Raw genomic sequence first — 47,499 nt, 5'->3', positions numbered from 1 at the left:
GAGGCGGACTCCCGCCACGCCGCAATACGCCTCGCGAGCGCCTGCGGGGCGCGCCTCGACGACGCCAGCCCCATCGCGGACGGCACCCTGCCGGGCGGCGTGCGCCTGCACGCTGTCCTCCCACCAGTCTCAGGATCGGGGACCCTCATCTCCCTGCGCGTCCTCGGCACCCGTCGGCTGGGCGTCGCAGACCTCGAGGCCTGCGGGACACTGCCCGGCGCGGTGGGGATGCTCCTGCGGGCGCTCGTTGTCTCGCGGGCGAACGTCCTTGTGAGTGGGGCGACCGGCAGTGGCAAGACCACCCTCCTGAGCGCCGCCCTCTCCCTCGTCCCCTCCGGCGAACGCATCGTCTGCATCGAGGAGGTCGCCGAGGTCGCGCCCGCCCACCCGCACTGCGTCCACCTCGTCGAACGCAAGCCAAACGTCGAAGGACGAGGAGGCGTCACCCTCTCTGACCTCGTGCGCGCGGCCATGCGCATGCGCCCCGACCGCCTCGTCCTCGGCGAGTGTCGAGGCCCCGAAGTGCGCGACGTCCTCACCGCCCTCAACACCGGACACGACGGCGGCTGGGCGACCCTGCACGCCAACGGCGCGCGCGACGTGCCCGCGCGGCTCGCGGCGCTCGGCGCACTCGCGGGCATGAGCGAAAGCGCTGTCTGTGCCCAAGCCTCCAGCGCTCTCGACGCCGTCCTCCACATGCGCCGCTCCACCTTCGCTCACCGCTGGGTCGCCGAGGTCGGCGTCCTCACGCGTACATCCTCCGCCCTCCAGTGCGTGCCCGCACTCAGCGTCAGCGTCGATGGGCGCGTCACCGAGCACGAGGCCTGGGGCACTCTGGCCGGGAGGGCTGGGATATGAGGTGGGTTGCGCGTGCACTGGTGGGGACCTCCAGCATCCGTGGTTGCAGCGTAGCGTCGTGTGGTTTCCCGAGGGGCTGGGGCGGCCTCGTTCCTGTTGGCGTTGCTGCTGACGGGGGTGCCTGGCTGCTGATCGTTGCGTTGGTGGGTGCCGCGCTCGGAGCGTGCGCGCTGCGGCTGCTGGCGTGCTGCGTCGCCCGCCTCCTGCGGGCACGCCGCGAGCGACGGGTCGTGCGGGCGTGGTCCGGGCCTTCCCCTGCAATCAGACGCGGCGGTACCTCGCCTCCGGCTGTGATTGCACGCCTGCGCGCTGGTCTCCACGTCTTCCGGAATGCCTCCGCACACCACCGCGGTCGCGCACAGGGAACGCCCTCTCCTCGCGAGATCGCCCTCCTCGTCGCAGAGGTCGCAACGCGTCTCCGCGCGGGAGCCCCGGTCTCGTCCGCGTGGGGACAGGCTCTGGCGCGCATCGGCGTGGGAAGCACGGGCAGCATCGACGACGTCTACCCGCCCGTCCTCGACCAGTGGGCGCGCGAACCGAGCAGGTGGCGCGCCCACCTGACGGGCGGGCGCTCCCCGGAAGTGGCAGCCGCCCGGTCTAGTGCCGCTTCGGTGATCGTGGCCTGTCGATTCAGCCACGGCCTCGGCGCGCCCCTGGCCGACGTCCTCGACGCGATCGGGGATGCCATCGATGACGCGCAGGCCGTCGAGGAGGCACGGCGCGTCGCATCAGCGGGGCCGCTCATGTCCGCGCGCGTGCTCGCCGCGCTGCCCCTCGTGGGGGTTGTGGCCGCGCTGGCGCTCGGGGCTTCTCCCTGGTCTTTCTACACGGGCGGCGGGCCCGGGAGTGCCTGCGCCGTCAGTGGGCTGGTCGCGTGGGGAGCGGGCATCGCCTCGTGCAGGCGGATCGTCGCTCGCTGTCGGAGCGCGGATACGGGCGTGGGGCGCGCGGGTGTAGGGCGCGCGGCCCCAGCAGTCCGCACCGATACCCCGGGAAGTGACGCGGCACTCGCGTGCGACCTGGTCGCCTCGGCCCTGGCCTGCGGCGCTTCAATCCCGCGCGCGCTTGACGCACTCGCCCACGCCTGCACGCACGACGCCCTGTCGTGGACCGCCGCTGCCCTGCGCCTGGGGGCCACCTGGGAGGAGGCCTGGGAGGACACACCCACCTGGGCCGTGCCCCTGCGCGATGCGCTCGAGGCCTCGTGGACCGCCGGCACCGCGCCCGATGGAATGCTTGCACGCTGCGCCACCTGGGAACGACGCACGCGACTCGTCGACGCGCGCACAAAAGCGGAAGAACTCTCCGTGCGCCTCGTCGGCCCCCTCGGAGCGTTCTTCCTGCCCGCGTTCCTCCTCCTCGGCATCGCGCCCCTCCTCGCCCACCTCATGACCGGTATCGGAGGGTAGGGGAGGACGAACTACTTGCAGGCGCGGGGTGCAGTGCCCGTGGCCCGATTCTGCGGGGCAGCGCCGCATCGTCCTCGAGTCGAGGCACGAGGCCTAGGCCCGTTCGCCCGAGCGGGCAGTGCCGCATCGACAGGGCTCGGTGTCGCGCCTCACCGGCAGACGTAGCGGACCCTCCTCTGGTCTCAACAGCAACGCGTACCCCATCCACAGGGATGCGCTGCGACGATCCTTATCCACAGCCCCCTCTCGTGTCGCGGCGCTATCCACAGGGGCAAGTTTCCGGCTGGAATGCGACAGACATAGCCGCGCACACTGGCCCTGCGCGCACCCGCGCGCACGTAGAAAGGACAGATCAATGACGATTATTGAACGCATCGACAACGCCGCTACCCGGGCGCAGCTCGCCGCGATGGGCACCCTGCGCGATGCCGCCCAACGCCTCCAAGGGCCGCGCGACGACACCTCGGCTCGCGGCCCTCGCGACCCCGAGGAGGGCGCCACCACCGTCGAATACGCGATCGGCACCATCGCCGCCGCTGGATTCGCAGGACTGCTTATCGTGATCCTCAAATCGGACGCGGTGCGCGCAGCCCTCGAATCCGTCATCCAGGAGGCGCTCAACACCCGATGAGACGCGACGACGCAGGATATGTCACCGTCGAACACGCCGTGGGCTTCGCCGCCGTCACCCTCGTTATCGGCGTGCTCGCCGCGACCGCGCAGGCAGGCCTGACCGGCTCCTCCCTGTGCCAGGCCGTCCGTGAGGGCGCTCGCGCCGCCTCCATTGGGGAAGCCAACGCGCAGGACGCGGCCACGGCCTCGTATCCGGGCGGTTCCTACACAGTCGAGCGCGGGAATGGCCGTGTGACCGTTACCGGCAGCGCCCCGTATCGCGGTGCCGCCGGATGGATCGGGGGCCAGGCACACTGCACGGTCACGACCATCGACGAAGGGGATCTGCCGTGACCCGCCCACTCGATACGCCACCCGACCGCCTCGGCGACGAAGGATCCGGAACAGTCAACAGCCTCGGACTCATCGCTCTGGCGATTACCCTCGCTCTTCTCCTCGCGGGAGTCGGTGCCGCGCGCACCGCTGCCGTGCGGCTGCAAGCCGTCGCAGACCTAGCGGCGCTCGCGGGGGCCGAGCGTTCCGCGACCTCCCCCTGGGAGGACGTCGGGGCGGTGCCCTGCGACGAGGTGGCCTCCGTCACCGCAGCCAACGGGGTCGGTGTTGAGTCGTGCGAAGTGCTTGGCAGCGACTGCCGGGTGATTGTGAGCGAGTTCGTCAGGATCATGGGAGTGTCTGTCGAGATTCGCGCGAAAGCACGCGCCGGTCAGGAACAGTGAAAAACTCTCAGGAAACTATCAGGTGCGTTCAATGCTTCCCACAGGTGGGGCCTCTACATTAAGAGTCATCAAGCCACAGGAATCGCTGACAGAGGTGATCCGAGAAAGGGAACGCATCGGGAGACTTGCACTGTGTTGATGGGATGCTCGAAGGGGCCGACCGTAAGGTCGGCCCCTTCGAGTACGTGCAGCCTGTTAACGCGGAGTTACAGGGTTAAAGGATAAAACGTGTTGGTTTTGCGGTGACTTTTCGGCTTTGCAGCGCGGGAAATTCACTATTTTAGTCGGTCGTGTGTGCCTCGATTATGTGAATACTGAAGCATCGTGGGTGTGTGGCTGTCCCATGGTTCGTGACGGATTGGCTGCGTGCGACAACGACTTGGACTCCAACGCGTCCCGCATGTGAACCCCCTGTTCCGCATGTGGGCCGCCTGTCCCGTACGTGGGCGTGGCTGCCCAGCTTCGGAATAGCGGGTTAGCGTGCGGGTGAGAGGAGTCCTTCGATCGGCGCGCGGCGCACTGGACAACGTTCTGTTGGATGAGGTCAATCTAGATAACCCAGGCATCGTGGGCGTGGTTCCCCAACGATGTCGCACGAAATTCCCATGTAAACCTTTCATGCTTTGAAATTAGATCGTTGGAATTGCAACGTTTATGAGGGTGACTAACAACTGGCCTGGGGGAATTGCATGCGACTTTTGAAGAGGGCTGTCCCTACGCGCCGGTAGCGCGGGATGGGCCAGGGATCTGCACGCTATTTCAGCGAGGGGTGTGCCTACGCGCCGGGGGCACGTTCCTGAAGGTAGGTGAGCAGCGTGATCGCGCCCTGCTTGGACAGGGGTTCGTTGCCGTTGCCGCACTTGGGGGATTGGATGCAGAGCGGGCACCCGGACTCGCAGTCGCAGGAGGAGACGGCCTCGAGCGTGGCGGCCACCCACGAGCGCGCGCTGTGAAAGCCGGTGAGCGCGTGCCCGGCACCGCCCCGGAACGCGTCGTGAATGAACACGGTGGGCGCGCCTGTGTCGTCGTGCAGCTCCGTGGACAGGCCACCCAGGTCCCAGCGGTCGCAGGTCGCGATGAGTGGCAGGATGCCGATCATCGCATGCTCGGTCGCGTGCAGGGTGCCCGCCAGGTCCGCCGCCTCGATCCCCATCGCGGCCAGCGCCGTGGGGGTCAGGGTGAACCACGTGGACTTCGTAGGCAGCGTGTGGGTGGGGAGGAACAGCTCGATGTTGCGGATGAACTCGAGTCCGGGCAGGCGCAGCAGGTCGTAGTCGGTGACCCGCGTCGACACGTTCGTCGGCCCGTGATGCCATGTGACCGTTCCATCCCCGCACACGTACGTCTCCTCGATGGCGCACACCTCGACGCTCGTGTGGGTCGCCGAGCGCGTGCGCAGGGGAGTGCGCACCTCCTCGACCAGGGCGACGCGCGCGTCATCGACCCGCGCGGGCGGGATGATGATCGACGAGGCCTGGGCCTCCTCCCGCTCCCCGCTCTCCGGGTGGCCGCTTCCCCGGGTGCCGCCCCCGGCCTCGGGCAGGAGTGCGCGCGGCCACCCCTGGGAGGCGGGAGCGGTGGGCGTGGTGAGGGAGTTGAGGGAGAGGACGTGGAAGGTGTGCCCCTGGTGGATGTAGATGGCGCCGGGGAAGACATGGGCGTCGGCGGAAGCCTGGTCGATCGTGCCGATGACGGTGCCGGTGGCCGCGTCGACGATCTGGACGTCCCCGGCGGCGCCGCGCAGGTCGGTGAGGTTGCTGGGGTGTTCGGGCCGGGTGGCGTCCCAGAAGAATCCGGCGGGCCTGCGCTTGAGGTAGCCGTCGGCGACCAGCCGCCCAACGACACCGCGCAGTTCCATGCCAAAGTAGGTGATATCGGACGGCCTGATCGGTATTTCGGCGGCTGCGGCGGCGACGTGCGGGGCCAGCACCCACGGATTAGATGGGTCGATGACGGAGGCCTCGACCTCGCCGAGGATGTGTTCCGGGTGGCGCACCAGGTACGCATCCAGCGGGTTGTCAGAGGCGATGAGAACGGAGGTGCCCGGAGCGCCCGCGCGACCCGCGCGCCCGATCTGCTGGCGCAGGGACGCGCGCGTGCCCGGCCAGCCGACCGTGATCGTCGCGTCTAGCCCAGAGATGTCCAGGCCCATCTCGAGCGCCGACGTCGTGGCGAGCGCCCGTACTTCTCCCGTGCGGATCGCCTCCTCGAGCGCGCGACGCTCCTCGGGCAGGTAGCCGCCGCGATATGCGCCCACCCGTCCCGCGTTCGCCGAACCACGCGCCGAGAGGCGGTCGCGCACCTGAGCGGCCACGGCCTCGGCCCCCGCACGTGAGCGTACGAAGGTGAGCAGGCGCGCGCCCTCCTCGATGAAGGCGGCGGCCAGGTTCGCGGCCTCGACCCCGGCGCTGCGCCGCACGACCGGGACCTTGAGCGTGGCCGTGCCGGGAGGCGCGTCGAGGGCTGCCAGGAATGAGGAAATGTCGATCTCGGACTCGTCGGCCATGATCGCGCCCTGCCACAGGACCAGCTCGTGCGCACCCGCTGGTGAGCCGTCCTCGGTGATTGCAACAGCGTCGCGCCCCGTCAGCGCGCGCCCCACCGACGCCGCGTCGCGCACCGTCGCGCTGAGCATGACCACGCGCGGATCCGCGCCCAAGTGGTGAGCGACGCGCAGCAGACGGCGCACGACCAGCGCGATATGCGAGCCGGTCACGCCGCGCCAATGGTGGGCCTCGTCGATGACGATGAGGCGCAGCGACGCCAAAAAACGCGACCAGCGCTGGTGCGACGGCAGCATCACGTAGTGCAGGAAATCCGGGTTCGACAGGATCAGGTCAGCGCCCGCCCGCGCCCACTCCTTCGCCTCGCGCGGCGTGTCCCCGTCCACGGTCGTCGCGCGCACTCGGCGCAGCCTCTCATCGACGAGGCGGTGGCCTCCTTCCGGGTCCGCTCTCCCCAGTGCGTCAGTCGGTGCGTCGTTCTGGCCAAGAAGCGCCATGAGTGAGGCCAGCTGATCCGCCGCCAGAGCCTTCGTCGGAGCCAGGTACAGGGCCGTCGGGCGGCGGTGGATCGCGGAAATACGCGACGAATCCTCGGCCTCCACCAGCTCGGAGAAGATCGGTGTCCACGCGGCCAGAGACTTGCCGGATCCCGTGCCTGTCGCAAGCACGACGTCGCGGCCCTCGCGCAGGGCATCCATGGCCTCGCGCTGATGAATCCACGGGCGCTCCACGCCGCGCCGTGCCCACGCGTCCACGACCGCGGGTGAGGCCCACTGCGGCCACTGTGCGATCCGCCCCGAACGCCCCGCCAGCGTCATGTGGCCGAGCAGTCGGTCATCCCCGGCGCTCAAGCGCTCCAACACCGCCAGCAGGTCAGCGGGGGAGGGAGAAGGGAGAGCAGGTGCACCAGTGGTGCTCGGTTGCGCCTGATCGCCCGCCTCACCCCGAGGGGGCACCGACGACCCCATGCCCGGGGCCAACCGCGCGTGCTCGCGTGAACCCGCCCCGGCCTCGTGTGAGAAGGACGATGAGCGGTCAGCGCTCATCCGAGTCCGGGTTCACCCACCCCAGGGCCTCGGAGGCCGACTCCTTCACGTACTCCATCGCAGCAATGCCCGTCGAAATACCCGACGCAATCACGTCGCGCAACTGATTGTTCGACAGGCCTGGCTTCGTGTCCACCACGAAATCCGCGTACACGCCCAGCTTCCCCTCGGGAGTCGTCGCCGTGTAGACCGTCGGGAAGTACTTCTCACGATTCCAGTTATCGGCCGTCGCGAACATTGCGTGCTCGCCGGTCTCGGCTGGAATATCCGGCTCCCACAGGGCGCGAATCGACAGGAAACGTCCCGCCGCATCAAACGACACCAGGAAAGGAACGCGGTCGAAGATTGCGCCGCCAGCGCGCCCCTCCTCAATGATGTCCAAGGCGTAACCCATCTCGCGAACACAGGCCACCACGCGCTCAAAGTTAGCCGGGTAAGGCGTCGTATCGTCCTCGGGAACCACAAAAGGAACGTTCATCGCTGCGCCTCCGCGCTCTCGCTGACCCAATCCACGAACCCAGGCAGCGTCACCTCAAGATCCGCGAAGAAACCCATGATCATCGACATAGACGTTTCAAAGAAATGATCCAGCTGCGCCTGCGTCAATCCGGACAGCACAACGATGTTGCACTCTGCGATCAGGCCGTACTGCGTGCCATCTTCGAGCGGAGCCACGTATGCCTTCGGACCCGTGCGCGTCGAATTGCAGGTCGCAACCTCGTGGGCCAGCTCCCCAAACTGCTCCGGCGTGCGGGCGATGCCCCGCCACTGTGCGCGCAGCTGTAGGATCTGAGGATTCGTCGCGTTCCAGAAAAACGCGGCGTTCGGCGTCAGATACGCCAACTCACCCTCGTTGTAATCGCCGAAACGCACGTCACGAGACCGCAACAGATCTCGAATGCGATCGGTGCTCACAGGTGAAGAAGTGGCCACTGACAACTCCCGACGTAAACGTGCAGAATCGGACACACCCACTCTAACCGAGGCCCCCGTCACGCGCGCGCCCACCTCCGTGCGCTGTGAGCGCAGCCCAGAGCCACGAAAATACTTGTGACGAGGTTGTGGCGGGGCAACAGGTTAGGCCCCATCGTCCCTGATCCCAGCTTTGAAACATGTCTCCAACCCGCATGTGACCCACCACCAATCCGCGATTTTGCGCCACACTCCACTACAGTGTGTACCTGAATGATTGCACCAACGCGAACGGAGGATAGGATGGACGACCCCAATTCTGCCCTGCCCTCCGACCCCACCGTCGACGAGTCCTACACCCGAGGATCACGCCCCGTTCAGCCCCGCACCCGCTCTGGTTCGCGCACATCCGGCAACGACAAAGACCCCCAGAAGAGCGCGACAAACCGCAAGGAAACAGCGGGAAACGAGACTCGCACATCCGCCTCATCCAGCGTCTCCACCAAGGAACGCCCCGCCCGCGCGCGCACCACAACCAGCCGCAGCGCGAGCGCGGACGACAACGGGACCGAACTAACGCCTCGTCCCCTCAGTGACGACAGATGGTACCGGCACAAACTGGCTCGACGTATCGCCGGAGTGACCGCCTGTCTCTCGCTTACCGCATTCATTAGCTATGGCGTGCTGAGTACCTCGTACGGACAGGTGATCGATACGATCCTCATGGAAGGCATGATGCGCTCAGCCAGACAGTATGCGGGATTCTCCACCCTCATCACTGGCCTTGTGTCCGTGCCTGTCCTGGTCGGCATCGGTGTGCTCGTCGCCATCGTCGCGGCCGCCAGGCGTCGAGCCACACTGGCCGGGCGGGCCCTCGGCGCGGTTGTCGGAGCCAACGTCACCACCCAAATTCTCAAGGACTACGTCCTCACCCGGCCCAGCCTCGGCGTGACCACCGGCGTCGTCAACTCCCTGCCATCCGGCCACGCGACCGTCGCCGTCACCCTCTCCCTCGCCCTCATCGTCGTCGCACCCCAATGGTTCCGCGGCCCCTCCGCATGGATCGGATGGGCATGGACCTCCCTCATGAGCGTGTCCGTCATGATGGAAGGCTGGCACCGCCCCTCCGACGCCATCACCGCCGCGCTCATCGCCGGCGCGTGGGCACTCGCCCTCTCACCCATCGAGCGGCGACCCCGGCATGGCATCAAAGTTCAGCGCATCATGGTCTGGGTGTGCATGACACTCGTTATCATCGCCATCGTCGCGACGATTGCCGCCATGTGGGGGTTCAGCATGTCCGCCGCTGCACCCGGATCCGGCTACGGCTTCGAGTACTTCCTGGAAATCCGCCCCTGGCGCTCGCGCGTCCTCGGTGTCGCCGCTATCGCGTGGGTTAGCGCCATCTGCGGTCTCATCATCCACGAGGTCGACCGCCTCGCAGGCGAATAATCGCTGCTGTCTGCGACAGCCCGGGGTCCGCTTTTTCTCGCTTGCCTGCGTGTGGTGCCTGGGGGCGGCGGCCCGCCCGCGAGATCGCCACACGCGAGCCTGCGGCTCGGAGTGGTCGATCTCGAAGCCCGGCCAGGCCCTGCCGCCGCCCCCAGGCACCCTAGTTGGGCTGCTCGCGGGTGGACTGTCTGCATGTCCGGCCAGGCCCTGCCGCCGCCCCCAGGCACTGTAGCCGGGCTGCTCGCGGGTGGACTGTCTGCATGCCCGGACGCCGCCGAGGCCGCGCTCCTGGGATAATGGCGGAGTCCGTTGTTGCCTCGTGAAAGAATCGCCATGGCCCCCGCCTCCACTGTCGTTACGTCCACGCCGGCGCGCCTCATCCTTGGCCTGCTGCGCCTCGCGGTCGGCTTCGTGTTCCTGTGGTCCTTCCTGGACAAGACCTTCGGCCTGCACTATTCCACGGGTCCGTCGCGCGCGTGGATCAACGGTGGAACACCCGCGCAGAGCTACCTGACGGGAGCCACCACCGGCAAGCCCCTGGCTTCCTTCTTCGAGTCCCTCGCCCTACCTGTGACCGACTGGGTGTTCATGCTGGGCCTGCTCGGCATTGGTCTGGCGATGGTGCTCGGTATCGGGACGCGCCTGGCGGCGCTCGCGGGCGTCGTCATGCTGGGCTTCATGTACGCGGCCGTCGCACCGTGGGTGTGGGGTTCCCTCAACCCGGTCGTCAACGAGCACCTGGTGTACGCGCTCGTCCTCATCCTCGTCCCCCTGACCAACGCGGGCGACACAATCGGTCTGGGCACTTGGTGGAAGGGCTTGGGCCTGGTGAAGAAACTGCCCTTCTTGGTCTGATTAGGTCCGCTTTATCGACGAGGCCGTGGCCGGGTTTTCCGGTCGCGGCCTCGCCCTGTGTATCAGCCCGTGTGGGCGGGGAGGGTGTGATGCGATGGGACGTTGGTCCTCGAAAAGTCATTGCGAATCAGCGTCGTGACCAGGGGAACTACGCCTCCCGCGTGCCTCATTTCTGACGGACGAATGACACTAGATATAGTGTTAACCGTTCGGCTTAAACACTACATCTAGTGTGCGGCGTGTCTGCCCCTCCACGTCTGGGGATGGCGCGCGCCGGGCGGAGGGTAGCGCCTCCACCCACAGTGCCACGGCCTCGCCCCGCAAGGGCATACCGTCCACGACGTGTCGAACACGCCTTGAGCGACAGCAGTACCCTCGCTCCCGCCGCCCGCAGTCGAGACGGCCGGGCACCGCAATGTTCACATAGCCCAGCAGCAGAAACCGCTATAGCGCACACAGCACCCGCGCAGCGCACAGAATCAAAATCAAGACAGGACAGGGACCATGACCGCACCCCGCTACGACGTTGACGCCATTGCAACCGTGGAGGAATACCTCGACCGCTCCGATTGGCGAGTCAACGCCAACGCAAACCAGGGGTATTCGCTCGGCGGCCTGATCCTGAATTCAGCGGGCAAGATCGTCGCCAACTACTGGCTTGAGCACGTCTACACGCCTGAGATCGGTGCCCCGCACCGCGAGGGCGACTATCACATCCACGACCTCGACATGTTCGCCGGATACTGCGCCGGCTGGTCCCTCAAGCGCCTCATTCAGGAGGGCTTCAACGGAGTGGGCGGCGCAATTGCCTCGGCCCCGCCGCGCCACTTCTCCTCGGCCTGTGGCCAGATCGTCAACTTCCTCGGAACCCTCCAGAACGAGTGGGCGGGTGCCCAGGCGTTCTCCTCCTTCGACACCTACATGGCCCCCTTCGTGCGCCTGGACAACATGGAGTACGACGAGATCGTTCAGTGCATGCAAGAGCTCATCTATAACCTGAACGTGCCCTCGCGTTGGGGCAGCCAGTGCCCCTTCACGAACCTGACCTTCGACTGGACGTGCCCGGACGACCTGGCCGACGAACACCCCCTCATCGGCGACGAGGTCGTCGACTTCACCTACGGCGAGCTGCAGCGCGAAATGAACCTCATCAACCGCGCGTTCATCGAGGTCATGACGGGCGGCGATGCGGACGGTCGTGTCTTCACGTTCCCGATCCCGACCTACAACATCACGCCCGACTTCGACTGGGAGGGCGAGAACGTCGATGCCCTCTTCGACATGACCGCGAAGTACGGCCTGCCCTACTTCCAGAACTTCATCAACTCTGACCTGGACCCGCACATGATCCGCTCCATGTGCTGCCGCCTCCAGCTGGACCTGCGCGAGCTCCTCAAGCGCGGCAACGGCCTCTTCGGCTCGGCCGAGCTGACCGGCTCGATCGGCGTGGTCACGCTCAACATGGCGCGCCTTGGCTACCTGTACAAGGGGGACGAGGAGGGCCTCATCGCGCGCATGGACGGACTCATCGACCTGGCCTCGAAGTCCCTCGAAATCAAGCGCGAGACCATCCAGTACCACATGGACCACGGCCTCTTCCCCTACTCGCAGCGCTACCTGGGCACGCTCGATAACCACTTCTCGACGATCGGCGTCAACGGCATGAACGAGATGGTGCGTAACTTCAGCGACGACGCCTACGACCTGACGGACCCGCGCGGCTTCGACATGTGCGTGCGGATCCTGGATCACGTGCGCGAGCGCATGGTCCAGCTCCAGGAGGCCACCGGCCACATGTACAACCTGGAGGCGACCCCCGCGGAGGGCACGACCTACCGCTTCGCGAAGGAGGATCGCAAGCGCTTCGCCGACATCATCCAGGCGGGTACGCCCGACCAGCCCTACTACACGAACTCCTCGCAGCTGCCGGTCGCCTACACGGACGACCCCTTCCAGGCCCTCGAGGATCAGGAGGTCCTGCAGGGCAAGTACACGGGCGGCACGGTCCTGCACTTGTACATGGGTGAGCGCCTCTCGTCGGGGCAGGCCTGCAAGGAGATGGTGCGCCGCTCCCTGACCGCCTTCAAGGTCCCCTACATCACGATCACGCCGACCTTCTCCATCTGCCCGGTCCACGGCTACCTGGCTGGTGAGCACTTCACGTGCGAGAAGTGCGCGGCCTCCCGCCCCCATGCCGAGCCGCAGGCCTGCGAAGTGTGGACGCGCGTCATGGGCTACTTCCGCCCGGTCCAGTCCTTCAACATCGGCAAGAAGGGCGAATACAACGAGCGCCAGATGTTCTCCGAGGACGCCGCGGACGCGCACGGCGAACTTGTCAGCGCCTTCCCTCCCGCGGGGAGCCGCTGACGTGAGTCCGTCCCTGAATGACGAGGCCGGGGAACCCCGGAAGGGCGCGCTGAGCCTGAGCAGCCCCGGCCTCGTCGGGGGGCGGGCATCGCGCGAGTGGACACCGGACGACCTGCAGATCGCGGGCCTCGTCCCCATGTCGAGCGTGGACTGGCCCGGCAAGTTCGCGGCGTCCCTGTTCCTGCAGGGGTGCCCGTGGGCGTGCCCGTACTGCCACAACAGCGCGATCATCGACCCGCGCATTCCGGGCGTGGTCGCGTGGAGCAAGCTCGAGGACCTGCTGGCGCGCAGGCGCGGCCTCCTGGACGGCGTCGTGTTCTCTGGAGGCGAGGCGACCCGCCAGGTCGCGCTCGGTGCGGGGATGGCTCGCGTGCGCGAACTCGGCTTCGGCGTTGGCCTGCACACCGCGGGTCCCTACCCGCGTCGCCTGGCGGACCTGCTGGGCGCGGGCCTCGTCGATTGGGTGGGCATCGACGTGAAGGCGACTCCTGAGCATTACGAGGCCGTGGCTGGCCGGAGCGGTGCCGGCGAGCGGGCGTGGGAGTCGCTGGGCATCGTCCTGGCGCACCCCGAGGTGGACCACGAGGTTCGCTTGACCGTCTACCCGGACGGTCCCGGTGACGGCCTGGAGGTTGCGAAGAAGGCTCGCGCGATGGGTGTCGAGTCCTTCGCTCTACAGCAAGCGCGAAAATTTGGCACACCGGAAGGTTTTGAGGCCTCGCGCGCCGGATGGGATGACCAGGTGCGCGCGCTCGCTGCCGATATTACGGCGCTCAATTTTGACACATTCGTCTTACGATGCGACTTGTAGGTATTTTGCCAAATGACAGGGTACTATCGTGGTCAGAAAATACCGCAAGTTTTCACCTGTGGCGCGCACGCGCGGTATTGTGTAACGACCGCGTGACCGATGAAGTCTGGAGCACCGATGGCAGAAGAACTGCATTTCGAGAATCCTGCGGCGGCAGCCCAGGACCCGTCGACCGACGCCGAGTCGCTGCGGCAACTGGCGTACCGCTACCCTGAGCTGCGTCCGCTAGTCGCCGCGCATCCCCATGCCTACCGCGGGCTGCTGGAATGGCTGCACCAGTTCAACGACCCGCAGGTCAACGCGGCGCTCGAGGCGCGCGATGACTACGACGGCTACATTGACGCCAACGGCTGCCTGGTCATGCGCGGTGACGTATCCGGTGCCGTCGCGGGGTCAGCGATCCGCACCTCCGAGTCCGGCATGTACGTGCTGGGTCAGGGCGGCGTGGACTCCTACTCCCAGATTGAGCGCACGACCCCCTACAGTGCGGTGGCGGGCAAGAACTTGCCGGTCCCGCAGGTGGACAAGCGTGAACAGGTCGTCGCCCAGGTGCAACGCCAGTCGATCATGGGCGGCAAGGCCTCGCAGGATCCCGAGGCGACGGCGGTGTACCCCTCTCCCGTGACCAGTTCGACCTACCCGACGACCGCGTCCTCCGCCACGGCCTCGTCGAGTACGGAATCCACCGCGCAGATGCCGCGGGCCTACACGCCTACACCCGCCGCCCGGCAGCCAGCGCAGGCGGCGCAGCCCGCGGCCGCGACGGCACCGAGCGGGCGTCGCCCGTTCCCGATGATGACGATCGTGCTCGTCAGCCTGGGTGTCGTCGCGGCGATCCTCCTGGGCATCGTCATCTTCGTGTTCACTCGCGGATACGAGGGACCCACGGGCGGTTCGTCTCCGATGTCGTCGGCGTCCCCCTCGGAGAGTCCGAAGCCATCGGCGAGTGCTACCACGACCGAGGCCGTGAAGTACCCGGTACCTGCGGGAGCCGTGAAAGTCGATAGTTTCACGATGCCTTCGCGCAACATCACCTGCTCCTTCGCGGATGACGGCGTGACCTGCGGTATTGCAGAGAGCAACTGGGCCGAGGAAGGCTACCCTTCCTGTTCCGGCGGAAAAGTCGGCGTCCTGAAGGCCACGAAGGACTCCGCGACCCAGTCGTGCGAGTCCTCTATGCCGTCGGGCGGCGAGACCGTCGCGCACGGCGTGGCCGCCGCGAAGGGTGACTACGCGTGCCGCTCCACGGCCGACGGCGTGACCTGCTGGAACACGAAGTCCGGCAAGTCCTTCGCCTTGGCCCGCGCTGGCTGGATGACCGGCACGAACGGTGAAATCACCCCCGCGAATTTCGCATGGAATCAGTAGCCTGACGCGCTCGCAGAGACGGACCCCCGAGGAAATTCTCGGGGGTCCGCCTGTCTCTCACGCAGGATGAGACCGGCGCATGCTCGCCGGCTCGGGTGTGCTTCGGTGCTTCCTCAGTGGGGCGTCCCCGGAGGACACCCGAGGGCTACGCACGGACCCCGGCCTCGTCCCTGGGAGGCTATTGAGCCTTCTCGATGGGTCCAAGGATCAGGTTCGCCCACGCGGCGTGTAGGGACTCCTGGTCGGAGGGCTGGAAGAGGCCGGCGAGCGCGTCGCGGTACAGGCGCGAGAGCTCGTGCGTGTTGTAGTAGGCGCTGCCGCCGCACGCGCGCATTGCCTGCTCGACGGCGCGCAGCGTGGCTTCTGCGGCCGCGTTCTTCGCGGCGGACAGCTGGGGCATCCAGGAGCGGCCGCGGTCCACGCCAGCGTCGATGTCGCGGGCAAGCTCGCGGATCTGCGGGCCGACCGCGTTCATGATGAGGGCGGCCTCTGCGATGCGCCAGCGGATGTCGGGGTCGTTGGAGTAGGTCGTCTGGTTCTTCACCGAGCGGCGCGTCGCCACGTGCTCGGCGGCGACCTCGACGGCGCGCTCACCCACGCCCTGGTAGGTGGCGGCCAGGAGGATCTCGAAGTGGGAGAAGATGCCGAAAATGACGGGGTCGGCGCTGGGACCGGGGTCCGTGATCGTCAGGATGCGCTCCTCGGGCACGGTGACGCCCCGGAGGAGGGTGGTCATGGACTGGGTGGCGCGCATGCCCAGCGTGTCCCAGTCGTCCTTGATTGAGTAGCCCTCGTCAGAGCGGCGGACGATGCCGAACACGGACTTGGGGCCCTCCTCGGTCTCGGCCCGCCCGAAGATCAGCAGGCGCGTCCACACGGGGGATAGGGATGTGAAGATCTTGGTGCCCTCGAAGGAATAACCGCCCGCGTTGTTCGCGGTTGCGCGCGTCGTGGAGCCGAAGAGCACGAGGTCGTTGCCGGGTTCGGAGATGCCGAAGCCGAAGACCTCTCCTGCGACCGCGTCGCGCAGGATTTGCTCGCCGCGCGCGTTGCCGTGGGCGACCAGGTAGCGCCCCAGGCCGACGATGATCTGGTGCATGTTGATGCCCAGCGCCGTGCCGGGCGCAGCTTTGGCGAGCGCCGTCTGTTCGGCGGCGATCTCGGTCAGGCTCAGGCCCGCGCCGCCGTATTCGGCGGGGACGAACGCGGCGAGGTATCCGGCGTCGCGCAGCTCCTCCAGGTCGGCTTCGGGGTAGGCGTTGTGCGCGTCCGCGTCGGCGGCGCGCTCGTGGATGCGGGAGAGCAGGTCGGTGTCCAGGAAGCTCATCGCGGTCCTCTTTCGTGGTCGGTGCATGGACGAGGCCGTGGCCGCCTCACGCTCGAACCGCACGCCGGGTGGGCGCTCTGACCGCGCATTCGGGGGTCCGCGAGGCGGGCTGCGCGGCGATTCTGGGCGAGGACGGGAGCCTGCGCTTAGGGTGTCCTCACTGTATCGCGGAGGCGGGCGCGGGCGAGATGTAACGCTCCCGACGGGGCGTTGTCTGGCCTCAGACCGCCCCTATTCGATAGTGTTGAGACCGTGAGTACACCGAACGAGCCCATCCACACCCTCACTCCGCGTCAGCGATTCCTGCGCGAGCGTCAGGAGCGTCAAAATCTGACGTTCGCGATCGTGAGCGTCGCGATGATCGTCATTGCGGCGCTAGCGGCCCTCGTGTTCTCGGGGATCGTGTCGATTCCTTTCGGTAACAGCTTCTCCGCGAAGGTTAAGTACGCCGAAGTGGGCGATATTCCCTGCCCGACGGCGGATTCGAAGCCGGTGGCCCCCTCTCAGGTGTCGGTCACGGTCATCAACACGACTCAGCATCAGGGCCTGGCCTCCAAGGCCACGGACATGCTCACAACCGCCGGCTTCCAGACGGAAGAACCCAAGAACGATGACATCGAATATACGGGCAAGGTGCGCATTACCGCCGGAGTGAACGGTGTCGACAACGCGTACTCGGTGGCCCGATTCTTCCCGGGTGCCCACGTGCGCCTCACTGAGGCGACGGACTCCACCGTCACGGTCGAACTGGGCACGTTCTACGACGACGCGATGAGCGCCGAGGACGTCCAGCGAGTCCTGAAGTCGACCGACCCCATCGAACAGCCCGCGAAGTGCCGCCCGATGTCCGGCTCCTAAGCGCGGACGCACGAGCAACGCGGAAGGCCGCCCCTCGGGGCGGCCTTCATGCGTCAGAGCGGTCGGGCACGGCTTGTTTCACGGACCGTTTCACGGTCCGGTCCCTCAACGGTGGGAGAGCGGACCGGCTGTGCCCCGGCCTCGTATATTCTCCAGCAGTGCGTAACCGTTCGACCCGTACCAGACGGGCACGCGCTCGGGTACAGTCCACAGCGCGTCGGGGACCATGGCCTCGAAGCTGCCGTGCGACATGAACTGCTCGATCTCGGAGAGAGAACGGATCGCGATTCCGGCCACGCAGTGCGGAAAATCGCGTGCAAACGCGGCGTAGATTTCGGGGTCGCGCTGCCCGTCGTCGCCTACCAAGAGCCAGCGCACGTGCGGGAACATGCGGGCCAGGCGGCGCAGTTCGCGACGCTTGTGCTCGGGGCCGGAGCGGAACCAGCCCGTGTTCGACGGGCCGAAGTCCGTCATGAGGAAACCGCCCGCCGGGTACCCGCTGCGCTCCAGGAACGAACGAAGCGTCGGCACAACGTTCCATGCGCCGGTTGACAGATACATGATCGGAGCGTGCGTGCCCTCCGGGACCCCCTCCGACGAAGCTGAGGACATCGTCAGCGTCGTCAGCAGTTCCGCCATGCCGGGGACGGCCTCGCGTGAAGAAACGCGATCCAGGAACGCGTGCCTGGCCGCTGTGACCAGTCGCGGGAGCATAGACACCATGACGGTGTCGTCGATGTCGGAGACCACGCCGAAATGCTCGTCATCGGACACGATGCGTAAGCGCACGCAGGCGGGGCGACCGGCGCGGATGCGACCTTTGCGGGGGCGCTCGTACATCGCCGAGGGCGGGGCCGGCAGCGGGGTCGCCGTGCGCAGGGTGGTCGCGAGCTTGGCGGCCGTCTCCTCGGACATGCCGAGCGCACGCACGTCGCCCGCGTGAAGGACTTGGATGGTTGCGTTATGCCAGCCGGGGTCGAGGCCGTGGCCCAGCACCGTGATGTCGACGAATCCACCGCGATCCGCGAAAGCAAGCCGACGCGCGTTGCCGACCGTGACGAGCACGGGCTGACGAGGGACCTGCGCGTTGAAGAACTGGCGCCATCCTCGGCGGGTTTGCAGCCAGGAGCGGGTATCGTCGCCGCGCGCCATGAGGACGCGGCCCAGGATACGGGCGCTGCGCTGGGAGCCGATCCCCCCGAAGCCGACGACGCCCGGGTAGAACCAACCTTTCGACATGGCACCGACCAACAGTGTGGACGCGAACTCGCCCGCACTGGCGGTCAGTGCCAGGGCGAGCGAGGGAGACTCGTCATCGATGAGAGGGGGACGGAACAACATCAGGCCAATCATAGAGCCAATGCACCGGGGAAGCGCAAGCTCCGGAGCGACGGAGCCGCAGGTACCCTATGACAGTCTGACCGCATAGTCAAGACGAGTGTCGTGCGCTAGTTGCGCGCCTGTCCGCTGCGGTGCGGGCCTCGTCGTTGAGCAGCTGTCAGAGGGGACGTCATGATGCGGCGTCACGTGTTTGTGACCGCGGTTGTTCGCTTTATGAAACGGAGGCCGGGCACGATTCTCGGGCTGGTGCTCCTGCTGCTAGTCGGTGTGGGGGTGTGTAGCCGCGCTACGCCGCTCAGTCGAGGGGCAGCGGTGGCGTCGGTTGAGCTTCGCTCTTGCGCAGTGCGGGCAGGCCGATGAGCATGAGAACGACCATCGCCCACCCGGCACCGGCCATGGTCAGTAGGCCGCCGCGCGCGCCGATCGAGTCGATTGCGGGCCCGGCGATCGCCGTGCCCAGGGAAGTGCCGAGGTTGATCGACGTCGACATCCAGGTCAGGCCCTCCGTGAGCTTCGCGGGGGAGACGGATTTCTGAATGATGACGTTGACGTTCGTCATCGTGGGGGCGCAGGTGAGGCCCGTGATGAGGATGACGGCGGCCATTGTCCAGATGTTGAAGGCCACGGGGAAGAAACTCATGCCGATCGCCATCAGGATCACACCGAACACGAAGAGCTGCCAGGTGGGTCGTCTCCACGTGCGGGCACCGTACACGAGCGCGGCAGACAGCGAGCCGATCGAGAAGAGCGCCAGGAGGATGCCGCCGAGCGCGGGGGCACCCAGCTCCTCGGTGAAGCTGACCATCGAGACCTCCATCGCGCCGAACGTCGTGCCCATGCCGATGTAGGTGGCTGCCATGACGAGGACGACGGGCTTGCGGATGACGGATTCGCGCGGGGCATTCGGGTCGTAGGGAATGATCGCGGGCTCGGAGGAGCGCCGCGACAGGAAGAGCGTGCCGCCCACAGCCAGGGCGACGATAGAGATGGCGAGGCCGGTGCCGGGGTGTAGGGCAGTGCCGAGGACCGTGGAGAGCACGGGACCCACGATGTACACGAACTCATCGACCGCGGACTCGAGGGCGTAGGCGGTCGTCAGCTGGCCCGGCTTGTGCAGGATCGTCGACCAACGCGAGCGCACGAGGGCACCGGGCGCACCCCACGTGGCACCCGCGAGGGCAGCCGGAATGAAGAGCAACCATTCGGGGGCGTGCATGAAGACGGCTGCGACGAGGCCACACATCGACAGGGTCGCGATGACCCACGCGGGACCCATGACGCGCAACTGTCCGTGGCGGTCGACGCGGCGCGCGAGGATTGGCGCGCAGATCGCCATGACGATGATGTTGACGGCTGAGACAGCGCCGGCCAGCGTGTAGTTGCCGTACTCGGCGCGCACCATGAGGATTGTCGACAGACCCACCATGGACATCGGCAGACGCAGAACCAGCCCGGCAGCAGAAAACTTCCAGGCCTGACGGTAACGCAAAATGTCGAGATAGGTACCCAGCATCCCACTATTTTATCGTCGGTCGGAGGACGGCAGCGCCGGTTGCAATGGGGCGTAGCTAACCCCCTTCCGCGCGTGAGAGTGGGACGCAGCCACGGCCTCGTCGATGAGGGACGAGGCCGTGGCCGGGAGAGCGAAAAGGCTCAGTCACTCACCTCGAAGACGCCGGTCTGGCCCTTTTCCGCCAGGGAGAGAGCGTGGTTGACGAAAGAGTAGTGGCCGGCCTCCAGCGGCGTGAACTCGACGAAGCCGCCCTCGGCGGCACCCAGGGAGAGGACCTGTCCCCAGCCGCCACCGCTACCGCCGCCGCGGATCACGTAGGCGCCCTCGCGCCACACGGTGTCGAACTGGGTGCCCACGACGTGGAAGGTGGTCGCCAGGTTCGGACCCGCGTCCATGACCCACACGCGCACGCGCTCGTTGGTCCTGATCTGGATGGGGTGGGCCTTGTACTGGAAGGGCACGCCGTTGAAGGCCATCGCATTGGGCTGCAGGGCCGACAGAAGTGAGGCGTCGGCGCTCTGCCCGTCCGCGCCCAGGTAGAGCTCGGAGGCGATCATGACGTACTCGCGATCAACCGTGTCCAGGTCGGTCGGGTCGATGACGACAGCACCGAACATGCCGTTCGCGATGTGCATCGACATCGGCGCGGTCGAGCAATGGTAGAGCCAGATGCCCGCGTTCTTCGCGACGAAGGTGTACTCAAGGGTCTGCCCGGGCTCGATCGAGTGCATGACGTTGTCGGGAGCGACGAGGCCCGCGTGGAAGTCCAGCGAGTGGCTCATCGTTCCGTTGTTCACGAGCGTGATGTGGAAGGTGTCGCCGATGTGTCCGCGCAGGATCGGTCCGGGGGCGTCCCCGTTGAAGGTCCACGTCTGGCGGGTCAGCGTGTCGGTGACGTTGGTCGTCTGCTCGGTGACCGTGAACGTGTAGGAGCGCTCGGTCTCGCTTGTGGCCGGCGGTAGGACTGGGTCGCGCGGGGTGATCGTCGCTGCGTAGTCCGTCAGGGCCGTCGGGCTGGCGGGTCCCACGGCGGCCTCCTGGCCGTGGTCGTGTCCCGCGTGGCTGCCGTGGCTACCCGAGGCCGAGGCCCCCGAGGAGGACGAGGAAGCGCCCGTTGCCTGCACGTGCAGGGTCATACCCATCTCGCGGTGACCCGGCAAGGAACACCAGCCCTCGACGTCCCCGGAGATGATGCCGAGGTCCAGCTCTTTCGTCTCGCCGGTGGCGAGCGACCCGGAGGATACGCCCGTCTCGAACACCAGATCGTGACGCTGATCCCCCGAGTTCGTGAAGTCGATGATGAGGCGGTCGCCAGCTGGCACCTCGATGTGGTTGGGAGTGAAGGTCATACCCTCGACGCCCACCGACACGCGGGTCGTGTGCCCGGTCGGCGTCACGGACGAGGTCGTGGCCGCGGTCCCCGTTCCCGTGCCCTGCGTAGTGGGCGCGGTGGGGTTGGACAGGAAGATAGCGAGGGCAAGCGCCACGACGGAGACGACACCGATGATTGCGCCCGCCGTGCGGCTTACGGGCGAGTGGTCGCCCGCAGGACTCATGCGCAGCTTGGGGACTCCCGTCGCACCGCCCTTCGACTCTGATGCCTTCGGGACGGGTGTCTTCGGGTTCTTGCCTCCCGACGGCGACGCAGACAGGTTCAGGTCAGCCACGGCGGCCTCCTTGCGTGGTGGTGGGGGATTGGGCGGCGCGCTTGGCACGCGCCTGGGCCACGCCACAGCGGGCCATAAGGACGATGTCGACGACGTAGGTGGCCAGCAGGACCACCCACGCGGCAACGGTAAGGCGCTCGGCGGGGATGCCGCCAAGTGACACGACGGAGAGGGCGAACACTGCGGCCACGTTACGCGCCGCCTCCCGGATGGGAGCCCCGGCCTCGAGCACGCCGACCCCGACGCGCACTGCGGATGGGCCACCGCCGATAACGACGGGCATCAGGTAGGTGAGCGCGCCGACGAAAAGCTGGCCCAGCCCGGCCGCGCCGAGGATCGGCAGCCACGGCAGGAACGCCGCGCGCAGGCCGGTCGCATCCACGGCCTCGAAGGCGCGCAAGGACGCCCCCGCGCCCGCGACGAGAATCCAGGCGGCACCCAGCATGAGGGACCACGCCCCGTACTCGGCCGGACCCTTCACCAGCGCCGCGCGAAGGAGCGGAACACCCACGCCCAGCGCCGCCGCACCCACGACGACCAACAACCCCACGGAGGCCACGCGCATCGACCCCGTCACAGCTCCCGTTCCCGCGACGAGCAGCGCAGCCACCCACAGGGGCAGGGCACTCGTCGCGAAAGACACGGCCAGCGGATCCATGCGCGTGCGCATCGCCGTCGGCCCGAGCGTCACCAGGGTCCCGCCCATCGTCAGGCCCACCCAGCCGGCGACACCCGCCAGCGCATGGGCGACCGTCAGACGATCCCGGGCCGAGGCCAGCCACGCGGGAGCATCCGCGTCAAACATAGCCACCGTCACGAAACCAGCCAGCGTCGCGCCGACCACCAGGAAAAACGCCGCCGCAATGTAGTAACGAATAATCACCGCGAAACGCGACGCCAGGCGCTCGCGGGACGCGGTGAGCAGCGCCCACCCGTGCCAGGCTGCGATCACGCCGACCGCGGTCGCACCCGTGACAGTCGCGTGCCACATGCCTGACCACATGCCGCCGATGAGGAGCAGCAGGGAAAGGTTGAAGGCGATGATGCGCACGGTGTTGTCACGCCCGGCGCGCCGATCATCCGGGGCCAGGTGCGCGAGGGCACGCGTGAAGTACCAGGACCATTGGAAGATCCCGTTCGACAAAACGCCCAGGGTCACCAGGTGGATCATCGTCCACAGGTTCTGCGGGATGCGGCCTCGTGCGACGATGGTGACCGTAGCGGCAACGGCCGCCACGCACATCCACACCGTGGTTACGCGGTCGGTGCGGGGGACGCGAGGCTTGCTCATCGAACCTCCGTTCCGCCCGAGGAAGCGGGAACAGCGGAGGGGGAGTCGGCCTCGTCGATGATCCTGCTCTCACGCGAGGCAGCGCGTGCCCGGCGAATCGTCACCGTCAGCGTCGTGGCGACGAAGAGAAGCACCCCCACGACCCCGAGTGTGCCGCCCAAGCGCCACGGGTAGGCAGCCTCGCGCGCGCCCGCGAGAAGGCGCAGGAGGAGGGAGACTTGCAGGAACGCGAAGGGGACCCACATGGCGACGTGGTAGGGGACTTCGCGCCGCGCGACCGCCGGGATGATGACGGGCGCGTGGGCCAGCAGCATGGAGACGACGAAACCAATCGTGATCGCGTGGACGCCGGCGTCGTAGCCGTACCCGTCGAAGGCTGGGGGTGCGACGATCCACATCAGCGCGGGCACGAGCGCCCACGCATACCCGCTCAGCATGCACACGGCGGCCAGGCGCGGCAGGCCCTGCATGCGCACGGTGCCGCGCGCGACGTCGTGCCACGCGGTGTCCACCATGAGGGCACCGAGTGCAAGCCCGATCAGCGGATACCCGACCGTGGGGGAGTAGAGCGCGACGGTCAGGCCCACCATGAGGGCGGTACTCTCGGCGGTGATGCGCCGCTCGGTGGAACCCGACGCGAAGGCGAGACGCGCGAGTTCGACGCGCTCGCCGATGATCGTGACGATCAGGAAGGCCAGCCACCACGGCACCGCGCGCGGCGTCTCGAGGCCTCGCCACCACAGGAGGACGCCGCCCAGCCCGATGAGCGCGCCTATCACCTGGATGAGGACCGCGTGGGTGGCCTGCCTGCGCGCCCACACATAGCAGTAAATGGCGCTCAGCGCCGCCATGCCGAGCGTGATGAGGAAGCCGGGCATCATCCGCTCGGGCGCAAATCCGCTCAGATGGGCGGCCAGGAAGCGCGGGATCGGTAGGCTCGTGAGCGTGGCGTGCGCGCCTTCGTTCACGGAGATGACGATCGCGCTGATGCCGCCGGCCCCGGTCAGCAGGGGAGCGGCGTACGCCCACGCGCGCCGCCCGTCGGATTGCAGGGCGACCGCGCGCTCCAGGCAGATCGCGGTGCCCAGGAACCCGTAGATCATGAGGAGCCCGTGCACGGTCCCCAGGCTCGTCGAGGCGATGGGAGCGAGCGCTCCGAGGCGCACGAGGGAGGCGTCCAGGCCAGCGAGCAGTGCAATACCTGCGAGGAGAAGGAAAGCCAGGCGCGCCTTGGGAAGGGAGGGGTTCGGCGGACTCGTGCGTGGTTTGCTTGACGAGGCTGGGGCGTGCTCGCGCGATCTGCCGTCGCGGGCGGCAGGGCTGGGTGCCTCGCTCATGTGGGCGCTCCTGGTGTCGGTGGGCGGCGTCGGCTCACCGACGCGTCGAACTACCACCACGGTAGCGGCCCGTGCCCCATATTTCTATGGGCAATCGCCGTGAAAATTCTCCCCGCTCGCCTACTGAGCCCAGCGGATAGCACGAAACCCCCAACCCACAGGGAAGGGGGTTTGCAGGACGTGACTTCAGCTTGCCGCTCACGAGTGAGCTATTACAAGGCTCTGGTTCGTCAGGTTTCGAAGTCACCAATCATCCGAAGATGAAAGGCCCATGTCAGCCCTTGTCCTGCCCGTCAGTTTAACAGGCCGGATGGTGCCATCGCGCCTCGTCGGCTCAGCGCGTTTCCCCTGTGATTGCGTGGGTTCTGGCGTGACCGTCGGCGGTGGAGTCGGCGCGACATGACAACGGGGGTAGCGCTCACACACGTGAGCGCCACCCCCAGCAACCCGCGTGAGCGGGCAGCGTCGAGAATCAGCCGTTCAGGGCGTCAGACACAACCTTCTTCGCGGCCTCCTGGACCTCGGCCAGGTGCTCGGCACCCTTGAAGGATTCCGCGTAGATCTTGTAGACGTCCTCGGTGCCCGACGGGCGAGCCGCGAACCACGCGGACTCGGTCGTCACCTTCAGGCCACCGATGGGCGCGTCGTTACCGGGAGCGCGCACCAGTTTCGCGACAATCGGGTCGCCGGCCAGCTCAGTCGCGGTCACGTCCTCGGGAGACAGAGCCGCGAGCTTCGCCTTCTCCTCGCGGGAGGCGGCAGCGTCGATGCGAGCATACGCGGAGGCGCCGAAGCGCTCCACCTGCTCCTCGTGCAGCTGCGAGGGTGTCTTGCCCGTCACGGCCAGGATCTCCGAGGCGAGCAGCGCCAGGATGATGCCGTCCTTATCGGTCGACCACACGGTGCCATCCTTACGCAGGAACGATGCTCCCGCGCTCTCCTCGCCGCCGAAACCGACGGCACCGGACAGCAGGCCAGGCACGAAGTACTTGAAGCCCACCGGCACCTCGATCAGCTCGCGGCCCATGGCGGTCACGACGCGGTCGATGAGCGCGGAAGACACCAGGGTCTTGCCCACGGCCGCGTCCTTGCTCCAACCGGGACGGTGCGTGAACAGGTACTCGATGGCCACAGCCAGGAAGTGGTTCGGGTTCATCAGGCCGTCAGGCGTGACGATACCGTGGCGATCCGAATCCGCGTCGTTGCCGGTCGCGATGTCGTAGGGGGTGTTGCCCTCGGCGTCGGGGGTCATGGCCTCGCGCAGGGACGCCATCGCGTAGGGCGAGGAGCAATCCATGCGGATCTTGCCATCCCAGTCCAGGGTCATGAACGGCCACGCCGGGTCGACCTCGGGGTTGACGACCGTCAGGTCTAGGCCGTAATACTCGCCGATAACCGCCCAGTAGTCGATGGACGCGCCACCCAGCGGGTCCGCGCCGATACGCACGCCCGCCTTACGGATGGCCTCAATGTCGATGATCTGGTCCAGCTGCGACACGTAGAAGTCCAGGTAATCGAAAGGCTTCACGTTCGGGTCGTGCAGCAGCTCAGAGCCGGTGACGCGGGGAACGTCCTTCCACTCGCCCGAATCCAGCAGCTCGTTCGCGCGCGCCGCGATCCAGCCGGTCGCGTCCGTGTCGGCGGGGCCGCCGTGAGGCGGGTTGTACTTGAAGCCACCGTCGCGCGGCGGGTTGTGGCTGGGGGTCACGACGATGCCGTCAGCCAGTCCGTCACCCTCCGTGCGCAGGTTCGCCGGTGCGCCGTTCGCGCCCAGAATTGCGACGGACACGGCGGGGGTCGGCGTGTAGGAGCCGCGCGAATCAATGCGCGTGTCGATGCCGGCGGCTGCGAGGACCTCCAGGGCGGTGCGCCACGCGGGTTCACTCAGGGCGTGCGTGTCACGACCGATGAACAGAGGCCCGTTGATGCCCTGCGACGCGCGGTACTCGATGATCGCCGCGGTGATGGCGATGATGTGCGCCTCGTTGAACTTACCGTCCAGCGAGGAGCCGCGGTGGCCCGATGTTCCGAATGCGACGCGCTGTCCCACGTCGGTCGGGTCGGGAACGATGTCATAGTAAGCGGAGATGACATCGTCGACGTTGATGAGGTCTTCTGGAAGGGCACGTGTGCCAGCTCGATCATGCATAAACACAGTGTTGCACGTTACGTCCACTTCTGTGTAGGTCCGTCCACGCCGTGAAACACGACATCGTTTCATCGTACGTATACGAGGCCGGGGTCGAGTATGCGTAAAACTGCAGGTCAGAGCGTGACTTGTCCCGGCCTCGTCCCTGATTGAGGAATGAACGTGTGGACGTATTCCCAAATGGGGAAAGGAACGTCTATCCTATGAGAGTTCGGTCACCGCAGACCGTGGCTGTTTTGGCAGGAGGAACATCGTGGGATGGTTTGATTCCATCGAACATAACCGTTGGCTGAGCGCCAACATGCAGGCGCTCATCGAAGAGGCCGAGGGGTCCATCGTGGCCACCGGTTTCGCACACCTGGACGCCGATGGCAAACCGGACCTGAGCCGGTCCATTGACCTGGCCGTCACCGGGCGCATGGCCTACATCTTTTCCCTGGGGGCTCTCATGGGCCTGCCCGGCACGCGCCGCTACGCCGACCATGCTGTCAAGTCGCTGACCAAGTACTTCACGGACCCCGTCAACGGCGGCATGTGGTACCAAATCAAAGCTGAACCGGACGAGGAGGGGCATGGTGTCCCCTGGGATGAGGCCTCCCGCGTTAAGTCTCAGTATCACACCGTCTACGCGCTGCTCGGTGTCGCTGCCGCGACCGTCGCCAACCGACCCGGCGCACACGAGCTGCTCGAAACCATGCTCCAAGAGCAGAAGGACTACTGGATCGACGACTACGGCCTCGTGTGGGATCAGTACGACGAGGCTTTCACCGAACCCGTGCCCGTCCATGCCCTCGGCACCCTCATCCATACCATCGAGGCCTACATGGCCGCCGCCGAGGCGACTACCGAACCCGAATGGCTGGATCGCGCCGAAAAGATGACGGCCTTCGCGTACAAGGTAGCGTCCAAGAACAACTGGCGCATCCCCGAGTACTACGACGAGGAATGGCAGCCCAGCCTCGAGGCCGGAAAGCTCTGCAACGACGGACGCCGCTACCACGAAGGCTACGTCACCGGTCACTCCATGCAGCTCGCGCGCTTCGCGCTGCAGGTGCGCGCTGGCCTGCGCTCCACGGGCTGGGCCGTACCCGACTACCTGATGGAGCTGGGCACTGAACTTTTCGAGCGCGCCCGCGTCGACGGCTGGCGTCGCACTGACGGGGCCCCCGGCTTCTCCACTGCCGTCAACGACCAGGGCAATCCCGTCCCTGGCGAAGACGAGCACCAGCAGTGGGTCGTCTGCGAGGGCGTGTGCGCGACCGTCGCCGTACGCCGCGCGATGCTCGATGACGGGCATCGCATCGACGAAGTCGAGCACTTTGAGCACTGCTATCGCTCCTTCGTGGACTACATCCACGATTACCTCATCGCCCAGCCGGGCCGCTGGATCCGCCGCCTCGGTCCCCACAATGAGAGCGTTCAGCCCGCCAAGTCCTCCCGTTGGGATGTCTACCACGCGATTCAGGCGATGCTTGCGATCCGCGTGCCGCTGTGGCCTCCGACGGCCCCCGCGCTCTCGCGAGGCCTCCTCGACCACCCCGAGGAGCCGGCACCCGACAAGAAGTCCTGGAACTTCTTCGGCCTGCGAGGCTGATAGCTGCGATTGGGACCGGACCCGGGGTGCGTGCACCCCGGGTCCGCCTCTTTGTTCACGCTGCGCGGTGAGCGCTGGAGTGATCCCTCAGATGTGGTGTGCGCTCGACCCAGTCTCTCCCTCTGCCGCAGGGTGGGCGGTGCCTGTGCCCGTACCGTCGGCTTCGCGTGTGTGAGTCTGTTCCTGTAGGATGAGGCAGGTCTGGAGGGCTGTCTGAGTGGCCGAAAGAGACGGTCTTGAAAACCGTTGTGTCAGCAATGGCACCGGGGGTTCGAATCCCTCGCCCTCCGCCATGCCGATGCGCTTTCGGGTGTGTGCAGCGGGTGCAGTTCGCGTTCGTAGCAAAAATGTCCTAAAGTAGTCGGCACTGGAGACGTCGCATAGTCCGGTCGAGTGCGCCTCCCTGCTAAGGAGGTAGGGGTGCATAGCCCCTCGCGGGTTCAAATCCCGCCGTCTCCGCTCCCTGCCCCGGGATTCCCTTGGAATCCCGGGGCTTCGTCGTTGCCTGTGCTGCTTGCGCGGGTTCTGGGTGCGGGGTGGATGTGCTTCCTGCGGTGCCCTCCATGTGGACGGGCCTGGAAGGCTCCGGGTTATAGGACACTAGGGTTATAGGGCACAACGTGTTGGTTTTGTGGTGACTTTTCGGCTTGTTGGTGCGGGAAAGTTTGGTGTTGTAGGTGGTCGTGTTTGTCTCTTTCCTGTCACTGTTGCATCGTGGGCGCGTGTGTCTGCCCAGCCTTTGCCGTCAGGGGGGATGTGTGCCTGGCGGGACTCGGTTCAGGCTTCGGTGGCCAGGTTGGGGCGAGGGGAGGATGGGAAATGAACAGGCGGTTAGAGCACCGGATGAAGCCCACAACGTGAGCTAGCTGGGACTGCGGGTAGGATCCTGTGCAGACCCGTGGGTGGAGGCCGTCGCGTTCCTGGATTCGCCCAAATCGCAGACCACCTCACCCAAAACAGCCCATTTTTGCCATTTTTTGGCGAGGTGGTCTGCACTTTGGGCGTGTGTGGCTGCCCCATGGTCTGTGACCGATCATCCGCGTGCGACAACGACGTGGGCTCCAACGTGTCCTGCGTATCAACCAGCTGTCTCGCATGTGGGTCGCCTGTTGCGCACGTTAACCCGCTGTTCCGTACGTGGGCGGTGTTGCCCAGGCTCGGAATAGCGGGTCCACGTGCGGATGAGGGCTTACGTGCGCCGGAATCGCGACGGCGAAGCGGGCTGCGCTGGCAAACAGGTGGCACAACGGTGCTCGGGGTCGCAAGGGCGCGGCCAGCAGCAACGCCGACGCCGAGGCCGTAACAGTAAGGCGGGTCGTAACGGCAAAGTGAAACCACAATGGCGAGGCCGGGACTGGGCCCTGATATCCGGAAGGCTAGCCCCGGCCTCGTCGCGCTGAGCGATAGGCCGCCGGTAAACCGTCAGTAGACTGTCAGCAGACCGTCAGTAGACCGTCACGTAGGTCCCCGATGGGATTGTGTCGTGCAGCCACTTTGCGTCCTCGTAGCGTAGGAGCACGCAGCCGTGGGAGACGTGTCCGCCGAGGGTCCCGTCCATCACGGTCATGGTGCCCTCGTAGTAGAGAATCGAGTGGAACAGGTAGTCGCCGTAGAACTGGGTCCACCAGTACGCCGTGTACCCGTGCCCGAAGGAGGAGCCTCGGTTCTTGATGGTGAAGGTGCCGGTGACGGTCGGGGTGGAGGACTTGCCGACGGAGCAGGGCATGTCGGTGAGTGGCTGCCAGGAGTTCGCCGCCCAGTAGAACGTCATGCAGTGTGGGGCGCTCGTGTCGACGACGACCAGGTAGTTCGTGGGACTGTAGAGGGTCTTCGCGTAGTTCCAGTCGGCCTCGAAGCCGGAGCGGCCGGACACCCAGAAGCCGTCCCACCGGTCGAAGTAGTTCCAGCTGCCGTTGACCATCGCCCAGGCGGTCGCCATCGCGCCGCCGGAGTCCGGCCTCAGGTAGTACCACTTCGCGCCTTGCTGCAGCCAGCCGGTGGCCATGGCCCCAGAGCTGCCCAGGTAGTACCAGGAGCCGCCGTCGCTGACCCAGCCGGTGCGCATGGCACCGCTGGCGTCCGCGTAGTACCAGGTGCCGCCGACTTTGAACCATCCGGTGGCTATGGTCCCGGATTCGCCTAGGTAGTACCAGGCCCCCGCCCATACCCACGTGGACGTGCTCATCGCGCCGGAGGCATCGAGGTGGTACCAGGTGCCGTCGACCTTGGTCCAGCCCGTTGCCATCGCGCCGCCCGCGTCCGGGTTCAGGTAGTACCGGGTGCCGCCGGAGACCTGCCAGCCGGTGACCATGGCTCCGGAGTCGGATAGGAGGTACCACGAGCCGTCCCGGTACCAGCCGGTGCGCACGCCGTTCTCGGTTGATGCGTACCAGGTGCCGTCGGGCGCGCGGTACCAGCCGACCGGAACGAAGCCGTCGGCGTTGAAGGCGTAGCGCACGCCGCCGACCTCGAAGACTCCGTCCTTGAGCCATGTGCCGTCGGGACTCTCGTAGCGCCAGCCTTCGGCGTGGTGCACCCACTGGGAGGTGACGGGTGCTGGGGGTTCGGGTTCGGCGGGATTATCCGGCGCGGGTTCGGCGGGGTCACCCGGTTCGGGCTGCGCCGGGTCGGGCGTCGGGGGAGCGTCGTCCGACGAGGCCGGGGTGTTCTCGGGCGTCGCGGGGGTGGCCCGGTCGGGGGTGGCTTCGGGCGAGGCAGGGGGTGCCTCGGGCGTGGCTGGTGCGGCGGGTGCGCTCGCACCTGACTGTGCGCCTGATTGTGGGCCGGATTGTGCGGCGTCGTCGGCGTCGTCGGCACCTGCGGCTGCGAGGGGGAAGAGACCGACGCATGCGAGCGCGGTCACCGATGCGACGATGCATCGGGCAAAGCGGATGTGAATCCTCTTCATGATGACACCTCACTGGTGGGGGATGTCTCAATCTTAGGTCCTTGGGGGCCTGGTGGGGGCGCGTGCGGTCGGTGCGTGGGGGTTCTTTGAATGTCTGAGTCGCGGGTCGCGTGCGAGGGTAAAGCGTTGTGTTCCTGCGTAAATGAGGCTTATGATACTTTTATAAAGTTCGTCAATGCTTGCTTGCCCCTAAGGAATGAACCCATGTCCAAGAAGGACGTCGTCATCCCCCTCGTGCCCGCAGCTCTGAGCGCCCTGCTCCTCGCCGGAGGAGTTACCGTGTTCTCGGCCTGCGACCCCAGGCCGGACGGCTCGTGGATGCAGTGTCACCAGTGCCAGAACAGTGTTGTGGCCAGTTCGGCGGGCCTCGTCGTGTTCTTCGGAACCGCGGCTTTCGTCAAGAATAAAGGTGTGCGCCTGGCCCTCCAGGCACTCTCGTTGATCGGCGCGATCGTCGTCTTTTTTATCCCCGGCGTCATTTGCCCGCTGTGCATGATGAAGACGATGCGCTGCCACACGGTGTTCCAGCCCTTCGTGCGCATCATGAGTGTGCTCGTCGCTGGTGGCGGCGTCGCGGCCCTGGTGCACACGTTCAAAAAGGTTCGGGCCTCTCAGGCCTGACACTAGAGCGGTGACACGCGCCCGCCTGTCCCAGGCATCCATCAAGAAGGGGGCCGTCGCACTTGCGGCGGTTTTCCTCGCGTTGACCCTCGGTTTCGTGGTCTACAACCATCAGCGCGGGGAGCGTTATGCGGAGGCGGTGCGCCTGGCCGAGGCCGGGGACGCCTCGGGCGCGTACGCTATCTTCGTTGGGCTTGGGGGCTACGCGGACGCGGCGCAGCGCGGGGCGTGCCTCGTCGAAAAAGACCCGGCAGTGCCCTACCGGAGGGCGGCCAAGGGGGACGTAATCGACTTCGGTTCCTTCGAGCAGGACGGGAACGAGGCGAACGGACCCGAGCCGATTCAGTGGATCGTGCTCGAGCGTTTCGATGATCGCCTCCTGGTCCTCAGCGCCGACGTGCTGGAGGCCCGCCAGTACAACCACGTGCCTTTCCAAGATGTCACGTGGGCTGACTCCGATCTGCGCGCGTGGATGAACGGGGACTTTTTCGCCTCGGCCTTTACTCCCGCCCAGCAGGGAATTATCCCCTCCGTCCTCAACGAGAACGCGGACCAGTCGATCGCGGGGACTCCGGGTGGCGCGCCTACGCAGGACCGCGTCTTCGCGTTGAGCGAGCAGGAGAGCGGCGTCTACCTGAGCGGCAGCGCGAACCGATCCGATATCGGTGCGGCACCCGCCAGCCAGGCCGCGGCCTCGGGTCCCCTGGCCGTCAGCGAGGACGGGACCGCCGACTGGTGGCTGCGCTCGCCGGGCACCTACGCCTTCGCCGCGCAATACGTCGATACCGCGGGCACTCCGCTGCCCAGCGGCGCGAACGTCGACGTCCTCTACGGGGTGCGCCCCGCTCTGTGGATCGATATCGCCGAGGTCGGCGGAGGTCAGCAATGACGCGTGACCTCACGCTGCGCCTCGTTCCCGTCAAGAACATCCGGGCGCACCCGGTGCGCGCCGCGATCATCCTGGTGCTCGCGCTCGCCCAAGCGGCGTGCGTGTTTGTTGGCCTCGTGGCGCTCGACGGCATGCGCGCGCAGCTGAGCCTGGCCGAGCGCAGGCTTGGTGCCGACCTCGTCGTCTACCCGACGACCTGCCTGAACCAGGTCGATAAGAGGCAGCTGAGCATGCTCGGCACCCCCGCCCAATGCGACCAACCGCGCGCGGCCCTGTCGCGCATGGACGCCAACGAGGACATTTCGGCCGTCACCGTCCAGCTCGCCATCGCGGACACGCAGCCGGACGGGACGCCCCTGTGGATCGTCGGTTACGACCCGGCGACCGACTTCGTTATCTCCCCGTGGATTGCCGAGGGTGAGGGGACAGCGCCCCCGGCGGGGACCGTCGCGGTCGGTGCCGCCGTGCGCCAGGATCCGGACGGCCAGGTCACGCTCTTCGGGAAGCAATGGCCGGTCGGCGCACACCTGGAAGCAACCGGCACCGACACGGATACCATCATCTTCGTCACCATGGACACGCTACGCCAGGTCATCGCAGCCTCCACCGAATCCGGCGTCGACGCCTACGTCTCCCTGAACCCCGACCAGGACTACACGGTCGCCCTCGTGCGGGTCACCAATCCGAGCGACGTCGGCGCAGTGACCGAGTGGATCAACCTCTACGTGCGCAAAGTGACCGCCGTGCGCTCCGATGTCGCTGTCGCAGCCACGGCCTCGGACGTGAGCGCCCACCGAAGCGTCCTCCTCGGCATCCTCGGTGCCGCCTGGCTGATCCTGCTCGCAGCCCTCATGGTCGCCCAAGCCACCCTCATGAACGAACGTCGCCACGAAATATTCGTCTGGCGATCCATCGGAGCCTCACGCGCGACCATCGCCCGCGTCATGACCGCCGAATCCCTCATCGTCCACGCGGCGGGCGCGCTCGCGGGCGTCGTCGTCGGAGCCGCCGCCCTACCCCTGCTCGGTGATGCCCCCGCGCTCGCAGCGCTGACCACCCCGGCCAGGTCGGCACCCCTCGCGCTCATGACCGTCGCCCTGCTGGTAGCCTTCGGCGTGGCCGGAACCCGCCTCGCGCTGGCGCGGGTAAGCCGCGCCGCGCAGGGAAACAAGCTCGCGCCGATCTAGGCGCACGACAGGAGGACACACATGCTTTCGCTCGCGCGACTGCCCTGGATGAACCTGCGCGGCTACCCGGTGCGCACGGGGACCCTCGTGGTCTTCTCAATGCTCATGACGATGGCGATGTTCGGCGGGACCATGCTGGTGTCGGGTATCGACCGGGGCCTGCGAACCGTTGAGTCGCGCCTCGGCGCGGACATCATGGTGACGCCCGCGGACGCCGACGACTTTGACCCGCAGGCGTTCCTGGTGGGTGCCGAACCCTCCTACTTCTACATGGACGAGGCCACCCGCGACCAGGTCGCCGCCGTCGACGGCGTCGAGGCCGCGTCCGCCCAGCTTTTCCTGGCCACCGCCCGCGCCTCGTGCTGCTCGGGACGCTACCAGGTCATCGCATTCGACCCGGCGACGGACTTCACCATCCAGCCGTGGATCTCTGACACGGTGGGGGCCTTGGACCTCGGCGACATGGAGGTCATCGTCGGCGCGAACGTCGGCGTGGCGGACCCGGAGAAATTCTCGCTGTTCGGCAACAAGCTGCGCGTCGTCGCCCAATTCGACACCACCGGATCGACGCTGGATAACGCGGTGTACGCCAACTTCGATACCGCGCGCATCCTCATCGATTCCTCCCTGGACAAGGGCCTCAACAAGTACACGACCCTCGACACTGGCCACATCATCTCTTCGGTCATGGTGAGGGTTGCGCCCGGCCGTGACGTCGATGCGGTCGCCGCCGACATCCAGGCGAGTGTGCCCGGGGTGAGCGTGACGACCTCGATGACGATGGTCAGTGGCATCGCGCGCTCGCTGGAGGCGACCTCGCGCACGGTGACGGTGCTGGTGGCGCTCGTATGGGGCGTGGGCGTGGCGATGATCACCCTGATCTTCGTCCTGATGATCGTCGAGCGTCAACGCGAGTTCGGCACGCTCATTGCCCTGGGCGCGCATAAGGGCCTGGTCGCGCGGATCGTCGTGTCCGAGTCCGTGGCCGTGAACGCGGTCGGCGCGGGCCTGGGCGTCCTCGTTTCAGGGGTTCTCATCACCTCCTTCTCCGGGCTCGTGAGACAAACAATTGGCCTGGGGTTCCTGATCCCCTCCCTCCCCGTGATCACCAGTTTGGCGGCGGGGACTGTGGCCGCGATGGGTCTGGTCGCCCTCGTATCATCGTGGATAGCGCTGCGCGCCCTGAATACGGCGGATGCCAGCGCCCTACTCAAGGAAGGCGAGTGACATGCTCATTGAAGCGACCTCCCTCACGAAGGATTTCCCCCGTGCCCGCAAGGGGAGCCGTGTCTTTACTGCGGTGGCACCGCTCGACCTTGCGCTGGAGGCGGGGCAGTTGACCGTCATCACCGGGCATTCGGGCAGCGGTAAGAGCACGCTGCTGTCCATGCTCGCGGGCATGCTCCCGCCCACGGCCGGCACGGTTCGGCTGGGGGAAGCGGACCTGTACGCGATGCGCGACGAGGAACGCTCGCGCTTGCGTAACGAGCGCATCGGTCTGATCCCGCAGGGGCACACGGCGCTGCGCAGCTTGAGCGTGCTCGAGAACGTGCTGCTGCCTTCCGTGCTTTATGCCAAGGCCGAGCCACCGCGGGTGCGCGCCGAGGAACTCTTGGGTGCCGTGGGGCTGTCCGATCTGGCGGACGCACGCCCCAATGAGTTGTCCGGCGGCGAGCTGCGCCGCGTCGCCGTGGCCCGCGCGCTCCTCATGAACCCGAGCATCGTCCTGGCCGACGAGCCGACGGCCGGCCTGGATGCCGAGAACGCGACCACCGTCCTACGCCTCCTGCGCGAGGCAGCCGATGGGGGAGCAGCCGTCCTGATCGTCACCCATGAACCCGAGGCACGCCGCTACGCGGACCGCACCTTCGCGATGGACGGCGGTCACCTCTCCTCGGAGCAGGCCTCGTAGGGGACGAGGCCGTGGTCGCTTCAGTGTTCCTGTGCCCTGCGGGCCTACATTGTTAGTGTCGAGGTTCCAGCCGGCGCACTGGCCATCGGCGCCAAGCGCCGCCGCGAACGCCGGGACGGCTAACGGGTACCACGACTGACACCAGGTAACCCCAGGCAGGGGCGCGAGACCACCACGGTCCCGCGCCCCTGCCACATCTCTCCCACCACACCACACACCGATCGCAGGGGAGCGCATACTCAGCGACGGACTCGTCGCTGAGGGCGGCTGTGGAACGCGCGGCGCGGGACGCAGACGGCGGTGGGACCAACTAGGCTTGGAGGGTGACCACAGCACTGTATCGCCGGTATCGCCCCGACACCTTCGACCAGGTGATCGGGCAGGAGCACGTGACGGAGCCTCTGAAGGCGGCGCTGCGCGCGAATCGCGTCACGCACGCGTACCTGTTCTCGGGGCCGCGCGGATGCGGCAAGACAACGTCCGCGCGCATCCTGGCGCGCTGTCTGAACTGTGCGCAGGGTCCCACGGATACCCCGTGCGGTCAGTGCGAATCCTGCCGCGAGCTGGCCACCGGCGGCCCCGGTTCGCTCGACGTCGTCGAGATCGACGCGGCCTCGCACGGCGGCGTCGATGACGCGCGTGACCTGCGCGAGCGCGCCACCTTCGCGCCGGTGCGCGACCGCTACAAGATCTTCATCATCGACGAGGCCCACATGGTCACGAACCAGGGCTTCAACGCGTTGCTCAAGCTCGTCGAGGAGCCGCCCGAGCACGTCAAGTTTGTTTTCGCGACGACGGAACCCGAGCGCGTCATCGGCACGATCCGCTCGCGCACCCACCACTACCCGTTCCGCTTGGTCCCGCCGGACGTCCTCGGCCCGTATCTGACGACCCTGTGCGCCGAGGAACACATCAGCGTGGGAGAGGGTGTCCTGACCCTCGTCATGCGTGCGGGCGGCGGCTCGGTGAGAGACACCCTCTCGGTGCTCGATCAGCTGATGGCCGGCGCGATCGACGGCCAGGTCACCTACCAGACAGCGGTGGCGCTGCTCGGGTACACGGATTCCGCGCTGCTCGACCAGTCCGTCGACGCCCTCGCGGGTGGTGACGGCGCTGCGGCCTTCCGTGTCGTCGAGCGCATGGTCGAGTCCGGCCACGACCCGCGCCGCTTCGTTGAGGACCTCCTCCAGCGCCTGCGCGACCTGCTCATCATCGCAGTCGCCGGCGACGGCGCGCGTGATGTCCTGGCCGACACTCCGCAGGACCAGTTCGAGCGCATGCAGCGACAGGCCCAGAATTGGGGGCCGCACGGCCTCTCCCGCGCCGCGGACCTGACCGACGAGGCCCTGCGCGCCACGACGGGCGCGACCTCACCCCGACTCCAGCTCGAGCTCCTCGTGGGGCGTATCCTCGTGCCCGCACCCACCGCCGCACCCGCACCGGGTCCCGTCCAGGGTATGGTCGGAATGACCGGTGGGGGAGCGCCGCGCCAGGTGTCCTCCGTTTCGTCGTCCGAGGCCTCCTCGGGTCGTTTCGGCGCTCGCGAGGCACGCGAGGCCCTGGCTCGTAAGAAGCAGGAGCGCGCCGAGGCCTCGGCCCCCGCCGCGCAGACGCCCGCGTCGCCTGCCTCGTCCGCACCCGCGCCCCAGGGGATGCCCGCGTGGGGGAGCGGCCCCGATTGGGGTTCCGCGAGTCCTGCGCCTCGTTCGTCCGAGGCCTCTCAGGAACCCGCGCAGCACGCGCCGGGGGAGCGACTCTCAGGGGGGCGCGGCGAGCGCCCCGTAGGTGATCGAGCTGAGCACCCCGCGAACGAGCGGTCCGCTCGCGAGCGCGGCGAGCGGTCCTCAAGCGACCAGCACGAGTGGGGTCGCAGCGAGCGCTACGATCAGCAGGGTGGCGCACGCCAGGGCGAACGCGCTCCGGCGCAGCATTCGGGCGGCCAGGCGACGCGCCAGCAGGGCCGTCCTGAGGTCCCCGAAGGCCGCGAGGCCCCCGCGCAGCGCCCCGCCCAGCCGCGACCCGACGCGCGCAGTCACGAACCGGTGCGCCGGGAAGCTCACGACCAGGAGCGAGCGAACCGCGACACTTCGGCCTCCCTGACCCCCGGAGGCCGCGAGGCCGACATGCTGCGCGGACGATGGAACGAGGTCGTCGAACGACTGTCCTCGATCAGCCGCGTCACCTGGTCGATGGTCGGCGGCAACGCGCAGCTCGGAGCCGTGGATGGCTCCGCCGTGGTGCTGCTATTTCCCGTCGAGGCCATGGTTAACGCATTCTCGCGCGGCTCCCGCGCTGCTGACGTCGAGAAGGCCGTCCGCGAGGTCACCGGTCTGACCGTTACCGTGTCCGCGCAGGTGGGGCAGGCCTTGGGTGGCCCGGCAACGACGGGTCCGTCGGCGCAGGCATCGCGCTCGGGCGGTCAACCGCGTCAGCCCCAGCGCGGAGGATGGGTCTCGGAGCCGCCCCCTTTTGACGAGGCCGCCGCGCAGGCGGCATACCACGAGGACCCCGCGCCCGACAATGACGGCGGGTGGCCCGAACCCGCGCGAGCACCCGAACCTGCTCGCACGCACGAGCGCACGCCGGAACGTGCGCCGGAACGCACGCCGGAGGAGTCGGCCTGGCCGGCGACCGCGGCGGTGATCCCCCTGCGCCGAGAGACACCGCGCGCAGAAGAACAACACTGGCAGGACGCGCCCGACACGTTTGGTGAACCCGCCTCGTACGAGAGCGCGTCAACGCACGAGAAGCCTGCTGCGCCCGAGCGACCAGCGTTGCCCGAGAGAGCCGCCCGAGCCCTCGCCCAGGCGAGTGCGAAGGCCCCCACCCGCGACGAACACCCGAGTGCCACGACGACAGCACCGGTCGCGCCACGCAAGCACTCCTTCACGGTCTTCACCTACCCTGGCGACCCGGACCCCGCTGACGAAGCGTCGGTCGCACCCGCGCAGGCTGACAGCGCGGCCCCGGCCTCGTCCCCCGTCTTTGACGATGCGCCCATCGAGTCCGCTGCCTACGCGTCGGCCACGCCGACGGGGTGGGGCGACCCGGCTGCGACCCCCGGAGGCGCGCCCGTCTCCTTCGACGACGGCGCGGATCAGTGGACGCCGCCGGAGGAACCGACGCACAGCGCTACCCCGACCTCGCAAGACACTGCCCAACAGGAGGTATCCCCGCAGGAATGGGCGGCGCAGGGAGCCGACGCGTCAGGGTGGGCGTCGCAGGACTGGTCACCGCAGGCCCCGCAGGAACCCGCTGAGCAGGCCGCTGCCCCGCAGCCCCCCTCGTGGCTGGCAGCCGCGCCCGAGCCGATGCGCCCGGCTGCCCCGGATTCTCAGGTTGCCGACGCCGACGTGCCCGCCCAAGCGAGTCCCGGTAACCCCCTCACCGGCCGCGCCGCCGCCGAGGCCGCCCTGCGCGAGAAGGCCCAGTGCGAAGCCACCGTCGCCTCGACCCGCACTCACGCGGCCGACGACGACAGCGCCAGCATCGACGACGAAAACATTGAACACTCGCAGACGATCGGCCTGGCTGCGGTCCTGGAGATCCTCGGCGGACGGGTCATCGAAGAGAAGATGACCGAGGGAGGATACTGACATGTACGACGGTGCCCTGGCCGACCTCATCGACCAGTTCGGACAACTGCCCGGCATCGGCCCGAAGTCCGCGCAGCGCATGGCCATGCACGTCCTGGACGCGGAGCCCGATGAGGTCGCGCGCCTCGTTGACGCGATCAACGCCGTGCGCGGGCGCGTGCGCCACTGCGACATATGCGGCAATCTCACGGAAGAGGACCAGTGCTCCATCTGCCGCGACGCGCGCCGCGACCCTAGCGCGATCTGCGTCGTCCAGGAACCGAAGGACATCCAGGCGATCGAGGGAGCACGCGTCTTCCGCGGGCGCTACCACGTCCTCGGAGGCGTCATCGACCCGATCCACGGGGTGGGGCCGGACCAGCTGAACATCGCCTCGCTCATGAGCCGCCTCGCCGACGGGACGGTCACCGAGGTCATCCTGGCGACCAACCCGAACGTCGAGGGCGAGGCGACGGCCGCCTACCTCGCGCGCATGCTCTCCACGATGGGCGTCGAGACCTCGCGCCTGGCGATGGGCCTGCCCATGGGCGGCGACCTGGAGTACGCGGACTCGGTGACGCTGGGCCGCGCGCTTGAGGGGCGTCGCCGCCTCTGATCCGTTGTCGACGAGGCCGGAGCTGCCTCACGCTCACGCCGCGCGCAGGGGGGAGCAGTCTCCCGGGCGACGGAGCGCAGCGCAGCGATGCCCGTGACCTGCCCTGTTTGTCGCCTCCCAGGCCGTGTGTTCTGCTCACGGTGACGCACGTGTGACACAATCGTAGGTACCGCGCTGCGAGAAGACGAGGAGGCCATGATGGTGACCCAGGCGAATGGCGGGGTGCCCCGTGTGCTCGTTGTTGACGACGAGGCGATGCTGGCGGACTTGCTCGCGCAGGCCCTGCGGCACGAGGGTTGGGAGACGGCCACGGCTAAGGACGGGCTGGATGCGCTGGCGAAGGCGTCGAGCTTCCACCCGGACATCGTGATCCTGGACGTACAGATGCCGCGCATGGACGGACTGGAGACGCTGGCGCGTCTGCGCGCTCGTGATCCGGAGCTGCCGGTCCTCTTCCTCACTGCGCGTGACGCGGTCGCTGATCGCGTGCAGGGGTTGCGCGCTGGCGCGGACGACTACGTGACGAAGCCCTTCGACTTGGACGAGGTGGCTGCCCGCGTGGAGGCCCTGCTGCGCCGCGCGGGACGCACCCAGCAGACGGTGTCAGCGGTGCTGCAGGTCGCGGACTTGACCCTGGATGTGGACTCCCATGACGTGCGTCGCGGCGGGGAAGAGATCACGTTAACGAACACTGAGTTCGAATTGCTCCGGTATCTGATGGAAAACGTTGGAATTGTCCTATCGAAGCAGAAGATCCTGGATGCCGTGTGGAGCTACGACTTCGGCGGCCAGGTGAACGTCGTCGAACTCTACATCTCCTACCTGCGTAAGAAGATTGACGCGGATCGCCCGGCCCTCATTCGCACGGTTCGAGGTGCCGGCTACATCCTGCGGGAACCCCAGTGACGAGGCGTCCTTCCTTGGCCGGGCGGCTGTCGCGCGCGCTTGCTGCGTGCGTCGCGCTCGCGCTCATTGTCATGGTGGCGGCGTCCACGCTGGTCATGCGCTCCTGGATGCTGGCCAATATGGACTCCGAACTGCATCGTCTCTCGCAGCGCGCCGGTGAGCGCCTGGCCGTCGAGGATGCGCCGGACGACGAGGTGGATACGGACGATGATTCCGACGATGATTCCGACGAGGAATCCGACGACGATTCCGACGATGACGGTGCCCGCACGACCCTGCAGTCGAGCGGCCATGCTCCTCGTCCCGGCGGGCCGCTAGTTCCTGGTGGGCCTAAGGGACACGGGTTCGGCGGCGCCGGCATCGCCGAGGGCACCCTTCAGTACGTGAGCGAGGACGGCGAGGCGGCCGGCGCGGTCGTTTCGAACTTTTCGGTGACCTACCTGAATGCGCCGGCTCTGGCGATTCTGGCTGCTGTCCCCGCGGATGGGGGTATGCACACCGTGCGCCTGAAGGGAATGGGAACGTTCCGTGTGACCGCGCGCGTGGTCGAGGGGAAGACCGTGCTCGTCGGCATCCCGATGGACAGCATTGATGATGTGGTCTTGATGCTCGTCGGGGTTGAGATAGGTCTGTCCCTCGTCGTCGCGATTGCGGCTGGGTTCGCAGGGCGCGCGTGGGTGCGCCGCGAGCTGCGCCCGCTCGGCGTCGTGCGTGCGGCGGCTGCGGATATCGCGAGCCGTGACCTCGCCGATGAATCGGGAAACTTGACGCGGGTCGGCGAGGAAACGACCGCCGGCCCCGTCGAGGTCGCGGATGTCGCGGGTGCCCTCAACTCGATGATCGACGCCGTCGAGGACGGTATGGAACGCCGCGCCCGCAGCGAGGCGAAGCTCCGTCAGTTCGTCGCCGACGCCTCGCATGAGCTGCGCACGCCGCTCGCGTCGGTTCAGGGATACGCGCAGCTCGCGCGCCGCGATATTGGCGAGGCCTCCCGCACTCAGGCGCTCGAGCGCATCTCTTCGGAGGGGGCGCGCATGGCCTCCCTCGTGGAGGAGATGCTGACGCTCGCTCGACTGGACGGCAACCGAGCTCTCACGTGTGATCGCGTCGACGTCATCCCCGTGATTCTGGACGCTCTGTCCGACGCGCACGTGGTCGCCCCCGACCATGCGTGGGAGCTCGGGGAAGCCGTGGGTGCCCCGGTCCTCGGCGACGAGTCCGCCCTGCGTCAGATCCTCACGAACCTCCTGGCCAACGCTCGTGTTCACACGCCCGCGGGCACGCGCGTCGTCGTCTCTGTCCTTCGGAGCAGGGACGAGGCCGTGGCCGCCTCCGCTGCTCCCCGCGGCCCCGCGAAGGGGCGGGGGAGCGCGACGGGTGCCCAGGCCTCGTCGATGATCACGATCCGCGTGGCAGACGATGGACCCGGCATCCCGGCTGACATTCGCGACCGCGTGTTCGACCGTTTCGTGCGCGGCGACTCCTCGCGCACGCGCGACGGGCGCGGCTCGTCGGGTTTGGGCATGTCGATTGTCGAGTCCTTGGCGCGCGCCATGGGCGGGTCGGTGCGGCTGGTTGACAGTGAAAAGGGAACTGTCATCGACGTGACACTGCCCGCGGCGTAAAGTGAGTGCGAATGGGTGTGTACCGTCCGGCGTGCCCCGGCCTCGTGCCGCTTTCTAAAGACTCGCCAGACGGAATCGAGCCGCCTGACTGGCCCCGACCTCGTCCGTTGTGTGTGCCCGCTCGCAGTCGCGCGTTCAATGTCACCCCCGTTTACCCGTTCATATACCGGAAGTTCCCAGCGGGATCGCGCGAGCGCCGTAGGATTGACACGGTGGCGTGTGCCGCCCGAATACGTGCAGACCTGCATATACCGATAGAAATGAGGGTCCAGTGGCACTGATCGTGCAAAAGTACGGCGGTTCTTCCGTCGCCGACACCGAAGCCATGAAGCGTGTCGCCCAGCGCATCGTGGACACGCACAACGCGGGACACCGCGTCGTCGTGGTCGTATCGGCCATGGGCGACACGACGGACGACCTGCTCGACTCGGCGGCCGCCCTCACCGACAACCCGCCCGAGCGTGAAATGGACATCCTCCTGTCCGCAGGCGAGCGCATCTCCATGGCGCTGCTGGCCATGGCCGTCAACGAACTGGGCGTTGAAGCCCGCGCCTACACCGGCGCGCAGGCCGGCATTAAAACCGACAGCCACTTCGGTGCCGCCCAGATCATCGGCATGGTTCCCGAGCGCGTCGCCCGCGCCGTCAAGGACGGCCAGGTCGCCATCGTCGCCGGATTCCAAGGCATCTCCAAGGACGACGACGTGACAACGCTCGGCCGCGGCGGCTCCGACACGACCGCCGTCGCCCTCGCCGCAGCCCTCCACGCCGACGTGTGCGAAATCTACACGGACGTCGACGGCCTCTTCTCCGCCGACCCGCGCATCGTCCCCAAGGCCCACCGCCTGCGCACCCTCACCCAGGAAGAAACCCTGGAAATGGCCGCGCACGGTGCCAAGATCCTCCACCTGCGGGCCGTCGAATTCGCCCGCCGCTACGGGGTCCCCCTCCACGTGCGTTCCTCGTTCTCTGAAAAGAACGGCACCTGGATCTCCGACGCCCCCGCAAACCCCGAACTCAAGGGCCTCGTGCCCGACGCCGCCCTGAAGTCCCCAGAGGAAAACGCCATGGAAAAGCCCGTCATCTCCGGCATCGCTCACGACCGCTCGCAGGACAAGATCACCGTCACCGACGTGCCGAACAGCCCCGGCGTCGCCGCCCGCGTCTTCGCTGTCGTCGCCGAGGTCGGTGCCAACATCGATATGATCGTCCAGAATCTGCCGATTTCCGACCCCACGAAGGCCAACATCACCTTCACCCTGCCCGAAGGCGACGCACAGAAGGCCCTCGACGCCCTCGAGGCCCACCGCGACGAAATCGGCTTCAACGAGCTGCGCTACAACCCCAACATCGGCAAGCTCAGCCTCGTCGGCGTCGGCATGCGCACCAACCCCGGCGTCTCCGCGCGCCTCTTTTCCGCCCTGTCCGACGCGGGCATCAACATCGACCTGATCTCCACCTCCGAGATCCGCATCTCCGTCGTCACCCGCCTCGATGACCTCGACCGCGCCGTCAAGGCAGTCCACACCGCCTTCGGCCTCGACGCCTCCGAAACCGAGGCCGTCGTCTACGGCGGCACTGGCCGCTGATCGTTCATCGACGAGGCCCGGGCCGGCTCCGCTGTTTCTGCGCGGTTCCGGCGCTCCCGGTGAGTGTGGTCGGCCTCGTCCCCATAGATTTCACCCAGCGTTCGCCCCGTCGTATGGGCGCGCGCACCAACACAAGGAGAACACCATGAGTGGTTTCAATGTCGCCGTCGTCGGTGCCACCGGCCAGGTCGGCCGAGTCATGCGCACCCTGCTGGAGGAGCGGGGTTTCCCGGTCGAGACGATTCGTTTCTTCTCGTCCGCTCGCTCGGCGGGCACGACCCTGCCGTGGAAGGGACAGGACATCGTCGTCGAAGATGTGGCGACCGCCGACTACTCGGGCATTGACATCGCCGTGTTCTCCGCGGGTGCCACTGCCTCGCGCGAGTATGCCCCCAAGTTCGCGGCCGCCGGCGCGGTCGTCGTCGACAACTCCTCCGCATGGCGCAAGGACCCCGAGGTCCCGCTCGTCGTCTCCGAGGTCAACCCCGACGACGTCGACAACCGCCCCAAGGGCATCATCGCGAACCCCAACTGCACGACCATGGCCGCCATGCCCGTCCTCAAGCCCCTCGTCGAGGCCGCCGGCGGCATCAAGCGCCTCTTCGTGTCCTCCTACCAGGCCGTCTCCGGGTCAGGCCGCGCCGGCGTCGCCGAGCTGACCGGCCAGATCGAAGCCGGCGTCAAGCAGGACCTTCCGGGCCTCGCCCTCGACGGCCGCGCCGTCACCCTGCCCGAACCCAACGTGTACGTCGCGCCCATCGCCTTCGACGTCGTGCCGCTCGCCGGCTCCATTGTCGACGACGGCTCCGAAGAGACCGACGAGGAGCAGAAGCTGCGCAACGAGTCGCGTCGCATCCTGCACACCCCCGACCTGGCCGTGTCCGGCACCTGCGTGCGCGTCCCCGTCTACACGGGCCACACCCTGACCATTCACGCCGAGTTCGCCGGCGACATCACGCCCGACCAGGCACGCGCCTTGCTGGCCGACGCTCCCGGCGTGCGCGTCGTCGACGTCCCCACCCCGCTCGAGGCCGCCGGCCGCGACGAGGTCCTCGTGGGCCGCATCCGCCAGGATCAGGCGGTTGACGGCAAGCGCGGCCTCATCCTGGTCGTCTCCGGCGACAACCTGCGCAAGGGCGCTGCCCTCAACGCGGTCCAGGTCGCCGAGGTCGTGGCTGCGCGACTGCGCTGAATGCTCGGCCTCTCGACTGTGTCGAGTGCCCCCAGCTCTCGACTGTGTGAACTAGTTGCGTGAACGCGCGGCGGCCCTGACGGGCTGCCGCGCGTTTGCGTTGCGTGGCTGCTTGTGGTGCCACTGGTGTTCCGGGTGCCGCGTGGTGTGCTGTCGGGCCGGGCTGCTGGTTGTGCCCGTGGGCGGCGGCCCGTCCGCTCGCCGTCCGCGCCGCGAGCTTCGCTCGGCGCGTCGCCTCGAAGCCCGGCCAGGCCCCGCCGCCGCCCACGGGCACCGCAGCCAGGCCCACCGGTCCCTCCGGTGCCCTTCGCACCAGTGGTGCCAGGTTGCTGATGTGCGGCTCGGCGTGTAGGCTCGAAGCCCGGCCAGGACCCGCCGCTACCGCGCAGGTGTCGCGTCCAGACCTCACTTGCCGCATTGCTGAGACCGCACCCAATTTCACACGTAGTTCCCCTGCGACTATTTCAAACATTTAATTCAGGTCGTTGGAATTGCAACGTTTTCTGACTTTGTTGGAACTTTGCTCAATCGAATTACGTGCGACTTTTCTGGGGGGGCTTGGCCCCACCGCCCTGACAATTTCGCATGCAATTCCCTCAGATGAGCTTCGTTGCGTGAAGCTGGATCGTTGGAATTCTACGGATTCTACGCTCTGTGGGGGTGTGCTGTGGTGGAATTGCATGCGGAATTGAGGAGTTCCCTTTTCCGTGGTCGAGCTTGTTGCTCAGGGGTATTGCACTACTTGGGTAGGCATTGCACTGCTTAGTTGCCAGTGCAATGTTGTGCTATCTGGTGCATTGGTGCCGTATCTAGTGCACTGCTTCGTCGTGATGAAACCGGTGACACCTTTGCGGGCCCGAGTGAGTGCAGGCTTGAAACCGGTGACACCTTTGCGCGGGGAAAATGCTGGTTTTTCGGGTGTTGAGGGCTCGCAATGGTGATGGCGGTTTCATTGGTCAGCTCGGGGAGGCGCGCAGTGGTGTCGTCGGTTTCAACAACTTGCTACCGAAGGAGAACATTGGTGCCGGCGGTTTCACGTGGACAATGTGAGTGCGTCGTAATGACCTTGACCGTTTTGATTTCGAGTAGTTGCCGTGCCGGGCGCGAAAAAGTTTGCCCTGCGCGCTCACAACACCCCAAATTCGGCGTTTTTGCGCTTGCTGGGCGAGTTTTTTCGCGGAAGTGCCGGTGTAGGGGCCGTGCTGGGCGAACTCTTTCGCGCCAACCGACATTGCGCCCGGTCTTGTAGGCGATGCGGCGCCCTCCAAGCCGGAAGTGGTGGGGGTTTGCGCTACATGAAGCCGTCGTACAGTGTGTCGCCGGCGTGTCGGACCCCCCGTGTAGTGCAATTCCCCCATCGGGTGGCGGTCAGGTCGCGACTCGAGGTGGTGCGGCACCCAAAGTGCAGACCACCTCGGAGAAAAGTGCTGAAAACGGGCCGTTGCGGGAGAGGTGGACTACGCCTTGAGCATGTGGCCTCTGACATGGCGCATATGCGCAGGTGTCCTGGCATTGAGTGAAGTATTCGGCTGGACACGCAATGTGCAGAGTCCGGTTTTATCCCCCGCCTAATTCTACAATGTAGCTGTGTTTGACAAACTTTTTTCGCGCTTCGTTCGGGCATCTAATGGCTCTGCTATCGGTCCGTGGAATCAACGTCGTGTTGGCAACTTTAGATTATGGATCGAAAATCGTGAGCACCTTCGTATTGACCACATAAAACATGGGCTCAAAGAAGAAACCTTGGCACAATGTAGTTTTCGTGTTTGCGGCAGCCAAGTTACCGTCACTCGATTGAAGGTTGCTCATTGTGCCCGTCGTGTTGGCTGGGGGACAGAGCTTATCCTCGAGCTGCGTCGGAGGTTTCCGGATCATCAGATTGGTGTCTCTGGGATTGAGATTGACCCTAACGGGATTGCGTTCTGGAAGAAGCTGTCTGATGAGGGTATCGTTGTGGCTAGTGAACTAGCTGATTGCGAGAAGGTGCTCGAAATGCACCGTCAGGCACCGGCATCTTTCTGTCAGGAAAGTTGGCAGCCTTCCGTTCGAGCAACCGATGCTGCGCGGATGCTGAAGGCTGAATATGATCGACTGTCGTCAGTAGCTCAGAGTTGAGTGCTTTTTGTCATCATGCGAGCCTGTGAGGCTCCGGATGAAAAAGATGCTTCTCGGGGTCTGGCTTCATAGTTGCCGCGTGAGGCTGGTGTGCCGGGCGTGTGCGCGGCAGTTCAGGGGTTATAGGACAAAACGTGTTGGTTGAGGGGTTAGTCCCAGGTGTTGTGGTAGGGGGGTGGTGTGGTGGAGTTCGTTGAAGCAGATTGCGTCGCCCCAGCCGGGGATGGTGCCGGTGGCTTGGTGGTTTTGCACGGCTTGTTGCCAGGCGTTTTCGAGGTATGTGTCGGTGGGCATGGTCGCCAGGATTGTCGCTGCTGGTTGCGGGTGGGCTGAGTGGGTGTAGCACCACCAGAACAC

Annotated in this window: 36 protein-coding genes and 2 tRNA genes; 26 read left to right on the top strand and 12 right to left on the bottom strand. The window is 66.9% G+C overall.

Going from position 1 to position 47,499, the window contains the following annotated elements:
* From QZ149_RS04660 to QZ149_RS04640, 5 genes are all read left to right on the top strand, one after another.
* Positions 1-858, top strand: an 858-nt coding sequence (locus QZ149_RS04660; RefSeq protein ID WP_291450105.1) for an ATPase, T2SS/T4P/T4SS family, incomplete at its 5' end; no start/stop codon positions are given.
* Between the two features lie 290 nt (positions 859-1,148).
* A complete protein-coding gene (locus tag QZ149_RS04655; protein WP_291450104.1) occupies positions 1,149-2,267 on the top strand; it encodes a type II secretion system F family protein in 1,119 nt (372 codons plus the stop codon).
* A 355-nt stretch (positions 2,268-2,622) separates the two neighbouring features.
* Positions 2,623-2,898 carry a DUF4244 domain-containing protein gene (locus QZ149_RS04650; protein WP_291450103.1) on the top strand — a complete coding sequence of 92 codons (276 nt, stop codon included), beginning with the start codon at positions 2,623-2,625 and terminating at the stop codon, positions 2,896-2,898.
* On the top strand, positions 2,895-3,233 hold the full coding sequence (locus tag QZ149_RS04645; RefSeq protein WP_291450102.1) for a pilus assembly protein TadE: 339 nt from the start codon (positions 2,895-2,897) through the stop codon (positions 3,231-3,233). Before QZ149_RS04650 ends, QZ149_RS04645 begins: the two co-directional genes overlap by 4 nt.
* Positions 3,230-3,616, top strand: coding sequence for an Rv3654c family TadE-like protein (locus QZ149_RS04640; RefSeq protein WP_291450101.1), 387 nt, complete (start codon positions 3,230-3,232; stop codon positions 3,614-3,616). The genes QZ149_RS04645 and QZ149_RS04640 overlap by 4 nt, the downstream gene beginning before the upstream one ends.
* Positions 3,617-4,391: 775 nt before the next feature.
* On the opposite strand, the gene QZ149_RS04635 is transcribed toward QZ149_RS04640, so the two are convergent.
* The 3 genes from QZ149_RS04635 to QZ149_RS04625 all read right to left on the bottom strand — a co-directional run bounded on the left by QZ149_RS04635 (position 4,392) and on the right by QZ149_RS04625 (position 8,099).
* Positions 4,392-6,971: a DEAD/DEAH box helicase gene (locus QZ149_RS04635; protein ID WP_291450106.1), complete on the bottom strand. Its 2,580-nt coding sequence runs from the start codon at positions 6,969-6,971 to the stop codon at positions 4,392-4,394.
* A 184-nt stretch (positions 6,972-7,155) separates the two neighbouring features.
* A complete protein-coding gene (locus QZ149_RS04630) occupies positions 7,156-7,644 on the bottom strand; it encodes a YbjN domain-containing protein (protein ID WP_291450100.1) in 489 nt (162 codons plus the stop codon).
* A complete protein-coding gene (locus tag QZ149_RS04625; protein ID WP_291450099.1) occupies positions 7,641-8,099 on the bottom strand; it encodes a YbjN domain-containing protein in 459 nt (152 codons plus the stop codon). The genes QZ149_RS04630 and QZ149_RS04625 overlap by 4 nt, the downstream gene beginning before the upstream one ends.
* A 282-nt stretch (positions 8,100-8,381) precedes the next feature.
* Here QZ149_RS04625 and QZ149_RS04620 point away from each other — a divergent pair, with 282 nt between their 5' ends.
* The 5 genes from QZ149_RS04620 (at position 8,382) to QZ149_RS04600 (ending at position 14,931) form a co-directional block, all read left to right on the top strand.
* A complete protein-coding gene (locus QZ149_RS04620) occupies positions 8,382-9,530 on the top strand; it encodes a phosphatase PAP2 family protein (protein ID WP_291450098.1) in 1,149 nt (382 codons plus the stop codon).
* Between the two features lie 333 nt (positions 9,531-9,863).
* Positions 9,864-10,385: a DoxX family membrane protein gene (locus tag QZ149_RS04615; RefSeq protein WP_291450097.1), complete on the top strand. Its 522-nt coding sequence runs from the start codon at positions 9,864-9,866 to the stop codon at positions 10,383-10,385.
* A 504-nt stretch (positions 10,386-10,889) separates the two neighbouring features.
* Entirely contained in the window at positions 10,890-12,752 is a 1,863-nt protein-coding gene (locus QZ149_RS04610; protein ID WP_291450096.1) for a ribonucleoside triphosphate reductase, read from the top strand.
* Position 12,753: 1 nt separating this feature from the next.
* A complete protein-coding gene (locus QZ149_RS04605; protein ID WP_291450095.1) occupies positions 12,754-13,563 on the top strand; it encodes an anaerobic ribonucleoside-triphosphate reductase activating protein in 810 nt (269 codons plus the stop codon).
* 117 nt (positions 13,564-13,680) lie between these two features.
* The gene (locus tag QZ149_RS04600) at positions 13,681-14,931 is read left to right on the top strand and encodes a sodium pump decarboxylase (RefSeq protein WP_291450094.1); all 1,251 of its coding nucleotides are present in this window, start codon (positions 13,681-13,683) and stop codon (positions 14,929-14,931) included.
* Positions 14,932-15,109: 178 nt separating this feature from the next.
* Here QZ149_RS04600 and QZ149_RS04595 read toward each other — a convergent pair whose 3' ends face one another.
* The gene (locus QZ149_RS04595) at positions 15,110-16,258 is read right to left on the bottom strand and encodes an acyl-CoA dehydrogenase family protein (RefSeq protein WP_291450093.1); all 1,149 of its coding nucleotides are present in this window, start codon (positions 16,256-16,258) and stop codon (positions 15,110-15,112) included.
* Between the two features lie 252 nt (positions 16,259-16,510).
* Between QZ149_RS04595 and QZ149_RS04590 the strand changes: the two genes are divergently transcribed.
* A complete protein-coding gene (locus QZ149_RS04590) occupies positions 16,511-17,116 on the top strand; it encodes a LytR C-terminal domain-containing protein (RefSeq protein WP_291450092.1) in 606 nt (201 codons plus the stop codon).
* A 105-nt stretch (positions 17,117-17,221) separates the two neighbouring features.
* Here QZ149_RS04590 and QZ149_RS04585 read toward each other — a convergent pair whose 3' ends face one another.
* The 6 genes from QZ149_RS04585 to pgm form a co-directional block, all read right to left on the bottom strand.
* Positions 17,222-18,469 (bottom strand): phosphatase domain-containing protein, encoded by a 1,248-nt coding sequence (locus tag QZ149_RS04585; RefSeq protein WP_291450091.1) that lies wholly within the window; start codon positions 18,467-18,469, stop codon positions 17,222-17,224.
* A gap of 283 nt (positions 18,470-18,752) precedes the next feature.
* A complete protein-coding gene (locus QZ149_RS04580) occupies positions 18,753-19,970 on the bottom strand; it encodes an MFS transporter (RefSeq protein ID WP_291450090.1) in 1,218 nt (405 codons plus the stop codon).
* A 140-nt stretch (positions 19,971-20,110) separates the two neighbouring features.
* Positions 20,111-21,637, bottom strand: coding sequence for a multicopper oxidase domain-containing protein (locus QZ149_RS04575; protein WP_291450089.1), 1,527 nt, complete (start codon positions 21,635-21,637; stop codon positions 20,111-20,113).
* Positions 21,630-22,928, bottom strand: a complete 1,299-nt coding sequence (locus QZ149_RS04570) for a hypothetical protein (protein WP_291450088.1) — start codon at positions 22,926-22,928, stop codon at positions 21,630-21,632. The genes QZ149_RS04575 and QZ149_RS04570 overlap by 8 nt, the downstream gene beginning before the upstream one ends.
* Complete coding sequence (locus QZ149_RS04565) at positions 22,925-24,265, bottom strand: hypothetical protein (RefSeq protein WP_291450087.1); 1,341 nt, start codon at positions 24,263-24,265, stop codon at positions 22,925-22,927. Before QZ149_RS04565 ends, QZ149_RS04570 begins: the two co-directional genes overlap by 4 nt.
* Before the next feature lie 472 nt (positions 24,266-24,737).
* A complete protein-coding gene (pgm, locus tag QZ149_RS04560) occupies positions 24,738-26,414 on the bottom strand; it encodes a phosphoglucomutase (alpha-D-glucose-1,6-bisphosphate-dependent) (RefSeq protein WP_291450086.1) in 1,677 nt (558 codons plus the stop codon).
* A 253-nt stretch (positions 26,415-26,667) separates the two neighbouring features.
* Between pgm and QZ149_RS04555 the strand changes: the two genes are divergently transcribed.
* From QZ149_RS04555 to QZ149_RS04545, 3 genes are all read left to right on the top strand, one after another.
* Positions 26,668-28,008 (top strand): AGE family epimerase/isomerase, encoded by a 1,341-nt coding sequence (locus tag QZ149_RS04555; protein ID WP_291450085.1) that lies wholly within the window; start codon positions 26,668-26,670, stop codon positions 28,006-28,008.
* 203 nt (positions 28,009-28,211) lie between these two features.
* Positions 28,212-28,301, top strand: a tRNA-Ser gene (locus QZ149_RS04550).
* A 76-nt stretch (positions 28,302-28,377) separates the two neighbouring features.
* Positions 28,378-28,467 (top strand) — tRNA-Ser (locus QZ149_RS04545).
* A gap of 985 nt (positions 28,468-29,452) precedes the next feature.
* Here the strand turns inward: QZ149_RS04545 and QZ149_RS04540 are convergent.
* Positions 29,453-30,916: a L,D-transpeptidase gene (locus QZ149_RS04540; RefSeq protein WP_291450084.1), complete on the bottom strand. Its 1,464-nt coding sequence runs from the start codon at positions 30,914-30,916 to the stop codon at positions 29,453-29,455.
* A gap of 204 nt (positions 30,917-31,120) precedes the next feature.
* Here QZ149_RS04540 and QZ149_RS04535 point away from each other — a divergent pair, with 204 nt between their 5' ends.
* The 12 genes from QZ149_RS04535 (at position 31,121) to QZ149_RS04480 (ending at position 47,142) form a co-directional block, all read left to right on the top strand.
* Positions 31,121-31,537, top strand: a complete 417-nt coding sequence (locus QZ149_RS04535; protein WP_291450083.1) for a DUF4418 family protein — start codon at positions 31,121-31,123, stop codon at positions 31,535-31,537.
* Between the two features lie 10 nt (positions 31,538-31,547).
* Complete coding sequence (locus tag QZ149_RS04530; protein WP_291450082.1) at positions 31,548-32,426, top strand: DUF6273 domain-containing protein; 879 nt, start codon at positions 31,548-31,550, stop codon at positions 32,424-32,426.
* A complete protein-coding gene (locus tag QZ149_RS04525) occupies positions 32,423-33,613 on the top strand; it encodes an FtsX-like permease family protein (protein ID WP_291450081.1) in 1,191 nt (396 codons plus the stop codon). The genes QZ149_RS04530 and QZ149_RS04525 overlap by 4 nt, the downstream gene beginning before the upstream one ends.
* A gap of 21 nt (positions 33,614-33,634) precedes the next feature.
* Entirely contained in the window at positions 33,635-34,840 is a 1,206-nt protein-coding gene (locus tag QZ149_RS04520) for an FtsX-like permease family protein (protein ID WP_291450080.1), read from the top strand.
* A gap of 1 nt (position 34,841) precedes the next feature.
* Complete coding sequence (locus QZ149_RS04515) at positions 34,842-35,525, top strand: ABC transporter ATP-binding protein (protein WP_291450079.1); 684 nt, start codon at positions 34,842-34,844, stop codon at positions 35,523-35,525.
* 323 nt (positions 35,526-35,848) lie between these two features.
* Positions 35,849-39,121 carry a DNA polymerase III subunit gamma and tau gene (locus QZ149_RS04510; protein WP_291450078.1) on the top strand — a complete coding sequence of 1,091 codons (3,273 nt, stop codon included), beginning with the start codon at positions 35,849-35,851 and terminating at the stop codon, positions 39,119-39,121.
* Between the two features lies 1 nt (position 39,122).
* Positions 39,123-39,716, top strand: a complete 594-nt coding sequence (gene recR, locus QZ149_RS04505; RefSeq protein ID WP_009648776.1) for a recombination mediator RecR — start codon at positions 39,123-39,125, stop codon at positions 39,714-39,716.
* A 195-nt stretch (positions 39,717-39,911) separates the two neighbouring features.
* Complete coding sequence (locus QZ149_RS04500) at positions 39,912-40,622, top strand: response regulator transcription factor (RefSeq protein ID WP_291450077.1); 711 nt, start codon at positions 39,912-39,914, stop codon at positions 40,620-40,622.
* Positions 40,619-42,247, top strand: coding sequence for a HAMP domain-containing sensor histidine kinase (locus QZ149_RS04495; RefSeq protein WP_291450076.1), 1,629 nt, complete (start codon positions 40,619-40,621; stop codon positions 42,245-42,247). The genes QZ149_RS04500 and QZ149_RS04495 overlap by 4 nt, the downstream gene beginning before the upstream one ends.
* Positions 42,248-42,518: 271 nt before the next feature.
* Positions 42,519-43,835 carry an aspartate kinase gene (locus QZ149_RS04490; protein ID WP_291450075.1) on the top strand — a complete coding sequence of 439 codons (1,317 nt, stop codon included), beginning with the start codon at positions 42,519-42,521 and terminating at the stop codon, positions 43,833-43,835.
* A gap of 145 nt (positions 43,836-43,980) precedes the next feature.
* Positions 43,981-45,027 (top strand): aspartate-semialdehyde dehydrogenase, encoded by a 1,047-nt coding sequence (locus QZ149_RS04485; RefSeq protein ID WP_291450074.1) that lies wholly within the window; start codon positions 43,981-43,983, stop codon positions 45,025-45,027.
* A 1,587-nt stretch (positions 45,028-46,614) separates the two neighbouring features.
* Positions 46,615-47,142: a hypothetical protein gene (locus tag QZ149_RS04480; RefSeq protein WP_291450073.1), complete on the top strand. Its 528-nt coding sequence runs from the start codon at positions 46,615-46,617 to the stop codon at positions 47,140-47,142.
* Positions 47,143-47,262: 120 nt separating this feature from the next.
* Here the strand turns inward: QZ149_RS04480 and QZ149_RS04475 are convergent.
* On the bottom strand, positions 47,263-47,499 hold a 237-nt coding region (locus QZ149_RS04475), incomplete at its 5' end, for a hypothetical protein (protein ID WP_291450072.1).

It is taken from the genome of Actinomyces sp. ICM47 (assembly GCF_905369875.1).
Taxonomy (GTDB): Bacteria; Actinomycetota; Actinomycetes; order Actinomycetales; family Actinomycetaceae; genus Pauljensenia.
The sequence above is the reverse complement of the archived record's forward strand: the minus strand, read 5'-3'. Positions and strand labels throughout refer to the sequence as shown.

Coding starts and splice junctions, on each gene's coding strand:
- QZ149_RS04650 (WP_291450103.1), top strand. CDS start 2,623: ATGACGATTATTGAACGCATCGACAACGCCGCTACCCGGGCGCAGCTC.
- QZ149_RS04645 (WP_291450102.1), top strand. CDS start 2,895: ATGAGACGCGACGACGCAGGATATGTCACCGTCGAACACGCCGTGGGC.
- QZ149_RS04630 (WP_291450100.1), bottom strand. CDS start 7,644: ATGAACGTTCCTTTTGTGGTTCCCGAGGACGATACGACGCCTTACCCG.
- QZ149_RS04620 (WP_291450098.1), top strand. CDS start 8,382: ATGGACGACCCCAATTCTGCCCTGCCCTCCGACCCCACCGTCGACGAG.
- QZ149_RS04615 (WP_291450097.1), top strand. CDS start 9,864: ATGGCCCCCGCCTCCACTGTCGTTACGTCCACGCCGGCGCGCCTCATC.
- QZ149_RS04610 (WP_291450096.1), top strand. CDS start 10,890: ATGACCGCACCCCGCTACGACGTTGACGCCATTGCAACCGTGGAGGAA.
- QZ149_RS04600 (WP_291450094.1), top strand. CDS start 13,681: ATGGCAGAAGAACTGCATTTCGAGAATCCTGCGGCGGCAGCCCAGGAC.
- QZ149_RS04595 (WP_291450093.1), bottom strand. CDS start 16,258: ATGAGCTTCCTGGACACCGACCTGCTCTCCCGCATCCACGAGCGCGCC.
- QZ149_RS04585 (WP_291450091.1), bottom strand. CDS start 18,469: ATGATTGGCCTGATGTTGTTCCGTCCCCCTCTCATCGATGACGAGTCT.
- QZ149_RS04580 (WP_291450090.1), bottom strand. CDS start 19,970: ATGCTGGGTACCTATCTCGACATTTTGCGTTACCGTCAGGCCTGGAAG.
- QZ149_RS04570 (WP_291450088.1), bottom strand. CDS start 22,928: ATGAGCAAGCCTCGCGTCCCCCGCACCGACCGCGTAACCACGGTGTGG.
- QZ149_RS04565 (WP_291450087.1), bottom strand. CDS start 24,265: ATGAGCGAGGCACCCAGCCCTGCCGCCCGCGACGGCAGATCGCGCGAG.
- pgm (WP_291450086.1), bottom strand. CDS start 26,414: ATGCATGATCGAGCTGGCACACGTGCCCTTCCAGAAGACCTCATCAAC.
- QZ149_RS04540 (WP_291450084.1), bottom strand. CDS start 30,916: ATGAAGAGGATTCACATCCGCTTTGCCCGATGCATCGTCGCATCGGTG.
- QZ149_RS04535 (WP_291450083.1), top strand. CDS start 31,121: ATGTCCAAGAAGGACGTCGTCATCCCCCTCGTGCCCGCAGCTCTGAGC.
- QZ149_RS04525 (WP_291450081.1), top strand. CDS start 32,423: ATGACGCGTGACCTCACGCTGCGCCTCGTTCCCGTCAAGAACATCCGG.
- QZ149_RS04520 (WP_291450080.1), top strand. CDS start 33,635: ATGCTTTCGCTCGCGCGACTGCCCTGGATGAACCTGCGCGGCTACCCG.
- QZ149_RS04515 (WP_291450079.1), top strand. CDS start 34,842: ATGCTCATTGAAGCGACCTCCCTCACGAAGGATTTCCCCCGTGCCCGC.
- recR (WP_009648776.1), top strand. CDS start 39,123: ATGTACGACGGTGCCCTGGCCGACCTCATCGACCAGTTCGGACAACTG.
- QZ149_RS04500 (WP_291450077.1), top strand. CDS start 39,912: ATGATGGTGACCCAGGCGAATGGCGGGGTGCCCCGTGTGCTCGTTGTT.
- QZ149_RS04485 (WP_291450074.1), top strand. CDS start 43,981: ATGAGTGGTTTCAATGTCGCCGTCGTCGGTGCCACCGGCCAGGTCGGC.